This is a genomic window from Hydrogenophaga sp. FW305-3-2-15-A-LB1, assembly GCF_058787875.1.
In genome coordinates, this window is sequence record NZ_JBYTAE010000005.1 from 1 (window position 1) to 44,363 (window position 44,363).

General features: G+C 68.9%; 47 protein-coding genes. 21 read left to right on the top strand and 26 right to left on the bottom strand.

Going from position 1 to position 44,363, the window contains the following annotated elements; translation table 11 throughout:
* Together AC3WPZ_RS02245 and AC3WPZ_RS02250 are read left to right on the top strand one after the other, a co-directional pair.
* The coding region (locus AC3WPZ_RS02245; RefSeq protein ID WP_492437896.1) for a general secretion pathway protein GspB at positions 1 to 478 on the top strand (478 nt) is incomplete at its 5' end.
* A gap of 4 nt (positions 479 to 482) precedes the next feature.
* A complete protein-coding gene (locus AC3WPZ_RS02250) occupies positions 483 to 1,112 on the top strand; it encodes an ABC transporter ATP-binding protein (protein WP_382324489.1) in 630 nt (209 codons plus the stop codon).
* Here AC3WPZ_RS02250 and AC3WPZ_RS02255 read toward each other — a convergent pair.
* Positions 1,109 to 2,272 (bottom strand): acyl-CoA dehydrogenase family protein, encoded by a 1,164-nt coding sequence (locus tag AC3WPZ_RS02255; RefSeq protein ID WP_492437898.1) that lies wholly within the window; start codon positions 2,270 to 2,272, stop codon positions 1,109 to 1,111. The two genes, AC3WPZ_RS02250 and AC3WPZ_RS02255, sit on opposite strands and share 4 nt — an antisense overlap.
* Positions 2,273 to 2,370: 98 nt before the next feature.
* Here AC3WPZ_RS02255 and AC3WPZ_RS02260 point away from each other — a divergent pair, with 98 nt between their 5' ends.
* The 10 genes from AC3WPZ_RS02260 (at position 2,371) to AC3WPZ_RS02305 (ending at position 12,401) form a co-directional block, all read left to right on the top strand.
* Complete coding sequence (locus tag AC3WPZ_RS02260) at positions 2,371 to 3,576, top strand: acetyl-CoA C-acetyltransferase (RefSeq protein WP_444686440.1); 1,206 nt, start codon at positions 2,371 to 2,373, stop codon at positions 3,574 to 3,576.
* Between the two features lie 3 nt (positions 3,577 to 3,579).
* Positions 3,580 to 5,733, top strand: coding sequence for a 3-hydroxyacyl-CoA dehydrogenase NAD-binding domain-containing protein (locus AC3WPZ_RS02265; RefSeq protein WP_492437900.1), 2,154 nt, complete (start codon positions 3,580 to 3,582; stop codon positions 5,731 to 5,733).
* Between the two features lie 70 nt (positions 5,734 to 5,803).
* On the top strand, positions 5,804 to 6,547 hold the full coding sequence (gene fabG / locus AC3WPZ_RS02270) for a 3-oxoacyl-ACP reductase FabG (protein WP_382324481.1): 744 nt from the start codon (positions 5,804 to 5,806) through the stop codon (positions 6,545 to 6,547).
* Positions 6,548 to 6,753: 206 nt separating this feature from the next.
* Positions 6,754 to 8,388 carry a GAF domain-containing sensor histidine kinase gene (locus AC3WPZ_RS02275; RefSeq protein ID WP_492432064.1) on the top strand — a complete coding sequence of 545 codons (1,635 nt, stop codon included), beginning with the start codon at positions 6,754 to 6,756 and terminating at the stop codon, positions 8,386 to 8,388.
* Positions 8,385 to 8,771: a response regulator gene (locus AC3WPZ_RS02280; RefSeq protein WP_492437902.1), complete on the top strand. Its 387-nt coding sequence runs from the start codon at positions 8,385 to 8,387 to the stop codon at positions 8,769 to 8,771. Before AC3WPZ_RS02275 ends, AC3WPZ_RS02280 begins: the two co-directional genes overlap by 4 nt.
* A gap of 59 nt (positions 8,772 to 8,830) precedes the next feature.
* Positions 8,831 to 9,760, top strand: coding sequence for a bifunctional helix-turn-helix transcriptional regulator/GNAT family N-acetyltransferase (locus tag AC3WPZ_RS02285; protein ID WP_492437904.1), 930 nt, complete (start codon positions 8,831 to 8,833; stop codon positions 9,758 to 9,760).
* Positions 9,761 to 9,846: 86 nt separating this feature from the next.
* Positions 9,847 to 10,308, top strand: a complete 462-nt coding sequence (locus tag AC3WPZ_RS02290) for a GyrI-like domain-containing protein (RefSeq protein WP_492437906.1) — start codon at positions 9,847 to 9,849, stop codon at positions 10,306 to 10,308.
* Positions 10,305 to 11,177, top strand: a complete 873-nt coding sequence (locus AC3WPZ_RS02295; protein WP_492432070.1) for an AraC family transcriptional regulator — start codon at positions 10,305 to 10,307, stop codon at positions 11,175 to 11,177. Before AC3WPZ_RS02290 ends, AC3WPZ_RS02295 begins: the two co-directional genes overlap by 4 nt.
* Positions 11,178 to 11,184: 7 nt before the next feature.
* Complete coding sequence (locus AC3WPZ_RS02300) at positions 11,185 to 11,805, top strand: chromate transporter (protein ID WP_382324469.1); 621 nt, start codon at positions 11,185 to 11,187, stop codon at positions 11,803 to 11,805.
* Positions 11,806 to 11,807: 2 nt separating this feature from the next.
* Positions 11,808 to 12,401, top strand: a complete 594-nt coding sequence (locus AC3WPZ_RS02305) for a chromate transporter (RefSeq protein WP_382158369.1) — start codon at positions 11,808 to 11,810, stop codon at positions 12,399 to 12,401.
* Here the strand turns inward: AC3WPZ_RS02305 and AC3WPZ_RS02310 are convergent.
* Together AC3WPZ_RS02310 and AC3WPZ_RS02315 are read right to left on the bottom strand one after the other, a co-directional pair.
* Positions 12,387 to 13,235 carry an alpha/beta fold hydrolase gene (locus AC3WPZ_RS02310; protein ID WP_492437908.1) on the bottom strand — a complete coding sequence of 283 codons (849 nt, stop codon included), beginning with the start codon at positions 13,233 to 13,235 and terminating at the stop codon, positions 12,387 to 12,389. The genes AC3WPZ_RS02305 and AC3WPZ_RS02310 overlap by 15 nt on opposite strands.
* Complete coding sequence (locus AC3WPZ_RS02315; RefSeq protein ID WP_492437910.1) at positions 13,235 to 14,791, bottom strand: acyl-CoA synthetase; 1,557 nt, start codon at positions 14,789 to 14,791, stop codon at positions 13,235 to 13,237. Before AC3WPZ_RS02315 ends, AC3WPZ_RS02310 begins: the two co-directional genes overlap by 1 nt.
* A 204-nt stretch (positions 14,792 to 14,995) precedes the next feature.
* Between AC3WPZ_RS02315 and AC3WPZ_RS02320 the strand changes: the two genes are divergently transcribed.
* Positions 14,996 to 15,973 (top strand): Bug family tripartite tricarboxylate transporter substrate binding protein, encoded by a 978-nt coding sequence (locus tag AC3WPZ_RS02320; protein WP_382158373.1) that lies wholly within the window; start codon positions 14,996 to 14,998, stop codon positions 15,971 to 15,973.
* Positions 15,974 to 15,981: 8 nt separating this feature from the next.
* On the opposite strand, the gene AC3WPZ_RS02325 is transcribed toward AC3WPZ_RS02320, so the two are convergent.
* Entirely contained in the window at positions 15,982 to 16,875 is an 894-nt protein-coding gene (locus tag AC3WPZ_RS02325; protein ID WP_444686434.1) for a LysR family transcriptional regulator, read from the bottom strand.
* Positions 16,876 to 16,975: 100 nt separating this feature from the next.
* Between AC3WPZ_RS02325 and AC3WPZ_RS02330 the strand changes: the two genes are divergently transcribed.
* Positions 16,976 to 18,136: an acyl-CoA dehydrogenase family protein gene (locus tag AC3WPZ_RS02330; protein ID WP_492437913.1), complete on the top strand. Its 1,161-nt coding sequence runs from the start codon at positions 16,976 to 16,978 to the stop codon at positions 18,134 to 18,136.
* Positions 18,133 to 19,287 carry a CaiB/BaiF CoA transferase family protein gene (locus AC3WPZ_RS02335; RefSeq protein WP_492437915.1) on the top strand — a complete coding sequence of 385 codons (1,155 nt, stop codon included), beginning with the start codon at positions 18,133 to 18,135 and terminating at the stop codon, positions 19,285 to 19,287. Before AC3WPZ_RS02330 ends, AC3WPZ_RS02335 begins: the two co-directional genes overlap by 4 nt.
* 8 nt (positions 19,288 to 19,295) lie before the next feature.
* Here AC3WPZ_RS02335 and AC3WPZ_RS02340 read toward each other — a convergent pair whose 3' ends face one another.
* The 6 genes from AC3WPZ_RS02340 to AC3WPZ_RS02365 are packed head-to-tail and all read right to left on the bottom strand — an operon-like array spanning position 19,296 to position 23,743.
* On the bottom strand, positions 19,296 to 19,685 hold the full coding sequence (locus AC3WPZ_RS02340) for a nuclear transport factor 2 family protein (RefSeq protein ID WP_382324457.1): 390 nt from the start codon (positions 19,683 to 19,685) through the stop codon (positions 19,296 to 19,298).
* 54 nt (positions 19,686 to 19,739) lie between these two features.
* The gene (locus AC3WPZ_RS02345) at positions 19,740 to 20,468 is read right to left on the bottom strand and encodes an SIR2 family NAD-dependent protein deacylase (RefSeq protein WP_492437917.1); all 729 of its coding nucleotides are present in this window, start codon (positions 20,466 to 20,468) and stop codon (positions 19,740 to 19,742) included.
* Between the two features lie 5 nt (positions 20,469 to 20,473).
* Positions 20,474 to 21,217, bottom strand: coding sequence for a 23S rRNA (guanosine(2251)-2'-O)-methyltransferase RlmB (gene rlmB, locus AC3WPZ_RS02350; protein ID WP_291113339.1), 744 nt, complete (start codon positions 21,215 to 21,217; stop codon positions 20,474 to 20,476).
* 26 nt (positions 21,218 to 21,243) lie between these two features.
* A complete protein-coding gene (locus AC3WPZ_RS02355; protein WP_444686429.1) occupies positions 21,244 to 22,668 on the bottom strand; it encodes an aminotransferase-like domain-containing protein in 1,425 nt (474 codons plus the stop codon).
* Positions 22,669 to 22,724: 56 nt separating this feature from the next.
* Positions 22,725 to 23,405, bottom strand: coding sequence for an LrgB family protein (locus AC3WPZ_RS02360; protein WP_492437919.1), 681 nt, complete (start codon positions 23,403 to 23,405; stop codon positions 22,725 to 22,727).
* Positions 23,402 to 23,743 carry a CidA/LrgA family protein gene (locus tag AC3WPZ_RS02365; RefSeq protein ID WP_492437921.1) on the bottom strand — a complete coding sequence of 114 codons (342 nt, stop codon included), beginning with the start codon at positions 23,741 to 23,743 and terminating at the stop codon, positions 23,402 to 23,404. Before AC3WPZ_RS02365 ends, AC3WPZ_RS02360 begins: the two co-directional genes overlap by 4 nt.
* Before the next feature lie 210 nt (positions 23,744 to 23,953).
* Between AC3WPZ_RS02365 and AC3WPZ_RS02370 the strand changes: the two genes are divergently transcribed.
* From AC3WPZ_RS02370 to AC3WPZ_RS02385, 4 genes are read left to right on the top strand one after another with little or no spacing between them, the layout of a single operon-like run.
* Entirely contained in the window at positions 23,954 to 24,646 is a 693-nt protein-coding gene (locus tag AC3WPZ_RS02370; protein WP_492437923.1) for an acyl-CoA dehydrogenase family protein, read from the top strand.
* The gene (locus AC3WPZ_RS02375; protein ID WP_382324451.1) at positions 24,643 to 25,386 is read left to right on the top strand and encodes a c-type cytochrome; all 744 of its coding nucleotides are present in this window, start codon (positions 24,643 to 24,645) and stop codon (positions 25,384 to 25,386) included. The genes AC3WPZ_RS02370 and AC3WPZ_RS02375 overlap by 4 nt, the downstream gene beginning before the upstream one ends.
* Positions 25,383 to 26,681: a c-type cytochrome gene (locus AC3WPZ_RS02380; protein ID WP_291113330.1), complete on the top strand. Its 1,299-nt coding sequence runs from the start codon at positions 25,383 to 25,385 to the stop codon at positions 26,679 to 26,681. The genes AC3WPZ_RS02375 and AC3WPZ_RS02380 overlap by 4 nt, the downstream gene beginning before the upstream one ends.
* A complete protein-coding gene (locus AC3WPZ_RS02385) occupies positions 26,671 to 27,018 on the top strand; it encodes a thioredoxin family protein (protein WP_492437925.1) in 348 nt (115 codons plus the stop codon). The genes AC3WPZ_RS02380 and AC3WPZ_RS02385 overlap by 11 nt, the downstream gene beginning before the upstream one ends.
* Positions 27,019 to 27,025: 7 nt before the next feature.
* Here AC3WPZ_RS02385 and AC3WPZ_RS02390 read toward each other — a convergent pair whose 3' ends face one another.
* Positions 27,026 to 27,712: an ABC transporter ATP-binding protein gene (locus AC3WPZ_RS02390; RefSeq protein ID WP_291113326.1), complete on the bottom strand. Its 687-nt coding sequence runs from the start codon at positions 27,710 to 27,712 to the stop codon at positions 27,026 to 27,028.
* On the opposite strand from AC3WPZ_RS02390, the gene AC3WPZ_RS02395 reads away from it, so the two are divergent.
* Together AC3WPZ_RS02395 and mnmH are read left to right on the top strand one after the other, a co-directional pair.
* Positions 27,711 to 28,391 (top strand): arylesterase, encoded by a 681-nt coding sequence (locus AC3WPZ_RS02395; protein WP_492437927.1) that lies wholly within the window; start codon positions 27,711 to 27,713, stop codon positions 28,389 to 28,391. The genes AC3WPZ_RS02390 and AC3WPZ_RS02395 overlap by 2 nt on opposite strands.
* 6 nt (positions 28,392 to 28,397) lie before the next feature.
* Complete coding sequence (mnmH, locus tag AC3WPZ_RS02400) at positions 28,398 to 29,477, top strand: tRNA 2-selenouridine(34) synthase MnmH (RefSeq protein ID WP_382324444.1); 1,080 nt, start codon at positions 28,398 to 28,400, stop codon at positions 29,475 to 29,477.
* A 36-nt stretch (positions 29,478 to 29,513) separates the two neighbouring features.
* Here mnmH and AC3WPZ_RS02405 read toward each other — a convergent pair whose 3' ends face one another.
* From AC3WPZ_RS02405 to ispG, 15 genes are all read right to left on the bottom strand, one after another.
* Positions 29,514 to 29,705, bottom strand: a complete 192-nt coding sequence (locus AC3WPZ_RS02405) for a hypothetical protein (protein WP_382158405.1) — start codon at positions 29,703 to 29,705, stop codon at positions 29,514 to 29,516.
* Between the two features lie 34 nt (positions 29,706 to 29,739).
* Complete coding sequence (locus AC3WPZ_RS02410) at positions 29,740 to 30,936, bottom strand: PLP-dependent transferase (RefSeq protein ID WP_492437929.1); 1,197 nt, start codon at positions 30,934 to 30,936, stop codon at positions 29,740 to 29,742.
* Positions 30,937 to 31,026: 90 nt separating this feature from the next.
* A complete protein-coding gene (locus AC3WPZ_RS02415; RefSeq protein WP_291113316.1) occupies positions 31,027 to 31,551 on the bottom strand; it encodes a phosphoribosyltransferase in 525 nt (174 codons plus the stop codon).
* A gap of 66 nt (positions 31,552 to 31,617) precedes the next feature.
* Positions 31,618 to 33,006: an adenylosuccinate synthase gene (locus tag AC3WPZ_RS02420; protein ID WP_382158409.1), complete on the bottom strand. Its 1,389-nt coding sequence runs from the start codon at positions 33,004 to 33,006 to the stop codon at positions 31,618 to 31,620.
* Positions 33,003 to 34,196: an ATP phosphoribosyltransferase regulatory subunit gene (locus AC3WPZ_RS02425; RefSeq protein WP_382158411.1), complete on the bottom strand. Its 1,194-nt coding sequence runs from the start codon at positions 34,194 to 34,196 to the stop codon at positions 33,003 to 33,005. Before AC3WPZ_RS02425 ends, AC3WPZ_RS02420 begins: the two co-directional genes overlap by 4 nt.
* Positions 34,197 to 34,300: 104 nt before the next feature.
* On the bottom strand, positions 34,301 to 34,486 hold the full coding sequence (locus tag AC3WPZ_RS02430) for a DUF2065 domain-containing protein (protein WP_382158413.1): 186 nt from the start codon (positions 34,484 to 34,486) through the stop codon (positions 34,301 to 34,303).
* A gap of 30 nt (positions 34,487 to 34,516) precedes the next feature.
* Entirely contained in the window at positions 34,517 to 35,410 is an 894-nt protein-coding gene (hflC, locus tag AC3WPZ_RS02435; protein WP_291113308.1) for a protease modulator HflC, read from the bottom strand.
* Positions 35,411 to 35,436: 26 nt separating this feature from the next.
* Positions 35,437 to 36,750 (bottom strand): FtsH protease activity modulator HflK, encoded by a 1,314-nt coding sequence (hflK, locus tag AC3WPZ_RS02440; RefSeq protein ID WP_492437932.1) that lies wholly within the window; start codon positions 36,748 to 36,750, stop codon positions 35,437 to 35,439.
* A 134-nt stretch (positions 36,751 to 36,884) separates the two neighbouring features.
* Positions 36,885 to 38,069 carry a GTPase HflX gene (gene hflX, locus AC3WPZ_RS02445; protein ID WP_492437934.1) on the bottom strand — a complete coding sequence of 395 codons (1,185 nt, stop codon included), beginning with the start codon at positions 38,067 to 38,069 and terminating at the stop codon, positions 36,885 to 36,887.
* Positions 38,070 to 38,148: 79 nt separating this feature from the next.
* Complete coding sequence (gene hfq / locus AC3WPZ_RS02450; RefSeq protein WP_084360358.1) at positions 38,149 to 38,418, bottom strand: RNA chaperone Hfq; 270 nt, start codon at positions 38,416 to 38,418, stop codon at positions 38,149 to 38,151.
* A gap of 65 nt (positions 38,419 to 38,483) precedes the next feature.
* Complete coding sequence (der, locus tag AC3WPZ_RS02455) at positions 38,484 to 39,818, bottom strand: ribosome biogenesis GTPase Der (RefSeq protein ID WP_492437936.1); 1,335 nt, start codon at positions 39,816 to 39,818, stop codon at positions 38,484 to 38,486.
* Between the two features lie 50 nt (positions 39,819 to 39,868).
* Positions 39,869 to 41,023, bottom strand: a complete 1,155-nt coding sequence (bamB, locus tag AC3WPZ_RS02460) for an outer membrane protein assembly factor BamB (protein WP_492437938.1) — start codon at positions 41,021 to 41,023, stop codon at positions 39,869 to 39,871.
* A gap of 5 nt (positions 41,024 to 41,028) precedes the next feature.
* Complete coding sequence (locus AC3WPZ_RS02465) at positions 41,029 to 41,694, bottom strand: YfgM family protein (RefSeq protein ID WP_291113297.1); 666 nt, start codon at positions 41,692 to 41,694, stop codon at positions 41,029 to 41,031.
* 91 nt (positions 41,695 to 41,785) lie between these two features.
* Positions 41,786 to 43,090, bottom strand: a complete 1,305-nt coding sequence (hisS, locus tag AC3WPZ_RS02470) for a histidine--tRNA ligase (protein WP_492437940.1) — start codon at positions 43,088 to 43,090, stop codon at positions 41,786 to 41,788.
* A 49-nt stretch (positions 43,091 to 43,139) separates the two neighbouring features.
* Positions 43,140 to 44,336 (bottom strand): flavodoxin-dependent (E)-4-hydroxy-3-methylbut-2-enyl-diphosphate synthase, encoded by a 1,197-nt coding sequence (gene ispG, locus AC3WPZ_RS02475; protein WP_492437979.1) that lies wholly within the window; start codon positions 44,334 to 44,336, stop codon positions 43,140 to 43,142.
* Positions 44,337 to 44,363 lie beyond the last annotated feature (27 nt).

Sequence of the window (44,363 nt, forward strand, 5' to 3'; positions counted from 1 at the left end):
CAGCCCCGCCATGCCCGCGCCCGAACCGGTGCAGCCCATCCTGGCGCCGCCCCGCGTGGAACCCGCACCCAAGCGGCCCCAGGCCAGCAACCCGCCGGCGCCCGCGCCGGCCGCCACCCCTGCCGCGTCATCACCGGCCAACGCGCCGCCTGTGGCGGCCACGCCAGCCCCCGCCGCGACGGCCAAGGCGCCCGCCGTGGCACCGCCTGCGGCCCCGGCCGCCGCCAGCCCCCCGGAGGCCAACGCCGCACCCGTGCGCAGCTTTGCCGAGCTCTCGCCCGAAGCCCGCGCGCAGTTGCCGGCCGTCAACGTGAGCGGCTCGACCTACTCCAAGAACCCGGCCCTGCGCATGCTGATCGTCAACGGCAAGGTGCTGCAGGAGGGCCAGGAAATCTCGCCCGGCTTCAAGCTGGAGACCATCGGCCAGCGCAGCGCGGTGCTCAACCACAACGGCTTGCGTTACTCCATCGGCTACTGACGACATGAACGCCGACCCGGAAGAACCCGTCCTGCAGGTCAAGGGCCTGCGCTTCGGCTGGGCCGAGCCGCCCCTGTTCGATCGGCTGTCGTTCGACATCCCGCCCGGCGTCAGCCTGGTGCGTGGCGACGACGGCAGCGGCAAGAGCACCCTGCTGCGGCTGCTGGCAGGTGCCCAGAACGCCGATGCCGGCTCGCTGGTGATCCACGGCATCCACCTCGATGAGCACCACGATGCCTACCGCCACCAGGTGTTCTGGATCGACCCGCAGACCGAGGCGCACGACGCACTGGCGGCCAAGGGCTACCTGGACAGCCTGAGCCACCACTACCCGAACTTCGACGCCGATTCCATGGCCGAACTGGTGCAGGGCTTCGGGCTGGGGCCGCACCTGGCCAAGCCGATGTACATGCTCTCCACCGGCAGCCGGCGCAAGGTCTGGCTCACTGCGGCGTTCGCGTCGGGCACACCGCTCACGCTGATCGACCAGCCCTTCGCCGCGCTCGACGCGCCCTCGATCCGCTTCCTGCGCGAGTTGCTGCAGGACGCCGCCGACCACCCCAGCCGGGCCTGGCTGCTGGCGGACCACGAGGCGCCCGAAGGCATCGCTCTGAAGAAGACGGTCTCGCTCTAGCGCCCGCCCAGCCCCATCCCGCGCGAGATCACCTCTTTCATGATCTCGTTCGTGCCGCCGTAGATGCGCTGCACGCGCGCGTCGGCGTAGGCACGGGTGATGGGGTACTCCCACATGTAGCCGTAGCCGCCGTGCAGCTGCAGGCACTCGTCCATCACCTTGCACTGCAGGTCGGAGCACCAGTACTTGGCCATGCTCGCGGTGGCGGTGTCGAGCTTGCCGTCCACGATGAGCTCGCAGCACTTGTCGACGAACACGCGCGCCACCTGCACCTCGGTCTGCAGCTCGGCCAGGGTGTAGCGCGTGTTCTGGTACTGGGCCACGGCCTGGCCGAAGACCTTGCGGTCCTTGGTGTACTGCACCGTCCAGTCGATCGCGGCCTGCGCCGACGCCACCGCGCCGATGGCGATCTGCAGCCGCTCCCAGGGCAGTTGCTCCATGAGGCAGATGAAGCCCCGGCCTTCCATGGCCGGGCCACCCAGCAGGTTCTCGGCCGGCACCTTCACGTTGTCGAAGAACAGCTCGGAGGTGTCCTGCGCCTTCATGCCCAGCTTCTTCAGGCGCTTGCCTTTTTCGAAACCCGGCATGCCGCGCTCGACCAGCAGCAGGCTGGTGCCCTTGGCGCCCGCGCTCGGGTCGGTCTTGGCGACCACGATCACGAGGTCGGCGTGCCAGCCGTTGGTGATGAAGGTCTTGCTGCCGTTGAGCAGATAGCTGCCGTCAGGCTGCTTGATGGCGGTGCTCTTGACCCCCTGCAGGTCGCTGCCGGCGGCGGGCTCGCTCATCGCGATCGCGCCGACCATCTCGCCCGTGGCGAGCCGGGGCAGGTATCTCTTCTTCTGTTCCTCGGTGCCGTAGTGCAGGATGTACGGCGCCACGATCTCGCTGTGCAGGCCGAAGCCGATCCCGCTGAAGCCGCTGCTCGCGATCTCCTCCATCTGCACCACCGAATAGAGCTTGTCGGCTTCCGAGCCACCATAGGCCTCGGGCAAGGTCATGCAGAGAAAACCGTTCTCGCCGGCCTTGCTCCAGACCGCGCGGTCCACGTAGCCCTGCTCCTCCCAGGCCTCGTGGTGTGGCGCGACCTCTTTCTCCACGAACTTGCGGAAACTGTCGCGAAAGGCCTCGTGGTCGGCGTTGAACAGGGTGCGTTCGATCATGGTGTCACCTATCAGACTGCGGCGAAGAATTACAGAAAGCAAATGCTTGGCAAAAGTCTATACTGATTCGCGGCATCCGCCTTCCCCCAGGAGACACCATGAGCGAAGCATTCGTATTCGATGCCGTGCGCACGCCGCGCGGCAAGGGCAAGAAAGACGGCAGCCTGCACGAGGTCAAGCCGATCGACCTGCTGGCCGGCGTGCTCACCCAGTTGCAGCAACGCAATGGCTTCGACACCGGCGCGGTGGACGACGTGGTCATGGGCGTGGTCTCGCCCATCGGCGAGCAGGGTTCGGTGATCGCCAAGGTGGCCGCGCTCAAGGCCGGCTGGGACTGGCGCTGCTCGGGCGTGCAGCTCAACCGCTTCTGCGCTTCCGGCCTCGAGGCGGTGAACATGGCGGCGATGAAGGTGCGCAGCGGCTGGGAAGACCTGGTGGTGGCCGGCGGCGTGGAGAGCATGAGCCGCGTGCCCATCGGCTCCGACGGCGGCGCCTGGGCGCAAGACCCGCAGACCAACAGCGACACCCTGTTCGTGCCGCAGGGCGTCGGTGCCGACCTGATCGCCACGCTCGAAGGTTTCACGCGCGAGGACGTGGACGCCTTCGCCCTCGAATCGCAGAAGCGCGCGGCGGCGGCGCGCGCGGCCGGGTACTTCAAAGGCTCGGTGGTGCCCGTCACCGACTTCCTGGGCCAGACCATCCTGGACGAGGACGAGTTCATCAAGCCGCAGACCACGATGGACGGCCTGGCCTCGCTCAAGCCCGCGTTCGAACACCTCGGCGGCATGGGCTTCGACGCCGTGGCGCTGCAGCGCTACCCGCAGGTCGAGCGCATCCACCATGTGCACCACGCAGGCAACTCCTCGGGCATCGTCGACGGCGCGACCGCCGTGCTGATCGGCAGCGACAGCGCGGGCAAGGCGCACGGCCTCACGCCGCGCGCGCGCATCGTCTCGGTGGCGCTCTCGGGCGCCGACCCCACCATCATGCTCACCGGCCCCATGCCGGCGGCGCGCAAGGCCCTGGCGAAGGCTGGTCTGTCCATCGAGCAGATCGACCTGTTCGAGGTCAACGAGGCCTTCGCGGCCGTGCCCATGAAGTTCATGAAGGAGATGGGCGTGCCCCACGAGAAGGTGAACGTGAACGGTGGCGCCATCGCCATGGGCCACCCGCTGGGCGCCACCGGCGCCATGATCCTGGGCACGCTGATCGACGAGTTGCACCGCCGCCAGTTGCGCTACGGCCTGGCCACGCTGTGCGTGGGCGGCGGCATGGGCATCGCCACGATCGTCGAAAGGATCTGAGGCATGAAAACCATCCGCTACGAACTCGCCGACGGCATCGCCACCATCACCTTCGACGAGGAAGGATCCCCCGTCAACACCATGTGCGCCGACTGGCAGCAGGACCTCACCGAGGTCACGGCACAGGTCATGCGCGACTGCGCCGACATCAAGGGCATCATCCTGGCCTCGGCCAAGAGCACCTTCTTCGCGGGCGCCGACCTCAAGGGCACGATGCGCCTGCAGCCCAGCGACGCGCCGCGCGTGTTCGCCGAGATCGAGCAGACCAAGAAGAACTTCCGCACGCTGGAGACACTGGGCGTGCCGGTGGTGAGCTGCATCAACGGCACGGCGCTGGGCGGTGGCTGGGAAGTGGCGCTTGTGGGCCACCACCGCATCGCGGTGAACGACCCCAAGATCCAGCTCGGCCTGCCCGAGATCACGCTGGGCCTCATCCCCGGCGCCAGCGGCATCACAAAGATGGTGCGCCTGCTCGGCCTGATGGGCGCGCAGCCCTACATCCTGGAGAGCAAGCTGTTCAACCCGCGCGAAGCGCAGGAGCTCGGCCTGGTGCACGAACTCGTCTCGCCCGAGGGCGATGTGACCCATGCGCTGCGCAACGCCGCGCTGGACTGGATCGCGGCGCACCCGCAGTCGCGCCAGCCCTGGGACGACAAGAACCACAAGATTCCCGGCGGCACGCCGAGCAGCCCCAAGGTCGCCGGCATGCTCACCGTGGCGCCCGCCATGCTCAAGCAGAAGACGCGCGGGCTCTACCCGGCGCCCGAGGCGGCGCTCGCCGCCATGGCCGAAGGCGCGATGGTGGACTTCGACACCGCGCTGCGCATCGAGAGCCGCTACCTCGCGAAGCTCATCGTGAGCCCGGTGGCGAAGAACATGATCAACACGTTCTTCTTCAACCTCAACGCGATCAAGAGCGGCCAGTCGCGTCCCAAGGGGATCTCGCGCTACAAGCCGAAGAAGGTGGGCGTGCTCGGCGCCGGCATGATGGGCGCGGGCATCGCCTACGTGCAGGCCAGCCGGGGCATCCGCACCGTGCTGGAGGACGTGAGCATCGAAACCGCCGAGCGCGGCAAGTCCTACAGCTTCAAGCTCACCCAGACCCGCGTGGACCAGGGCCGCATGAGCCCCTACGACCAGCGCGAGCTGCTCGACCACATCCTGCCCACCGACCACCCTAGCGACCTCAAGGGCTGCGACCTGATCATCGAGGCGGTGTTCGAGAACCGCGAGGTCAAGGCCGCCGTCACCAAGGAAACCGAGCCCATGCTGGCCGCCGGCGGCTTCTTCGCGAGCAACACCTCCACCCTGCCCATCTCCGGCCTGGCACAGGCCAGCAGCCGGCCGCAGCGCTTCGTCGGCATCCACTTCTTCAGCCCGGTGGACAAGATGAAGCTGGTGGAGATCATCCGCGGCAAGGAGACCGACGACGAGACCATCGCGCGCGCCTTCGACTACGTGCAGGCCCTGGGCAAGCTGCCCATCGTGGTGAACGACTCACGCGGCTTCTACACCAGCCGCACCTTCGGCACCTTCGTGATGGAAGGCGCGGCCATGCTGGGCGAAGGCATTCCGGCGCCGGTGATCGAGAACGCCGCCATGCAGGCGGGCATGCCGGTGGGGCCGCTGGCCGTGCTGGATGAGACCGCGCTCTCGCTCTCGGTGCACGTGATGGACCAGACCCGCGCCGATTTCGAGAAGGAAGGCCGCCGCTACGCCGCCACGCCGGGCGAGCTGCTGGTCGAGCGCATGGTCAAGGAATTCAAGCGGCCGGGCCGCGCCGCCGGCGGCGGCTTCTACGACTACCCCGCGGGCCAGAAGAAGCAGCTCTGGCCCGAACTCAAGGCGCGCTTCGAGAAGCCCGGCGCCGCCTGGGACCTGCAGGACGTCAAGGACCGCCTGATCTACCGCCAGTCGGTGGAGACCGCGCGCTGCCTCGCCGAAGGCGTGCTCACCACCGTGCACGACGGCAACATCGGCTCGATCTTCGGCATCGGCTTCCCGGCCTGGACGGGCGGTGCGCTGCAGTTCATCTACGGCATGGGCATCGAGGCCTTCGAACGGCGCTGCGCCGAGCTGGCGGCGCGCCACGGCGCGGGCTTCGCGCTCGACGAGGCGGCGAAGAACGCGATCCGCCAGCACCAGCCGGTGTACTGAACACGTCCGCTCCCACGCGCCGGCGGCCACCCCGCCGGCGTTTTTTTGAACCACCCTCCCCCTCTTCCCCATGAAACGACTCGAAGGAAAAGTCAGCCTCATCACCGGTGCGGCGCAAGGCATCGGCCTGGCCACCGCGCTCAAGTTCGCGCAGGAAGGCGCCACCGTCATCGTGTGCGACGTGAAGCAGGCCGCGGTGGACAGCGCCGTGCGGCAGTGCGAGGCGCTGGGCGCCACCGCCCTGGGCTTGGTGATGGACGTGACCCAGCGCGAGATGGTCGACGCGGTGGTGGCCCAGGTGAAGGCGCGCTTCGGCCGCATCGACGTGTTGGTGAACAACGCCGGCATCACGCAGGACGCGCGCCTGCAGAAGATGACGCTCGAGCAGTTCGACCGCGTGATCGACGTCAACCTGCGCGGCGTGTTCCATTGCGCGCAGGCCGTGGCCGACACCATGACCGCGCAAGGCAGTGGCGTGATCCTCAACGCCTCGTCGGTGGTCGGCATCTATGGCAACTTCGGGCAGACCAACTACGCCGCGAGCAAGTTCGGCGTGATCGGCTTCACCAAGACCTGGAGCCGCGAACTCGGCCCCAAGGGCGTGCGCGTGAACGCGGTGGCGCCCGGCTTCATCGCCACGCCCATCCTGGACACCATCCCGGCCAAGGTCATCGCCGAGATGGAGCACCGCGTGCCGCTGCACCGCCTGGGCCGGCCGGAGGAGATCGCCAACGTCTACGCCTTCCTGGCCAGCGACGAGGCCAGCTACATCAACGGCGCCGTGATCGAGGTCTCGGGCGGCATGTCGGTGTAGAGGAGCCGCCCTGCGCCGCCACGTGCTCTGGAGGCTGGCGCCGCTCGCCTGGTTTTTTTGGTCTGGCGGCGAATTGCGTCAGGAACGTGACGAAATCACGTGCGGGACTGCCCCAGTGCCGCCGCAGGCCGCCTGCCGGCGGCTCACATCCCTGGCGGGTATGCAATCATCGGGGCCTCGCTCCGTCCCGTTCCGTTCCGGCCCGCATGCAGACTGCTCCCCTTCCCTCCAACGAGGAACAACGCCTGGCCCGGTTGCGCGGCCTGGGCGTGCTCGACACCCTGCCCCAGAAAGCGTTTGACGACATCTCCGCGCTGGCGCAGGTGATCTGCGGCACGCCGGTGGCGCTGATCACCCTCATCGACCGCGACCGCCAGTGGTTCAAGTCCCGCGTCGGCGTGGACGTGAGCGAAACCCCGCGCGAGGTGGCGTTCTGCTCGCATGCCATCCTCGATCCGGAGCACGTCATGGTGGTCGAGGACATGAGCCAGGACACGCGCTTCCAATGCAACCCGCTGGTCACCGGCCCGACCAACGTGCGCTTCTACGCCGGTGCGCCCATCGTCACCAGCGACGGCTTCGCGCTGGGCACGGTGTGCGTCATCGACCAGATGGCGCGCACGCTGCATTCGGTGCAGCTGAGCGCCCTGAGCCGCCTCTCGGCCCTGGTTGCCACGCTGCTCGAACACGAGCGGGCGCGCCAGCTCGAGACCCGGCGCTCCGCCAACGAGGCCCAGCAGGCGCACGAGGAACTCACCGCCATGGCCGCCGCCGGGCTGGACCTGCAGGCCTACATCGACGCTGACGGCGTCTACCGCCACGTCAACCAGACCTACCTGAACTACATCGGCAGCACGCGCAGCGAAGTCATCGGCGTGGCCGTCAAGGACCGCCTGGGTGAAGCGACCTACAACAACATGGTCGGCTCCAAGATGGCGCGCGCCATGGCCGGCGAGACCGTGATCTACCAGCGCGTCTCGCATTTCAAGGTCGCCGGCAACCGCCACATGGAGATCGCCCTGCTGCCCGTGCGCGGCGCGGACGGGAAGGTCAGCGGCGTGGTCATGCGCGGGCGCGACATCCAGGAACTCAAGAACAAGGAACGCCAGCTCGGAGAAACCATCGTCCAGCTCGAGAAGAAGACGCTGGAACAGGAGCGCTTCATCCACATCCTGTCGCACGACCTGCGCGAGCCCATCAACGCCATCAACAACTTCACCTCGCTGCTGGAGGCCGACCACCAGCACGAACTCTCGCCCGATGCGCGGCGCTACCTGGGCTTCGTGCGCACGGGCGGCCAGCACATGGCCTGCCTGCTGGACAGCCTGCTGAAGTACGTGCGCCTGGACCGCCACTCGCTCGACAGCGGGCCGGTGGACGTGACCGTGCTGGTCGGCCAGGTGGGCGACGACCTCGGCGACGCGCTGACGAAGACCCAGGGCCAACTGCAGTGCGATTCGTTGCCCACCGTGCAGGCCGATCCGTCCCTGCTTCGCATCGCGCTGCAGAACCTGGTGGCCAACGGCCTGGCCTTCGCGCGGCCCGGCGTGCCGCCGCACGTGCGCGTGAGCGCCACGCGCGAGCATGGCTTCGACCAGATCCACGTGCTCGACAACGGCCTGGGCATCGCCCCCGAGCATCAGGCCAGCATCTTCGACATGTTCAAGCGCCTGCACCCGCGCAAGACGCACGCCGGCTCGGGCCTGGGCCTGCCGATCTGCCGGCGCATCGCGGCGCTGCACGGCGGCCACCTCTCGGTGCAGTCGGTGCCGGGTGAAGGCAGCCGCTTCACGCTGCACCTGCCGGTGCCGCACGGCACGCCGTCCCGAGGCGCCCCATGACCATTCCACAACGTTTCATCCTGGTCGACGACAACGAGGCCGACAACGTCTACCACGAGATCATGATCCGCCGCGCCGGCTTCACCGGCGAGGTGCGGGTGTTCGAAAGCGGCGCCGAGGCGCTGGACTTCCTGCGCAGCGACCTGCTGGCCATGCCCACCTGCCTGTTTCTCGACATCAACATGCCGCAGATGGACGGCTTCGAGTTCGCGCGCCAGGCCCAGCCGCTGCTGCAGGACAAACCCACCATGCTGGTGATGATGCTGACCTCGTCCGACGCACCGCAGGACCGCCTGCGCGCCAGCGGCATGCCGGTGATCCAGGGCTTCGTCACCAAGCCGCTCACCCGGGAGCGCGTGCGGGAGATGCTGCAGCGGGGTTGATATTGCCTTTGTCAGATAGTTACTTGCCAAAGTCAAATAACTGAACCAGAATCGGGGGCATGACATCCCCCGTTGACCCCGCCCAAGTGCGCGCGCTGCGCGCCTTCAACCGCTTCTACACCCAGCGCACCGGCCTGCTCGACCCCTACCTGGGCAGCGCGTTCTCGCTCACCGAGGTGCGCGTGCTGTACGAGCTGGCGCACCACGCGCCCTGCACCGCCAGCGAGCTCGGGCGCCGACTGGTGCTCGACGCCGGTTACCTCAGCCGCATCGTGCGCCGCTTCACCAGCGCCGGCTGGATCACGCGCACCCCGCTGCCCAACGACGCCCGGCAACACGCGCTGAGCCTGACCGCCGAGGGCCGCACCGCCTTCGAGCCCCTGCAGCAACGTTCGCGCGACGAGGCCGCCCACCTGCTGGCCCCGCTGGCGCCCGATCAGCGCCAGGCGCTCATGGCCGCGCTCGCGCGCGCACAAGGCCTGCTCGACCCCGGCAGCGCCTCCGCCTCCCGCACCGCCGTGCTGCGCGACGTGCGCCCCGGCGACATGGGCTGGGTGGTGCAGCAGCACGGCGAGATCTACGCCCGCGAGTACGGCTGGAACAGCGAGTTCGAGGCCCTGGTCGCCGAGATCGCGGCGGGCATGATCCGCCGGCACGATCCGGCCTGGGAACGCGGCTGGATCGCCGAGCTCGACGGCGAGCGCGTGGGTTCGGTCTTCGTGGTGCGCAAGAGCGAGACCGAGGCCCAGCTGCGCCTGCTCATCCTGAGCCCCGCCGCGCGCGGCCTGGGCCTGGGCGGGCGCCTCACCGACGAATGCCTGGCCTTCGCGCGCGCCAAGAGCTACCGCAAAATGGTGCTGTGGACCAACAGCATCCTGAGCGCCGCGCGCGCCATCTACGCCAGGCGCGGCTTCACGCTGGTGCACAGCGAGGCGCACCACGGCTATGGCAAGGACCTCGTGGGCGAGACCTGGGAATTGACGCTGTGAGGGCCTGCGGCGCAACTCCGCAAGAAATGTCAGCCCGGCGCGGCTAGATTGAAGGCCTCGACCCCGATCCCTTTCAGGAGCCTTCCATGCACCTCGAACAGCAAGACCGCGCCGTGCGCATCATCGGCATCGAACTCAGGACCGACAACCACGAGGCCATGCGGACCATCCCGCCGCACTGGCAGCGCTTCACCGAGGAAGGCGTGCTCGCGCGCATCCCGGGCAAGCTCTCCGACGAGGTGTACGCGGTCTACACGCACTTCGAGAACGCGGGCGTGAACAACGAGGGCGTCTATTCGCTCATCATCGGCGCGCCGGTGAGCAGCACGCAGGCCGTGCCACCCGGCATGAGCCACGCCGTGCTGCCGGCCTCGCCGCGCGCGGTCTTCCCCGTGCCCCAGGGGCGCTTCGACCAGGTGGGCCCCGCGTGGCAGGCGGTCTGGCAGCGCGACGACCTGCCCAAGGCCTACCTGGCCGACTGCGAACGCTACCGCGCCGACGGCCAGATCGACATCCTCATCGGCCTGCGGCCCGGCGCCAGCGCATGAACCCGGGCCACGGCTGGACCGACTACCAGCAGCGCCTGGGCCGCGTGATCGCCTACCTGCACGACCACCTGGACGAGCCGCTCGACCTGCACCGGCTGGCCGAGGTGGCGCACCTCTCGCCCTACCACTGGCACCGCGTCTACCACGCGCTGCACGGCGAGACCATCGCGGTCACCGTTCGGCGGCTGCGCCTGCACTGGGCCACGGGCTACCTGGCCAACACCAGCCTGCCGGTGGAACAGCTCGCGCGCCGCTGCGGCTACCCGAATGCCCAGTCCTTCGCGCGCGCCTTCCGAACGGCCTACGGCATGAGCCCGCTGCAGTACCGCCAGCAGGGCAACCACGTGGCCTTTCGCACGGCGCAGGCGGCGAGCGCCGCGCCCGCGGGCTACGAAGTGAGCGTGCGGGAGATCCCGCGCGTGCGCCTGGCCGGCCTGGACCACAAGGGCTCGTACATGGCCATCGGCAAGGCGTTCGAGCGCAGCTACGTGCAACTGGCCGCGCGCGGCCAGGTGGGGCCAGCCTCGCGCTGGATCGCCGAGTATTTCGACGACCCGTCCTCGGTGCCCGAGCGCCAGCTGTGCTCGCGCGCCGGCCTGTCCGTGCCCGACAGCGCCGAGGTGGTGCCACCCCTCGTGGCCTTCGAGGTGGGTGGCGGACCCTGCGCCGTGCTGCGCCACCGCGGGCCCTACGCCACCATGCGCGCGGCCTACCAGTGGCTGTACGGCCACTGGCTCGTGAACAGCGGCCACGAGGTGGGCGACGCGCCGGTGTTCGAGGAGTACCTCAACAACCCGCGCGACACCGCGCCGGCCGACCTGCTCACCGACATCTGCCTGCCCCTGGCCCGGGCCACCGCGGCCCGATAATCCGGGCATGCCGCCCGCCCAGACCGCCCCCGACACCCTCCCTCTCCAGCACCCGCAGTCGAAAACCGACCTGTTCGTCTCCTTCACCTGGTTGGCCCTGCAGGGTTTTGGCGGTGTGCTGGCGGTGGTGCAGCGCGAGCTGGTGGAGAAGAAGCGCTGGATGAGCCGCGAGCAGTTCGTGGAGGACTGGGCCGTCGCGCAGATCATGCCGGGCCCCAACGTGGTCAACCTCTCCATGATGATCGGCGGGCGCTATTTCGGCCTGCCGGGCGCCCTGGCGGCGCTGGCCGGCATGTTGACCGCGCCCATGGTGCTGGTGCTGCTGCTGGCCGCGCTCTACGGCAGCGTGGCCGACAGCGCCGTGGCGCAGAACGCGCTGCGCGGCATGGGCGCGGTGGCGGCCGGCCTGGTCGCCGCCACCGGCATCAAACTCATCGGGGCGCTGAACAAGAACGCCCTGGGCATGGGCATGTGCGTCTTCCTGGCGGTGCTCACCTTCATCGCCATCGGGCTGCTGCGCTGGCCCCTGCTGTGGGTGCTGCTCAGCATCGGCGGGGGGGCCTGCCTGTGGGCGTACCGGGTGTTGAGCGACGTCGACGCCGACCGCGCCAGGAAGGGAGACGCCTGAGCATGATGCTGCCCACCCCGGCCAACTGGCTCGACCTCTTCACCCACTTTGCCTCGCTCTCGCTGCTGGCCGTGGGCGGCGCGATCACCACCGCGCCCGACATGCACCGCTACCTCGTCCTGCAGAACGGCTGGCTGAGCGAGGCGCAGTTCACCTCGTCCATCGCCATCTCGCAGGCCGCGCCCGGCCCGAACGTGCTGTTCGTCGCCGTGCTGGGCTGGAACGTGGGCCTCAACGCGGGCGGTGGCCCCTCGGCCGGCTGGCTGGCCTGGGCCCTCGGCCTGTTCGGCGTGCTGGTCACCATGGTGGCCATCCTGCTGCCTTCGTCGGTGCTGACCTACACCGCCACGCGCTGGGCGCACCAGAACCGCGAGCTGCGCGCGGTGCGCGCCTTCAAGACCGGCATGGCCCCGATCGTGATCGCGCTGCTGATCGCCACCGGCTGGCTGCTCACCGGCTCGCACGAGCACCCCGCGCGCGACTGGCCGCTGTGGCTGCTCACCGCCGTCACCACCGTGCTGGTGTGGCGCACGAAGATGCACCTGCTGTGGATGATCGGCGCGGGCGGCTTGCTGGGCGCGCTAGGCCTGGTCTGAAGGCGCAAACCAGTTCAGCAGCAGGTCGTTGACCTTGTCGGGCCGCTGGTATTGCACCCAGTGGCCCGCCCCTTCCACCACGGCCCAGGGCCGTTCGGCCGTGCCCAGGCCCAGGGTCGATGCCACGCGCTCGGCCAGGCCGGTCGCGTCCTCCCGTCCCCAGACGCCGAGCACCGGCGCATCGAAGGCCGCCAGAGCGGTGGGCAGGTGCGCCGACTGCGAGAAGTGCCGGCTCTGAAAGCGCGCGGCCCTGCAGGCGCGCTCGTGGATGTCCAGGGCCAGCGCGTCGATGTCGCTGGCCGGGGCGATCATGAGTTCGGCCAGATTGCGCCGAAGCAGGTCGCGGGTGTGCACCGCGCCGTCCGCCTGGCGCCAGTCCACGAGCCTGATCTCGCGCTGGCGCCCGGACCCATGGCCCGCCGGCCCCACCAGCGCCAGGCGCCGGACCCGACGGGTGCGCTCGGCCACGCCCATGGCCACCAGCGACCCGAAGGAAAATCCGGCGAGACCGAACCGGGCCTCCGGCCCGAGCAAGGCGTCCAGGGCGGCCGTCAGGTGCACCACCAGCGCCTCCAGCCGTGCGGCCCTCGGCACCTCGGGCGGCAAGGCGCCGGATTCGCCGAAGCCCGGCATGTCGGGCACCCACAGCTCGTGCGCCGCCGACAGCGCCTCCACATTGCGGATCCAGTGCATCCAGTTCCCATACCCGCCATGCAGCAGGACCAGTGGCGGGCCGCCGCGACCGAAGCGGCGCCAGCACACGCGCACGCCCAGGGCGTCCACCGTGTGGCGCTCGGCCAGCGCGGCCACGCGCTCGATCTGCGCGGCCGGCATCACGCGACGCGCCGGGCCTGCCCATCCCAGTAGCGCTCCTTCAGCTCCTTGCGCGAGAGCTTGCCGTTCGCGTTCTTGGGCAGCTCCGACACGAAGTCGACCGAACGGGGCTTCTTGAAGTCCGCCAGGAACTGGCGGCAATGATCCACCAGCTCGTCGGCGGCCACCTCGTGCCCCTCGCGCTTGACGACCACCGCCTTGATGGCTTCGCCCCAGGTGGCGTCGGGCACCCCCACCACGCAGACTTCGTAGACCGCGGGGTGCCGGTACAAGGCCAGCTCCACTTCACTGGGGTACACGTTGAAGCCGCCGGAGATGATCATCTCCTTCTTGCGATCGACGATCGAGAGGTAGCCGAGTTCGTCCATGCGGGCCAGGTCGCCGGTGTGCAGCCACCCGTTCTTCAGGGTGTCGGCGGTGATCTCGGGCTCGCGCCAGTAGCCGGCGAACACATCGGGGCCCTGGATCACGATCTCGCCAACCTCGCCCAGCGGCACCTCCTGGCCGGCGTCGTCCACCAGGCGCACACGGGATTCACCGAACGCGCGGCCACAGGAGAGCAGCAGTTCTTCGCGGCCTTCTTCGATCGCGATGCGGTGGTCCTCCGCCGTCAGGATCACCAGCCCGCCCGTGGTCTCGCCCGCGCCATAACCTTGCGACAGGACCGGCCCGAAGGCCTTCCATGCCTCCTTGATGCGCGAGGGCGCGATCGGGGCCGAGCCGTAGGTGACATCGCGCAGCGAGCTGAGGTCGAACGCCTTCAGGCGCGGATGCGCGAGGATCATGTTGATCATGGTCGGCACCAGGAAGCAGGCGGTCACGCGGTGCTTTTGCACGGAGGCCATGAACACCTCGGCATCGAAGCGGTCGTGCAGCAGGATGGTGCCGCCCTGGAACAGGAAGGGCTGGATGAACATGCCGCTGGCGTGCGTGACGGGCCCGGCCAGCGCCAGCACGTCGCCGGGCTTGGCCCGCAGCCGGCCCATGACGACCTTGCGCAGCGACGCCAGGCGGTTGCCCACCGTCTGCATCGAGGCCTTGACCTTGCCGGTCGAGCCCGAGGTGAAATGCAGCACCGCGAGATCGGAGGCCTCCATCTCCACGTCGGGCGACACCGGCGAGGCTGCCGCCAGCAGCGCCTCGTAGTCCAGAAAGCCTTGCGGCCCGTTCTCCAGCGCCACCAGGGTGCGGATGTCCGTCAACCGGCCGGCCTGTTGCACCACCGAAGCCACGTGCTCGGGCCCGACGAGCATGATCGTCGCCTGCGAGCTGTTGGCGGACTCCACCATCTCTTCGGGCGAGAGGCGCGCATTGAGGGCAACCTTCACCAGACCGGCCTTGTACATGGCGCACTCGAACTCGATCAGCTCCGGGCGGTTGAACGACTGGACGAGCACCCGATCGCCCTTCTGCGCGCCCAGGGCGATCAGCGCGTTGGCGAGCCGGCTGGAGCGCTCGTCGAGCTCGCGGTAGGTGATCACCCGGTCGTGAAAAAGAATGGCGGGGCGCTGCGGCCAGTAGCGGGCGCTGCGGGTCAAAAATCGGCCTTGGTTCACGGGGATTCCTCGCAAAGAATGAAAGTGAACGGATCGTAGGATCGGCGACAGGCCCGACCGATAAGGCCCCGAGCGATCCCGATGCCCGCCGGGAATGGCCGCGCTCATGCCGCTGGGGCATCGATATCGCCCGCCGCGGAATCGCGCCATGGCCCCTGGCGCCAGAGAATCGAGCCAGATCAAAATTCTCTGGAGACACCACGCATGCTGACCAAACGCACTCTTCTTCTGGGCGGCCTCGCCGGCGGACTGCTGGCCCTGGGACTGCCCGCGCACGCCCAGGGGCGCTACCCGGACCGCCCCATCAAACTCATCATCCCGTTCAGCGCGGGCGGCCAGTTCGACATCGTCGCGCGCATGCTGGCGCAGTTCGCCAGCACGGAACTGCAGCAGCCGGTGGTGGTTGAAAACGTGGCGGGCAGCGGCGGCAACATCGGCGCGGCGCGGGTCGCCAACGCGGCGCCCGACGGCTACACCTTGCTCGTGCTGGGCGGCAACCACGCGATCGCGAAGTCCCTCTACGCCAAGCCGGGCTACGACGTGACCAAGGACTTTTCACCCATCTCCATGGTCAGCATCACGCCCCACGTGGTGCTGGTGAACGCCGCCATGCCGATCCACAGCATGGCCGAGCTGGTGGCCTATGCCAAGAAAAACCCCGGCAAGCTGAACTACGCGACGCCGGGCATGGGCACCTCGATGCACCTCACCTTCGAGATGATCAAGGCGCACTACGGCGTGGACATCACCCACATCCCCTACCGGGGTGGCGCCAACGCGCTGACCGACCTCTCCGGTGGGCAGGTCAACCTGGGCATCATCGGCATCGCCCCCGCCCAGGAATTCCTGAACGCGGGCCGCATCCGCGCCCTGGCGGTCACGAGCAAGGGCCGCTCACGCGCCCTGCCCAACGTGCCCGCGCTGTCCGAGGTGGGCTACCCCGAACTCAACGCCGGCAGCTGGCTGGGGATTGCGGGTCAGCGCCAGATGCCGGCCGAGATCGTGGCGCGCTGGCACGGCGTGGTGCGGGCCTTCCAGGACAGCCCGGCCAACCGGCAGCGGATGGAGGAAATGGGGTTCCGGATCGAACCCACCACCGCCGAACAGTTCCAGAAGTTCATCGCGTCCGAAGTCGAGGCCTACGGCAAGATCGTGCGCGACAACAAGATCACCGCCGACTGAGGCGCCACTCAGACGGGGCCGTGCGCCTTCAACAGCTCGACCAGGCGCTCGGCCAGCGGAGAGAGGTAGGCGGCCTTGCGCATCGAGATGCCGATCGTGCGGGGCCACACCGCCTGCGCCAAGGCCAGGGGCTTGAGGCCCGTCCCCTGGGGCCGTGACAGGACCGACGCCGGGATCACGCTCAACAGGTCGGTGGTGCGCACCACGCTGGCCAGCGCGGTGACCGACGAGTTGGACTCCACCACCACGTTGGGCTCCGGCAGGCCGTGCTCGGCGAAGCGCGCTTCCAGGGACCGCCGGGCCGCGACGTTGCGGCCGGGCAGGACCCACGAGGCGTCCGCCAGGTCCTTGAACCGGAGGGAGGTCGACTCCAGCATCGGGTGATCGGCGCGCGCGACCACGTGGATGTCGTCGCGGAACAGCGGCAGTTGCGTGAACTCCGGTGTCTCGTGCGCGGGCAGCGCGCTGATGGCCATGTCCAGGTCACCGAACTGCAGGGCCGCGAGCAGCTGATCGTTCAGGCCGATCATGACCTGCACCCGCGCCGCCGGCCGCTGCCGCAGCAGCTCGGCGCAGGCCTGGCCGAAGAACATCTCCGAGTAGGTCGGTGCCACGCCCACGCGCACCAGGCCTTTCTTGCCCAGGTGGAGGTCGTTGGCCTCCTTGATGGCGTCGTCCAGGCTCACCCGCACATGGCGCGCGCGCTGGAAAAACGCCGTGCCCGCCGTGGTGAGCTCCATGCCGCGCGCGGTGCGCTCGAACAGCTGCAGCTTGAGTTCGCGCTCCAGCCGCTGGATGCCCTTGGTCAGCGCCGGCTGGCTCTGGCCCAGCCGCTGCGAAGCGCGCCCCACATGGCCGGTTTCCGCGACCGCAATGAAGTAGTTGAGATCTTCGATTCGCACGTTATTCCCGAAGGTTATCGAACCCAGGCACTTGCGGATCGCCGTGCCCGATCCGCGCGACATGATCCACCCGACACCCACTTTTCACGGGCACACCACCATGACGACAGCGACCCATCCCGACCTCGCCAGCCTTCGCGAACGGCTCAACGCCTACCTGAACGAAGAGCTGATCCCCTTCGAAAAATCGGCCGGCATCGCCTACGAGGACAAGCTCTCGAGAGACTTCGCCAAGACCATCTGGAAGCGCTCGCGCGAACTCGGATTTTATGGGCTGCAGTTGCCGCCGGAGCTGGGCGGCCTGGGTCTGAGCGTGCGCGATCTGGCCATCCTCAAGGCCGACGTGGCGGCCTCGGGCGCCGTGCTCTTCCCTCACGTCCTGGGTGACTGGGGCGGCCCCTCGCGCATCGGCAACCTCTTGAAGTACGCCTCGCCCTACCAGCTGGAGCACTACATGCTGCCGGTGGCGCGCGGCGAAAAAGGCGCCTGTTTCGCGATGACGGAAACCCAGTCCGGCTCCGACGCCGCCAGCATCCAGACCCGCGCCGTGCGCGACGGCGACGACTACATCATCACGGGGCACAAGCACTACATCACCGCGTCCGCGTTCGCCGACTTCGCCGTGGTGATGTGCGTGACCGACCCGGACGCCGGCGCCCAGGGCATCTCGGCCATCCTGGTCGACCTCGACGCACCCGGTGTCTCGCTCACCTACGACTACCTGCCGATGACGGGCCAGCATGTCGATGCCGACATCCATTTCGACAACGTGCGGGTGCCGCGCGCCAACCTGATCGGTGAAGAAGGTGGCGGCTTCAAGATCGCGATGGCGCGCGTCAACGTCAACCGTCTGCTGCACTGCCCCAACATGATCGGCCTGGCGCGCCTGTGCCTGCGCCTCTCGCTCGAATACGCCCAGCAGCGCCGCCAGTTCGGCGGCCCCATCAGCCGCTTCCAGGCCATCCAGCACATGCTCGCCGACATGGCGACCGGGCTGTACGCCTGCGAAGGCATGGTGCTGGCCGCGGCGCAGAAAGCCGACGAAGGCGGCGACGTGCGCATGGAGGGCGCGATGTGCAAGCTCTTCGTGTCGGAGAAGTGTTTCGAGATCGCCGACAAGGCGGTGCAGATCCACGGCAACGTGGGCGTCACCAAGAACCACCCGGTGGAGTTCGCGTTTCGCCGGTTGCGGCTGTACCGCATCCTCACCGGCACCAGCGAGATCCAGCGCAACACCATCGCGAAAGCGATCCTGGCATGAACACCGCTGTCCCTCCCACCTGCCTGACGGGCCAGGTCGTGCTCGACCTCGGCCAGCTCCACCCGGGCCCTCACACCGCCATGTTGCTGCAGCAACTGGGCGCCACCGTCATCAAGGTCGAGCGCCCGCAGGGCGGCGATTCGGGCCGCGCGCTGGGTGCCGACACCTTCGCCAAGTACAACCGGGGCAAGCTCTCCATCGCGCTGGACCTGAAAAATGCGGATGACCAGGCCGTGCTCAAGGGCCTGGCGCGGCGCAGCCAGGCCTTGATCGAAGGGTTTCGCCCCGGCGTGATGGACCGCCTGGGCGTGGGCTATGAGGCCTTGCGCGAGGTGAACCCGGCCCTGGTGCTGTGCTCGATCTCGGGCTTCGGCCAGACCGGCCCCTATGCGCAGCGCGCGGGGCACGACCTGAACTACCTGGCGCTGGCCGGCTACTGGGCCGTGCCCTCGCAGGTGGACGACCACACCGGGCGGCCCAACGTGCGCCTGTCGGACTACTGCGGTTCGATGTACGCGGCCTTGTCGCTGGTGGTGGCCATGATGACGGCGCGCCTGAGCGGCCAGGGCCAGCACCTGGACGTGTCGCTGCACGACGCCATGACCGCCTGGACCATCCCAGGCATCGACAGCATGGTGCGCAAAACCGGCAAGGACATCGAGAAGATGGGCCATGTGATGCCCGACAACGACCTCTTCGCCACCGCGGACGGCCGCTTCATCGCGCTCGGCATCCTGGAGGAGAAGTTCTGGGACAACCTGCGCGACGCCCTAGCGCCGGACTGCCCTGCCCTGGGCGCCGCGGACTTTGCCTCGAGGCCCGACAGGCTTCGCCACAAACGCCGACTCAACGGCCTGTTGAAAGCGCTCTTCGCCACGAAGACCCTGGGGCAGTGGGCGGAACAGTTCGGCACCCGCGACATCCCCTGGTCACCGGTGCTGGCATACGACGAGCTGCTGGACGATCCGCACGTCGTGGCGCGCGGCGTGTCGCGCCCCTGCGACGATGGCGGCAGCCGCGTCGTGGACTTCCCTGTGAAATTCTCCGGCGGCATTGCGCCGCACAGCGGCCCGGCACCGGTGCTCGACGGCCACAGAGATCAGGTGCTGCGCTGGCTGGCAACGGGAGACCTCGCCGAGCTCGCCCCTTGAGGCCCGGCCTACTGGTTCGCCTGCAGCATCGCCGCCATCTTCTGGTGGATCAGGTTGATGGCCTTGAGCGGGCGGATCATCACCTTGAAATCGGTGATGCGGCCCTCGTCGTTCCAGCGGATCATGTCCACGCCGTTGACGGTGATGCCGTCGATCTCGACCTGGAACTCCAGCACCGCGTCGCGCGGCCCGACGACCTCGCGCACGTAGCGGAACGAGGCATTGAAGAAAACCTGGAACGCCGCCGCGAGGTACTGCGTCGTCACCGCCTTGCCGGCCTGCGGCGTGTGCACGACCGGCGAATGGAACACCACCTCATCGGCCAGCAGCTCGCGCAGGCCTCTGGCGTTGCGGGTCTGCACCAGGTTGTGCCATGTGTCGAGGACGGGGTGGGTCATGGGTCGTCTCCTGTGCGGGTGAGGTGGGAGGGGTGAACGACAGCGTAACCCGGTTCAGGCCAGCAAGGCCGGCAGGCACGCCGCCGCCGTCTCCCGCAGACAGGTCTCGGCCACCACGTCCAGCGGGGTCGGCTCGGGGTTGACGGTGACCACCCGCGCGCCGCTCTGGTGGGCCGTGAAGGCCAGGCCCGCCGCCGGGTAGACCTCGCCGGAGGTGCCCACGACCAGCATCAGGTCGCAGTGGCGGGCGGCGTGTTCGGCGGCTTCGAGCGCATCGGCCGGCAGGTTTTCACCGAACCAGACCACGGCCGGGCGCCGCAGGTTGCCGCACACCGGGCAGCGCGGCGGATGGCCGGCCTCGATGGCGTCGGGCTGGCAGCAGGCGCGCGGCGCATCGAGCCAGCGGTCTTCGGCGATGCCGCCGTGCAGGGCCAGGGCGTCGGTGTTCCCGGCGCGCTGGTGCAGTCCGTCCACGTTCTGGGTGATCAGGGTCAGGCGCCCCGGGTGCTGCCGCGCGAAAGCCGCCAGCGCCGCGTGGCCCGCGTTGGGCAACACGGCGCGGATCATCTCGCGGCGGTGCGCGTACCAGTCCCACACGCGCTGCGGGTGGGTCCGGAAGGCCGACTCGGTGGCGAGTTCCTGCGGATCGAAATGCGCCCACAGGCCGGTCTGCGCGTCGCGGAAGGTGGGCACACCAGATTCGGCGCTCATGCCCGCGCCCGTAAGCACGGCGATGTGGCGCGCGTCCCGAACCCAGCCGCGCACCGCGTCCGTGTCACCCATGGTGTTCAGCTGCGCTGGCGCAGGGCTTCGTAGAGGCACACGCCGCTGGCCACCGAGACGTTCAGGCTCTCGACGGCGCCGGCCATGGGGATGCTCACCAGCTCGTCGCAGGTCTTGCGCGTGAGCTGGCGCATGCCCGCGCCTTCGGCGCCGAGCACGAGCGCCACCGGGCCCTTGAGGTCCACCTGGTAGAGCGTCTTGGGTGCGTCGTCGCTGGTGCCGATGACCCAGATGTTGCGTTCCTTGAGCTCACCCAGCGTGCGCGCGAGGTTGGTGACCATGAAGTACGGCATGGTCTCGGCAGCGCCGCTGGCCACCTTGGCCACGGTGGCGTTGATGCCGGCCGCGTGGTCCTTGGGCGCGATCACGGCGTGCGCGCCGGCCCCGTCGGCCACGCGAAGGCAGGCACCCAGGTTGTGCGGGTCGGTGATGCCGTCGAGCACCAGCAGCAGCGGCGGGATGCCGGTGGGCTCGAGCTGTTCGAGCAGGTCGTCGAGCGAACGCACCTGCGCCACGGCTTCCACACGCGCGGCCACGCCCTGGTGCCCATGGCTGCCGGCCAGCTTGGCGATGCGCAGGCCGTCGGCCTCGATCAGCCGGGCGTTGGCTTCGCGCGCCTTGTCCAGGAACTGGCGCATGCGCGCGTCGCGCCGGGTCGGCTCGTAGTAGATCTCGATGATGGATTGCGGCGCGGTTTTCAGGCGCACACCCACGGCGTGAAAGCCGAACAGCACTTTGGGGGAAGACATCCGGGGATTATCGACGCTGGCCGTCCTCAGGCGGTTTGCGCCAGCTCGCCCAGCAGGCGCAGCGCCGCATCGAAACGGGGATCGCCGGGGTGGCCGACGTTGAGCCGCAGGTGGTGCGTGAAGCGCCGGTCGGCCGAAAACAGCACGCCCGGCGCGGTGCTGATGTTGCGTTCTCGCGCGCGGTGGTGCAGCGCGAGCGCGTCCACCGTGGGCGGCAGCTCCAGCCAGAGGAAGTAGCCGCCCAGCGGGCGCGTGACGCGCGTGCCGGCCGGGAAGTGGCGCTCCACCAGGCGCAGCGCATGCTGCTGCTGGCCCGCGAGCGCCTCGCGCAAGCGGCGCAGGTGGCGGTCGTAGCCGCCCTGCGCGAGGTAGTCCACCAGCGCGAGCTGGGGCGGGATGGCGGTGGCCAGCGAGCTCGACATCTTCAGTCGCTCCACCGCCCCGGCGTAGCGCCCGGCCGCGGCCCAGCCCACGCGGTAGCCCGGCGCGAGGCACTTGGAAAACGACGAGCAATGCAGCACACCGCCTTCGCGGTCGAAGGCCTTGGCCGGCGGCGGGCGGCGCGCCCCGGCGTGCAGCTCGCCGTACACGTCGTCCTCGATCAGCGGCACGCGGTGGCGCGCCAGCAGGGCCACCAGCGCCTGCTTGCGCTCGGGGGGCATCAGCGCGCCCAGCGGATTCTGGAAGCTGGGCATGAACCAGCATGCCGCCACCGACTGGCGCTCCAGCAGCGCGGCCAGGGCGTCCAGGTCCACGCCTTCGCGCGGATCGGTGGCGACCTCCACCGCCTTGAGGTGCAGGCGCTCGAGCGCCTGCAGCGCGGCGTAGAAGGTGGGTGACTCCACCACCACCACGTCGCCGGGCTGGGTCACCGCCTGCAGGCACAGGTTGAGCGCTTCCATGGCGCCATTGGTGATGACCAGTTCGTCCTCGGCCAGCGGCACGCCGTGCAGCGCGTAGCGCCGCCGCACCGCCTGGCGCAGGCCCACGTCGCCCGCGGTCAGCGCGCCGGTGATGCGGGCCGCCGGCAGCCGGCGCATGGCGCGCGCGCCGCTGCGCGCCAGCGCGTCGAAGGGGAACAGGTGCGGCGCCGGAAAGGCCGAGCCCAGCGGCACCACGTCGGCGTCGCGCGTGGAGCCCAGCAGCTCGAACACCAGTTCGCTGATGGCCACCGGCGTGGCCTCGCCACTGGGCCGTGCGGCCTGCGGTGCGGAGCGCGCGGGGCGGCGCGTCGCGCGCACGAAGAAGCCCGACCGGGCCCGCGCCTCCACCAGCCCCTGCGACTCCAGCTGCCCATAGGCCTGGAACACGGTGGACGGGCTCACGCCGCGCTGCTCGCAGGTCTGGCGCACCGAGGGCAGGCGCTCGCCGGGGCGCAGCAGGCCGGCGCGGATGCCATCGGCGATTTCTTCGGCCAGTTGCTGGTAGCGGGTGAGGCGGGCGCCACTCATCGGATCGGCATCGTGAAGGGGGTCGGCCGATCTTAGCGGCCGCATCGTCGGGTCTGTCACAGCCAGCGCGCCAGCAGCGCGATCACCAGCGCGGTGCACACGCCGTTCAGGCCCATCGCCAGCGCGGCGAAGGCCACGCTGCCGGGGTGCGTCTGCAGGGCGCGCGCGGTGCCGATGGCATGCGCCACCAGGCCCAGCGCGAAGCTGCGCGTGGTCGCATCGTCCAGCCGCAGCAACCGCAGCACCGGGCCCGCGAACAGGGTGCCCAACACGCCGGTGGCCACCACGGCCAGGGCCGCGACCGCGGGCAGACCGCCGGCCCGCTCCGCCGCCTGCATGGCGATCGGCATGGTCGCGGCCTTGGGGGCGATCGACAGCGCAAAAGGCATCGGCGAGCCCAGGCCCAGGGCCAGCAGCAGCGTGCCCAGCACCGAGGCCAGGCACCCGACCAGCAGGGCGCCCAGCAGCGGCAGCGCCATGCGCCGCAACAGCGCAGCCTGACGGTACAGCGGCACGGCCAGCGCGATGATGGCCGGCCCGGTGAGCCAGCGCAGCAGGCGGGTGCCCTCGGCGTAAACGGGGTAGCCCGTGCCCGCCAGCGCCAGCGCGCCCAGCACCAGGGCCGTGCCAGTGAGCACCGGCAGACACAGCAGGTGGTGGCCGCTGCGCCGGTACAGCCACAGCGCCGCCGCGTAGGCCGCGAGCGTCACCAGCGTCCAGAGCACGGCCGCGCTCACGGTTGCCGCCGGCGCATCAGCCGGTGCAGGGTCCAGCCGGTGACAGCAAGGGTGAACGCCGTCACCAGCGTGGCCGCCAGCGCGAACAGCGCCGCGTGCTGCCACAGCAGGTGGCCGTACAGCCCGACGGCCGCGACCGAGGGGATCAGGAACAGCATCAGGTGGCGCAGCAGCGGCGCGGTGACCTCGTCCAGGCCGCGCGGCACGCCACCGCGCAACGCCAGCAGGCCCAGCAGCATCAGCAAGCCCAGCAACGAACCGGGCAAGGGCCAACCCAGCAAGGCCACCAGGGCGTCGCCCAGCCACTGCAAGCCGGCCAGCAGCGCAGCGGCGGCCACCCACCCAGCCACGCGCCTGGCGCGCGGCCCAAGATCATCAGGGAATGGGAACATCATCGGGCCAGTATCGCCCGGTGCGCCGCATCTGCCACGGCTCAGATGCGGCGCAATGCAAGCGGATCAGAACAGATCAGCAGGCGCTTCTGATCTGGTATTTTTTCAATAAAACTGCATCTTGCGAATCAGATGAGCCTGAGCCACGATGGCGGCATGTCCCTGGAACCCACGAAACCACCACCGGCCCCACCCGGCCTCGACGCGCTGCGCGAGGTGGTGGACAGCGGCCTGCTGCGCTGCGGCGTGCCCGCCCACCTGGGCGGTGCGGGCGACGGGCTGGCCGCGCTGGCGGCCGGCGCGGCCGAACTGGCGCGGCACGACCCGGCCGCGGCCTGGCTGCTGTGGGCCCAGCGCCTGGCCATCGAGGCGCTGCTCCAGTCACCCAACGTCGCCCTGCGCGAGCACTGGCTGGCCGACTTCCTGAGCGGCGAGCGGGCGGCCACCGTGGCCCCTTCGTTCGACGCGCTGTACGCGCACGACACCGGCCGGGGCTGGCTGCTGCGCGGTGAACTCCAACCGGTGCCCAACCTGCAGTGGGCCGGCTTCTCCCTGATCGCGCCGGTGCGCCTGAACGGCCCGGTGGACCACTGGGTGCTGCTGCGCAGCGAGGAAGACGGCCTGTCGGTCGTGCCCGATACTGGCGCAAACTGGCCCGGGAAAGCCCTCGCCGGCACGCTGCGCCTCGAACACGTGTTCTTCCGCGAAGACGAATGGCTGTTCGGCCCCGACCTGCCCCAGCGCCTGGCCCCCGTGGCGGCGGCGCTGGCCCCGGGCCTGCCCTGCCCGACCGACTGGAACCGAACCGCCCTGTCCACGCTCTCACCCTCAACGTTCCCCACGACATGACCCTGTTCTCCCGCTTGACCTTGCCACCGCACTGGCGCCCCTCCCTGCTGCTCGCCCTGGCCTGCGTGGGGCTCCCGGCCGCCGCGCAGCCACCCACCTTCGAAGACACCATGGCCCAGCGCATGGTGGCCTGCACCGCCTGCCACGGCAACCAGGGCCGCGCCGCGCCCGATGGCTACTACCCGCGCCTGGCGGGCAAGCCGGCGGGCTACCTCTACAACCAGTTGCTGCATTTCCGCGATGGCCGGCGCACCTACCGCCTCATGACACAGATGGTGGACCCGCTGAGCGACGCCTACCTGCTGGAGATCGCCGAGCACTTCGCCGCCATGGACGTGCCCTACCCCGCGCCGGCCAAGGCGGAAGCCACGCCGCAGGAACTGCAGCGCGGTGAACAGCTGGCCCTGCATGGCGATGCCGCGCGCCGCCTGCCCGCCTGCGTCGCCTGCCACGGTGCGGCCCTCACCGGCGTGCAGCCCGCCACGCCCGGCCTGCTGGGGCTACCGCGCGACTACCTCAACGCGCAGCTCGGCGCCTGGCGCACCGGCCAGCGCAAGGCCCACGCGCCCGACTGCATGGCCGACATCGCCCAGCGCCTGGACATCCGCGACATCGCGGCCGTGAGCGCCTGGCTCTCCACCCAGCGCCTGCCGGCGAACACCCACGCCGTGGCGCCCGGTGCTGCGCCCCTGCCCCTGCAATGCGGCAGTGCCATGCCGCCCAAGGGAGGCCGCCCATGAGCCGCATCGCCTTGCGCGCGTTCGCCGTGCTGCTGCTGATCGGCGTGGCCGTGGTGGCCTGGCTCGCCTGGCCTGCGCAGCCCATCGCCGTGCCGCCCGCCACCGTGGCCGCCGACCTGCGCGATCCGAACACCATCGAGCGGGGTCGCTACCTCTCGGTGCTGGGCAACTGCCAGGCCTGCCACACCCCCCGCGGCGGCGAGCCGTTCGCCGGCGGTTATGCCCTGCCCACGCCGTTCGGCACCGTGTACGGCAGCAACCTCACCCCCAGCGAGAGTGGCCTGGGCCCCTGGAGCGCCGACGACTTCTGGCGCGCCATGCACCACGGCCAGGGCCCGGACGGCCGCTGGCTCAACCCGGCCTTCCCGTACAACAACACCACCCAGGTCACGCGCGAAGACAGCGACGCGCTCTACGCCTACTTCCGCAGCCTGCCCCCGGTGGACGCGCCGGTGCCGCCGCACGACATCCGCTGGCCCTACAACACGCAGCTCGCGCTCAAGGCCTGGCGCACGCTGTACTTCAAGGCCGGCCCCGAGGAGCCGCCGACCTCGGCCGCGCGCGCACCCGAGATGCTGCGCGGCGCCTACCTCGTCAACGGCCTGGGCCATTGCAGCGCCTGCCATGTGCCGCGCGATGCGCTGGGCGGCCAGGGCGACATGCTCGGTCTCTCCGGCGGGCTGATCCCCATGCAACGCTGGTACGCCCCCTCGCTGCTCGATCCGGCGGAGGCCGGGTTGCAGGACTGGTCCGTCGACGAGATCGTCGCCCTGTTCAAGGACGGCCGCGCCCGCGACGCGCTGGTCTCCGGCCCCATGGCCGAGGTGGTGCAGCACAGCACACAGCATTGGGCACCGGCCGATCTGCGGGCCATGGCCAGCTACCTCCAGCAGTTGCCCAAGCCGCCCGCGTCGCGCAGCGAGAAGCCGCCCGCCGCCGACAGCCGCGCGCTCAGCGTGGGTGGCAAGCGCTACGAGCAGCATTGCGCCCAATGCCACGGCAACCAGGGCGAAGGCATCACCAGCCAGGGCACCACGGCCTACCCGGCCCTGGCCGGCAACCGCGCGGTGACCATGGCCTCCCCCGCCAACCTGGTGCAGATCGTCCTCAACGGCGGCTTCGGCCCGGCCACCGAGGGTCATCCGCGCCCCTTCGGCATGCCCCCGTTCGTGCTGCAGCTCAACGACCAGGAACTGGCCGACGTACTGACCTATGTGCGCACCCAATGGGGCAACCAGGCACCGCCGGTCAGCGCGCTGGACGTGCAGCAGCTCAGGGGACCGCTTGGCCGCTGAACCCCTCCATGTCGTCAGCCTGTGCGCCCAGTGGTGCGGCACCTGCCGCGACTGGAAACCGGTGATCGACGAGACGGCCAGCAGCCTCCCGCACCTGCGCTGGCGCTGGCTGGACATCGAAGACGAGGCCACGCTGCTCGGCGACCTCGACGTGGAAACCCTGCCCACGGTCCTGGTGGGCCGGGCCGATCGGGTGCTGTTCTTCGGGCCGGTGCTGCCCCGGGTGGAGCTGCTGACGCGCCTGCTGGAAACCCTGAGTGAGCCGGAACACCCGGCCGCACAGGTCGACGACGAAGTCGCCGAACTCTGGCAGCGGCTGCGCCCGGCCTCCCCCTGAAGGCGCCTCAGGCCGCTTCGGCCTCGGCGGCCACCTGGCCGGCTTCGATGGTGATGCGACGCTCGCAGCGCTGGGCGATGGCGCGGTCGTGCGTCACGAGCACCAGCGTGGTGCCCTGCTCGCGGTTGAGCTCGAACATGAGTTCCATGATCCGGGCGCCGGTGGCGAAATCCAGGCTGCCGGTGGGCTCGTCGGCCAGCAGCACCGAGGGCTGCACCACGAAGGCGCGCGCCAGGGCCACGCGCTGCTGTTCACCGCCCGAGAGCACCTTGGGGTAGCTCGACAGGCGCTCGCCCAGGCCCACCCGCTGCAGCATCTGGGTGGCGGTGGCACGCGCATCGCGCTGGCCGGCCAGTTCCAGCGGCAGCATCACGTTCTCCAGCGCGGTGAGGTTGCCCAGCAGCTGGAAGCTCTGGAACACGAAACCGACCTTCTGCGCGCGCAGCGCGGCACGCTGGTCTTCGTCCAGGGCGAACAAATCGACGCCGTCGATGTGAACTGTGCCGCTGCTGGGCGTGTCCAAACCCGCAACGATCGACAGCAGCGTGCTCTTGCCCGACCCGGACGCGCCCACGATGGCGGCGGTTTCCCCCTTGTTCAGGGTGAAATCGATATCGCGCAGAATCGTCAGGGAGCCGGTGGAGTCGGTCACGGACTTGAACACATGCTGGACCGCAATCATCACATCGGACATGGAAGGACTTCTCAAGTTGAAACGCCGTCACTTTAACGTGCTGGCCAGCGCGCTGTGCGCCCTGGCCGCCGCGGGGTCTTCTGGCTTCACCCATGCTCAGGCCACCGCTTCCGCCGATCCGCTCATCCTCGTGGTGGGAGATTCGCTCAGCGCCGAATACGGCCTCAAGCGCGGTACCGGCTGGGTGGCCCTGCTGGATGAGCGTCTGAAACAGGAAAAAGTTCGCGCCCGTGTGGTCAACGCCAGCATCAGCGGCGACACCACCTCGGGCGGGCGCTCGCGCATCGCCCCCCTGCTCAAGCAGCACCAGCCCGCCCTGGTGGTGATCGAACTGGGCGGCAACGACGCCTTGCGCGGCCTGCCGCTGAACATGACGCGCGAAAACATCGCGACCATGGCCCGCCTCTCGCGCGAGGCCGGTGCCAAGGTGCTGCTGCTGGGCATGGAGATGCCGCCCAATTACGGCGCGAAGTACGGGCAGGAATTCCGGGAGGTGTTCACCACCGTCGCCAAGGCCGAAAAGACCGCGCTCGTGCCCTTCTTCCTCAAGGGCGTGGCCGACACCAAAGACCCCACCGCGCTGTTCCAGGCCGACCGCATCCACCCCAACGAATCCGCCCAGGCCACGATGCGCGACAACGTCTGGCCCGAACTGCGCAAGCTGCTCGCCGCCCGATAATCGGGCATGCCCGTCCACATCCTGAGCGCCGCCGAGGCGATGGCCCGCCTCGCCGATTTCGACACCCTCATCGACGCGCGCACCGAAGACGAGTACGCGCTCGACCACGTGCCCGGCGCGGTGAACTGGCCCACGCTGAACAACCAGCAGCGCATCGACATCGGCACGATGTACAAGCAGGTCAACCCCTTCGAGGCCAAGAAGCGCGGCGCGGCGCTGTCGGCGCGCAACATCGCGGCCCACATCGAACGCGAGGTGATCGACAAGCCCAAGGGCTGGAAGCCGCTGGCCTACTGCTGGCGCGGCGGCAACCGCAGCGGCGCGCTCGCAACCATCCTGGGCGCGATCGGCTTTCGCGTGACGTTGATCGAAGGCGGCTACAAGGCCTGGCGCGCCGCGCTGGTGGAAGCGCTGCCTGTCCTAGCCCAGGGCCTGTCGTACCGCGTGGTCTGCGGCCCCACCGGCAGCGGCAAGACGCGCCTGCTGCATGCCCTGGCCGCCCAGGGCGCTCAGGTGCTCGACCTCGAGGCCCTGGCCAGCCACCGCAGCTCGGTGCTGGGCCACATCCCCGGCCAGCCGCAACCCAGCCAGAAGCGCTTCGACTCCCTGGTCTGGGCGGCCCTGCGGGGCTTCGACCCGGGCCGGGTGGTGTACGTCGAGAGCGAGAGCAAAAAGGTGGGCAATGTGCGCGTGAACGAAGCGCTGATCGACGCCATGCGCGCCAGCCCCTGCATCGACCTGCGCCTGGGCGACGAGGAGCGGGTGGCCCTGCTGCTGGAGGACTACGACTTCTTCGTGAAGGACCCGGCGGCGTTCTGCGAACGCCTGGAGGCGCTCACGGAACTGCGGGGCAAGCAAGTGGTGTCGGGCTGGACGGGGAAGGTGCGTGCGGGCCACACACCGGAGGTGGTGCTGGAACTGCTCACCGGCCACTACGACCCGATGTACGCCCAGTCGATCGCGCGCAATTTCACGCGGTTTGCGCAGGCCCGGCCGCTGGTGCTGCGGGACCGGTCGCCCGACGCCCTGGCGCAGGCGGCGCGGACGCTGATGGCCGACGAGGCCACAGCCACCCACCCGGCCTGAGCGCCCAAGCGCCGGCCGACGTGGGAACCAGCGGGCTCAGTCGGCCGCGCTGTCGCCGCCCGCCGGTGCGTCACCGGGCGCGTCAGGCGATCCGGCACCCGGCTCTTCGGGCGCATCGGTGTCCTGGTGCTGGCGACCAGCGGCCTTGGCTTTGAGCTTTTCCTCTTTCTTTTTCTTCTTGGCGAGCTCGCGCTGGCGCTTTTCGTATCCGTAATTGGGAGTGGCCAAGTCAGTCTTTCAGGTCGGTGGAAAAGGGGGAGGGTCAGGGGTTCAATGCGGTCAAGGCCTGCGCCAGGTCGGCGCGGAGGTCGTGCACGGATTCCAGGCCCACGGCAAAGCGTACCAGACCGCCCGCGTGGGGCCAGCCCTGGCTGCGGCTGGAGCCGATGTCATAAGGCGCGCACAGGCTGATCGGGCCGGCCCAGCTCCAGCCCAGCTTGAACAGGCGCAGGCTGTCGCAGAACGCGTCGATGCGCGCCTGGGAAATGGAGGCGTCGAACACCGCGCTGAACAGACAGGCCGCGGCGGTCGCATCGCGTTGCCAGGTGGCGTGGCCGGGCGAGCCCGGCAGCGCCGGGTGCAGCACCTGCACCACGCCTGCCTGACCCTGCATCCAGGTGGCGAGTTCGCGGGTGCAGGCGTCCTGGGCGTGATAGCGCAGCGCCATGCTGGACAGGCCGCGCAAGACCAATTCGGCGTCGTTCACGCCAATGTTCAACCCCAGGCGCATGTGCGTGAGCAAGACCTGGCGGTGCAGCGCCAGATCGCGCGTGACGACCGAGCCCATGAGCACGTCGGCACCGCCGCTGGGGTACTTGGTGAGGGCCTGCACCGAGATGTCCACGCCCAGATCAAACGGCGCGAAGGCGATGCCGGCGCCCCAGGTGTTGTCGAGCGCGGTGACGACGGGGCGCTGGTCGGCGCCGCGCTGGGCGTTGACCTCGCGCACCCGGGCCACCAGGGCCGGCAGATCGGGAAACTCCAGCGTGACCGAACCGGGCGCCTCCAGCCAGACCAGGCGCGTGGCCGGGCCGATCTTGCGCGCGAGATCGGCCGGGTCCATGGCATCGAAATAGCGGTGCGTGATGCCCCAGGCCGCGAGCTCGACCGAGGCAAAGGACTTGCCCGGTCCGTAGGCGTTGTCGGGAATCAGCACCTCATCGCCCTGGCGCAGCAGGGCCATGTCCACCAGCGACACCGCCGCCAGGCCGCTGGGCGCGAGCACGCAATGCAGACCACCTTCGATGGTGGCGATGCGCTCTTCCAGCGTGAAGGTGGTCGGCGTGCCGTGCAGGCCGTAGGTGTAGCCGCTCTTGTCTTTCCAGTCGGTCGTGCGCAGGGCCTCGACGTTGGGAAAGAACACGGTGGACGCCTTGTACACCCCCGGGGCCACCCCCTCGAAGCCCTCGGGGGGTTTGTAGGGGTGGTGGATCAGGCGGGTGGACAGGTCGTCACTCATGAATGTGTGGCCGCCGGGCCGCCCCAAGGCAACACGCACCCCCTCGGGGGGCAGCGACCCGCGCAGCGGCGGAGCGTGGGGGCCATGGGATTAAAGCTTCCACTTTTCGAGGAGTTGCGCGGGACGCAGGCTGTCGTAGCCTTCGAAAGGCTGGTGGATCCACGGATTCGTGGGCAGGAACTCCACCGAGTAGTCGGCCGTGAAGGTCGAGAGCTGCTTGGTCCAGATCACGGCGCTGCGCATCTCGGTGATCGGCTTGTAGTTGTTCTTGAGCAGGTCGATGACCGCCTTGAGCGTGTGGCCCGAGTCGGCGAGGTCGTCCACCAGCAGCACCTTGCCCGCGATCTCGCCCTTGGGCGTGGTGATGTAGCGCGCGATGTCCAGGTTACCCTGCTCGGTGCCGGCGGCGGCGCGGTAGGAGCTGGTGGACATGATTGCCAGCGGCTTGTCGAAGATGCGCGAGAGGATGTCGCCCGGTCGCATGCCGCCCCGTGCCAGGCACAGGATGGTGTCGAACTCCCAGCCCGACTGGTAGACCTTGAGCGCGAGCTTCTCGATCAGGTTGTGGTACTCGTCGTAGGAGACGTAGAGGTGTTTGCCGTCTTCGGTCAGCATGCGGGCTCCGGATGGGGATGTCGATGGGAATTTTGCACGAAGGGCCGCACCCGGCCCCCGGTGGTTTCACCCATGGTAGGGGTTGTGCACCAGGATGGTGTGGTCGCGGTCCGGGCTGGTGGAGACGATGTGGATCGGCACCCCGGTGGTCTGCGCGATGCGCGTGAGGTAGCGCTGGGCGTTGACCGGCAGGTCTTCATACCGCGTGGCTCCCACCGACGATTCGCTCCATCCGGGCAGCGTTTCGTAGATGGGCTTGCAGCGCGCGATGTCTTCCGCGCTCATCGGCAGGATGTCGATGACCTGGCCATCCAGCTCGTAGCCGGTGCACAGCTGAAGCTCCTTGAGCCCGTCCAGCACGTCGAGCTTGGTGATGCACAGGCCCGAGAGGCCATTGACCTGGGCCGAGCGCTTGAGCAGCGCGGCATCGAACCAGCCACAGCGGCGGCTGCGGCCCGTGGTCACGCCCTTCTCGGCCCCCACGGTGGCCATGTGCCAGCCGGGCGTGCCTTCCTTTTCCCATTCCAGTTCGGTGGGGAACGGGCCACCGCCCACACGGGTGCAGTACGCCTTGGTGATGCCCAGCACGTAGTGCAACAGGCCCGGACCCACGCCCGAACCGGCGGCGGCGTTGCCGGCCACGCAGTTGCTGGAGGTGACGAAGGGATAGGTGCCGTGGTCGATGTCGAGCAGCGTGCCTTGCGCGCCTTCGAACAGCAGGTTGGCACCGGCCTGATGCGCCTCGTTGAGTTCACGCGAGACGTCGGCGATCATGGGCTTGAGCAGTTCGGCCTGCTGCATGGCCTCGGTGTACACCGCGTCGAACTGGATCGCGCCGTCCTTCATGTACGAGGCGATCTTGTCGTCCCAGGCCATGTCGGCGGAATGCAGGTAGGTGGTGAGCACGTGGTTGTGCAGGTCCAGCAACTCGCGCAGCTTGGCCGCGAAACGATCGGGGTACTTCAGGTCCTGCACGCGCAACGCACGGCGCGCGATCTTGTCTTCGTAGGCCGGCCCGATGCCACGGCCGGTGGTGCCGATCTTCTCGGTGCCGGCCTTCACCTTGGCGGCCTCGCGCGCGATGTCGATGGCGGCGTGGAACGGCAGGATCAGCGGACAGCCTTCGCTCACGCGCAGGCGCGAGCGCACCTCGACACCGGCTTTCTCCAGGCCGGCGATTTCCTCGAACAGCTTGCCCACCGAGAGCACCACGCCGTTGCCGATGTAGCACTTCACACCGGCGCGCATGATGCCGCTGGGGATCAGGTGCAGCGCCGTCTTCACGCCGTTGATGACCAGCGTATGGCCCGCGTTGTGCCCGCCCTGGAAGCGCACCACGCCTGTGGCGGTCTCGGTCAGCCAGTCAACCAGCTTGCCCTTGCCTTCGTCACCCCACTGGGTGCCCACCACCACGACGTTGCGCCCGGGGGTCACGGCGCTGCTGCTGTTCTTCATTTGCTGGTTTCCGTTTGAAGGGTTTGTACTGTCCAGGCGCCGCGGCGGGCCGCATCGGGCACCAGTTCGCGGTCGCAGTGAAATTCATCGACCTGGTGGTCGTGGCCTGGCAAGGCACACACCACGGTGTGGCCCTGCGCGCGCAGTTCGGCAATGGCCTGGCGCAGGCCGGCGTCCATGCCCCAGGGTGCGCGGATGGCCGCCACCAGAGGACGCGGCGCCACCGCCGCCACCAGTTCCTTGAGGTCCAGGCTGAAGCCCACCGCGGGGCGGTTGCGGCCGAACACGGCGCCCACCTCGTCGTAGCGGCCGCCCCGTGCCAGTTCGAGCGTCTGCCCTGCCCGGCCTTCCGGCGTGTGGGCAAAGAGCGCGAAACGCATGCCGGTGTAGTAGGCGTAACCGCGGAGGTCGGCCAGGTCGATCGACACGTCCATGCCCTGCGCGTGCGAGGCCAGCCAGCGCAGGCTGTCCAGCGCGGCGTGCAGGGCCGCAGATGGTTGCAGGATGCGCTGCGCCTCGTCGAGCACCGCCACACCACCGAACAGGCGCGGCAGCGCAACCAGATCGCGGCGCACGGCGGCCGGCAGGTCGCGCGCGAGCACCTCGAGTTCGGCCACGTCCTTGGCGTTGAGCGCGGCGTGGATGCGGGCTTCCTGCGCGGCGGTGAGCGACACCGGTGCGAGCACGGCATCGATCACGCGCACGTCGGCCATGTCCAGTTGCAGGCCTTTCACGCCAGCATTTCGCAGGCAGGCCTGCGCGAGTTCGATGATCTCCAGGTCGGCCTCCTGGCCGGCGTGGCCGTAGATCTCGGCCCCGAACTGCAGCGGCTCACGGCTGGCCAGCGGGCGGTCGATGCGGGTGTGCACCACCGGGCCGCAGTAGCTCAGGCGGGCCACGCCCTGGCGGTTGAGCAGGTGGGCGTCGATGCGGGCGACCTGCGGCGTGCTGTCCGCGCGCAAACCCAGGGTGCGGCCGGAGAGCTGATCGACCAGCTTGAAGGTCTGCAGACCGAGGGCTTCACCGGTGCCGGTGAGCAAGGACTCCAGGTGCTCCAGCAGCGGCGGCATGACCAGCTCGTAGCCGTAGCCCCGGGCCGTGTCCAACAAGCCCCTGCGAAGTTCTTCGATGTGACGGGCCTCGGAAGGCAGGACATCGGCAATGTGATCCGGGAGGACCCAGGCAGACATGGATATTTTCAGGCGCTGTTAAAAACGTGATTCTACCGGCCCCCCGGGAGCTACTCCGGCGGGTATCGCTCAGCGCGGGGAGGCGCTGAAAAAGAAGCGCGGGGTCAGGTCAGCGACCACCAGAGCAGCACGCCGCTGCCCAGGCAGATCAGGCCGAAGAAGCGCAACTGCCCGTCGCGCAGGCTCAGCATGTCGGTGAAGACGCGGCGCCACAGCTTGGGCGCCAGCAGGGGCAGCAGCCCCTCGAAGATCAGCACCAGGGCCAGCGCCGGCCAGATCGCGTCGGACATGTCGTGCCCCGGCCTGTCAGCGCTCTAGGCTCATCGAGCCGGCGCCACGTTGCTGCTGCGCATGCCCTTGAAGAAGTCGGACGAAGGGTCGACCACCAGCACATCGGACTTGCTGGCGAAGCTCGACTTGTACGCTTCCAGGCTGCGGTAGAACTGGGCGAATGCCGGATCGCGGCCGAAGGCATCGGAGAACGAGGCCGCGGCCTTGGCGTCGCCCGCGCCCTTGATCGCCTGCGCGTCGCGGTAGGCCTCGGAGACGATCACTTCGCGCTGGCGGTCGGCATCGGCGCGGATCTTCTCACCCTCGGCAAAGCCGGTGGAGCGCAGCTCGTTCGCAACACGCTTGCGTTCGGCTTCCATGCGCTGGTAGACCGAGGCGGTGATGCTCTCGGCGTAATCGACGCGCGTGATGCGCACGTCGACCACGTCCATGCCCCAGGGTTTGTCGGCGCCGCGCACGGCCGCCAGCACTTCACGCTTGACGTCGGCCATGAGCTGCTCGCGCCGGGTCGACAGCAGTTCGTTCACCGTGCGCTTGTTGACTTCCTGCTGGAAGGAGTTGCGCACCACGCGGTTGAGCTGCAGCGCGCCGGCGCGCTCGTTCACGCCGACGTTGCGGATGTACTCCTGCGGCTCGCTGATGCGCCAACGCACATACCAGTCGATCACCACACGCTGCTTCTCGGCGGTGAGCGTCGGCTCGGTGTCGGTGCTCTCCAGGGTGAGCAGGCGCTTGTCGATGTAGGACACGTTCTGGAACGGCGGCGGCAGCTTGAAGTTCAGGCCAGGTTCGGTGACGACCTGCTTGATCTGACCCAGCTGGAAGACCACGCCGAACTGGCGCTGGTCCACCACGAACAGCATGGAACTGGCGATCGCCAGAACCACGATGAAGGATGTGATGATGAAACCGAGTTTGTTCATGTTGTTTCTCTGGTCGCTGGCGCTGTTCAGCGGCTCTCGCGCTCGCGCGAACGCGCGGCGTTGTCCGTGCTGCGGCTGGTGGGCACCGGGATCGTGCTCTGCGTGGGCGCGCTGGGCTGGGTGCTGCTGCTGGGCGTGGACGCGGGCTGTCCCGTCATCTGCATGATCTTGTCCAGCGGCAGGTACAGCAGGTTGGAGCCCGACTTGGAATCCACCAGCACCTTGGTCACGTTGCTGTAGATCTCCTGCATGGCGTCGGTGTACATGCGTTCGCGGGTCACCTGCGGCGCCTTCTGGTACTCGGTCAACACCGCGCGGAAGCGCTGCGAATCACCCTCGGCCTGCGCCACGATGCGGGCGCGGTAGCCTTCGGCCTCTTCGGTCAGGCGCGAGGCCGCACCACGGGCACGCGGCACCACGTCGTTCGCGTAGGCCTGGGCCTCGTTCTTGGCGCGTTCGCGCTCCTGGCCGGCCTTGAGCACGTCGTCGAACGATGCCTGCACCTGCTCGGGCGGGCGCACCCCGCCCTGCTGCAGGTTGATGCCCACGACCTCGATGCCGACCTTGTAGCGGTCGAGAATGCTCTGCATCAGCGTGCGCACGCGCGGGGCGATCTGATCGCGCTCTTCGGCGAGCGCGGCATCCATCTTCATCTTGCCGACCACCTCACGCACCGCGGTTTCCGCGACCTTCACGACGGCGGCGTCAGGGTCCCGGCTCTCGAACAGGAAGGCGCGGGCGTCGTTCAGGCGGTACTGCACCGCGAACTTGATCTCCACGATGTTCTCGTCTTCGGTGAGCATGGCCGATTCGCGCAGGCCGGTGGCGGGCACGACGTTGTCGCGACCCACGTCCACCGAGCGGATCTGCGTGACGAACACGGTTTCGTGGCGCTGGATCGGGTACGGCAGGCGCCAGTTGAAGCCGGCGCCCACGGAGCTGTGGTACTTGCCGAACTGGGTGATCACGGCCTGCTGACCTTCTTGCACGATGAAGAAGCCCGTGCCCATCCAGATGAGCAAGGCCACGCCGGCGATGAGGCCGAAGCCGATGCCGGTGGCCTTGGGGTTCGGGTTGAAGCCCTGCATGCCGCCGTTGCCGCCGGAACCATTGCCACCCCCCTGATTACCGCCCCGGCCCTTGTTGCCGAGCAAGCCACCGAGCTTGCGGTTGAAATCGCGCCAGAGTTCGTCCAGGTCCGGCGGGCCCTGGTTCGGGCCTTGGCCGCGCGGGGGTTGGCGCTGCGGGTTGCGATCCTCGTCGCGGCCCGGGTCCTGCCCACCGTCGTTGCGGGGCTCGTCGTCACCCCGGCCCCAACGGGGGTCGTTCAGATTGAACATGCCCCACAGCCCTTGCCAACCACGGCGGCGGACAGGGCGGGTCGCTCGATCAGCGCCGCGGGCAGGGGTTTGCAGATTCACATCCATGGGTTGCCAACTCTTTTGTCGATTCAAAACCATCACATTGTGCCCAATCAGGACACGGGTTCGCCGATTTCCGGGAGCGCCCCGGGAAGCAAGGGGTCAGACCCCGGCTTTTGCGCGATCACGTGTGCCGCCAACAAGGCCCGCAACTCGGGCAGGCCCACGCCGGTGCGCGCACTGACGAAGATTCGAGGGACCGACTGGCCTTCCAGTTCCATCGCATCGCTCAAAACATTCGGCACCGTGGCTGGGTCCATCGCATCGAGCTTGTTGAACAGCAGGATCTGAGGCACCTGATCGGCACCGATGTCCTTGAGCACGCCGAGCACCGAGGCGATCTGCTCAGGGTGGGACGGGTTGGAGGCATCGACGACGTGCAGCAGCAGGTCGGCGTCGGCGGCCTCCTGCAGCGTGGCGGCAAAGGCGTCGACCAGGCCGTGCGGCAGGTCGCGGATGAAACCCACGGTGTCCGAGAGCGAGACCGAGCGCCCTGCTTCGCCGAGGTAGAGCTGGCGCGTGGTGGTGTCCAGCGTGGCGAAGAGCTGGTCGGCCGCGTAGGCGCGCGCCTTGACCAGACCGTTGAACAGCGAGGACTTGCCGGCGTTGGTGTAACCCACGAGCGAGATCGAGAAGGTGTCGCGGCGCTCGCGCTGACGGCGCTGCGTGGAGCGCTGCTTCTTCACCTTTTCGAGCCGCTCCTTGGTGCGCTTGATGGCCTCGCCGATCATGCGGCGGTCCAGTTCGATCTGCGTTTCACCCGGGCCACCGCGCATACCGATGCCCCCGCTTTGCCGCTCCAGGTGCGACCAGCGCCGCACCAGGCGCGTCGACAGGTGCTGCAGTCGAGCCAGTTCGACCTGCAGCTTGCCTTCGTGGCTGCGCGCCCGCTGGGCAAAGATTTCCAGAATCAACAGGGTGCGGTCATTGACCGGCAGACCCAGGTGGCGCTCCAGGTTGCGCTGCTGCGCCGGGCTGAGCGACTGGTCGAACAGCACCTCGGAAGCACCGGTGGACTGCGCCAGCATCTTGATCTCGTCGGCCTTGCCCGAGCCCACGAACAAGGCAGGATCGGGTGCGCGGCGCTTGCAGCTGACGCGCTCGGCCACGGTGTACCCCGCGGTCTGGGCCAGCAGGCCCAGCTCCTCGAGGCCAGCGTCGAAATGAGGCACACCAAAGTCCACCCCAACCAGGATGACGGAGGGCGTGGAGGATGGGGTGGAAGCGGGTGAATTCAAGTCGGTAGAGCGACAACGCGCACGGCGTTGCGGGCCCGGCAGGTCGGCTGCACGGGCCGGATGCGATTCAGGCGCTGAATCAGGACGCTGCCGGCTCGTCCGTGCCGACGGCCGAGAACTGCACCGGACGACCCGGCACGATGGTGGAAATGGCGTGTTTGTAGACCATCTGCGTGACCGTGTTGCGCAGCAACACGACGTATTGGTCGAACGACTCGATCTGACCCTGCAATTTGATGCCGTTGACCAGATAGATCGACACGGGCACATGCTCCCGGCGAAGCTGGTTCAGGAAAGGGTCTTGCAAGAGCTGGCCTTTGTTATTGCTCACGATATGCTCCGTGTTCAATGAAAGTTAATGAGGAATGGACCATACCACAGCCGTGCGGCCGGGCCGAGGTTGAGTCGAAATTCCTACTCCTTGAAGGGATTGGCCGAGGTCTTGAACTCGATTCGCAGGGGGGTGCCGACCAGATCGAAGGCCTTGCGGAAGCGCCCTTCGAGGAAGCGCTTGTACGCGTCCGGCACGTTTTCCAGGGAGTTGCCGTGGATCACGATCACCGGGGGGTTCATGCCGCCTTGATGGGCGTAACGCATCTTGGGCCGGAACATGCCGCTGCGGGTCGGCGCCTGGAAGGCCACCGCCTCCATCAGCAGGCGGGTCAGCACCGGGGTTGACATTTTCCGCATGGCGGAAGCGTGGGCCTGGGTGATGGACTTCCAGACCGGGCCCAGGCCCTGGCGCTTCTGGGCGGAAATCAGGTGCAGCGAGGCGAACTTCAGGAAAGCAAGCCGGGTTTCAACCTGGCGCTCGATCTGGTCGCGCTGGTAGGCGTCCACCGCGTCCCACTTGTTGATCGCGAGCACCACGGCGCGGCCGCTCTCCAGGATGTAGCCGGCGATGTGGGCATCTTGGTCGGTCACGCCCTGCGTGGCGTCCAGCAGCAGCAGAACCACGTGGGCGTCTTCGATCGCCTGAAGGGTCTTGACCACCGAGAACTTCTCGATCGCCTCGAACACGCGGCCCTTGCGGCGGATCCCGGCGGTGTCGATCAGCTCGAACTTCTGGCCCGAGCGCTCGAACGGCACGGAAATGGCATCGCGCGTGGTGCCCGGCAGATCGAAGGCCACCAGGCGTTCCTCGCCCAGCCAGGCGTTGATGAGGGTGGACTTGCCCACATTGGGACGGCCCGCCACGGCCAGGCGGATCACCCCGGTCTCGACCTCGGGCTCCTCCTCGTCCTCCGGCGGCAGGCCGGGGATGAGCTCCAGGGCGCCGTCGAGCATGGAGCGAACGCCCTGCCCGTGCGCACCAGACACCGCCATCACCTCACCCAACCCGAGTTCGTAGAACTCGACCAGTTGCAGGCCTTGCGTCATGCCTTCGGCCTTGTTGGCCACCAGCAGCGTGGGCTTGCCCAGGCGGCGCAGGTAGCCTGCGATCTCGTGGTCCTGGGCGCTGATGCCAGCGCGGGCATCGACCACGAAGATCACCACATCGGACTCGGCCACGGCCTGCCGCGTCTGCTTGGCCATCTCTTTGTAGATGCCTTCGCTGGCCTCGGGTTCGAAGCCGCCGGTATCGATGACGATGTACTCGCGCCGGCCCTGACGGCCGTTGCCGTAGTGGCGGTCCCGGGTGAGGCCGGCAAAGTCGGCCACGATGGCGTCGCGTGAACTCGTCAGGCGGTTGAACAGGGTGGACTTGCCCACATTGGGCCGGCCCACCAGGGCGATGACGGGTTTCACGGAAAGAGCTTTCGTTCAGGCGGTCACGAACACGGTGTTCGTGGCGGGCATTACTGGGGACGCCAGGCGAACACGCCGCCGTTGCGTGTCTGCACCACCAGCGCATCGCCAGCGAGCACCGGCGGGGCCAGGATGGGCGAGCCGTCGGTGGTCAGGCGGGTCATTTCGCTGCCGTCTTCGCGGGAGATCAGGTGCACGAGGCCACGGCTGTCGGCCACCGCCACCACACGGCCCAGGGCCAGCGGTGCGGTCAGGCCACGGTATTTCAGGCGGTCGATGCTCCAGGCGGGTTCGCCGGTGGCGCGCTGCCAGGCCTGGAAGCGGCCATCGCTCTCGCTGCCGAAAACCAGGCGGTCATCGCCGTGCACACCCGTTGTGCCTTGCGCGGCGCGCGTCCACACCACGGTGCCTCGGCTCGCGTCCACGCAGCCCACGGCGGCCGAATAGGCCCGCGCGCAGACGCTGTTGCGGATGCGGCTGACCGGCCCCACGATGTCGACCAGGCGCTCGACTTCGTTGGTGCCTCGGGACGTGGCCACCGGTGCCTCCCAGCGCACGGATCCGTTGTCGGGGTTGAGACCCGTGAGGCGTCCCGCCAGGCCCACCACCAGGGTATCGCCCACCGCCAGCAGCGCGCCTGTCTGGCTCAGCACCAGCGGTTCTGCGGGACGGCTCTGGCTCCACAGCCGGGCGCCAGTCTTGCCATCGAAAGCCGTGACCACGCGATCGGCCGTGAGAACGAACACCCGCTCGCCCGCCACGAGGGGGGCGGTGAACGAGCGCGCGGGCAGGCGCGCGCGCCAGCGCTCGGCCCCATCGGCGATGGCCACCAACTGGTTGTTGCGGGTCACGACGGCAGCGGTCTGGCCATCGGCACCCACCCCGGCGGCGATCGGCGTGCCCAGGTTCAGGCGCCAGACATCCTTGCCGGTGGCGGCATCCAGTGCGGCCACGTTGCCCGCACCGCCGGCAACGAAAACGCGTCCGCCCGCCACGAGCGGCGCCAGCGAGGCATGGCCTTCGCCGACCTGGGCCGACCACACGAGCTGGGTGCCCATCAGGGCGGCCACAGCGGGCAACTCGGCCGGCTGCGGCTTCTTCGAACTCGAGCCACAGGCCGACAGCAAGGCGACGGCGACCAGCCCGATGACGGGCAAGGCCCGGCGCCAGGGCGCCGTGGATGAACGGGGTGTGCAGGTGACCATGGATTTCAACGTGCGGTGGAAGACAGGCTGGCGGTGTCCACGCCCAGGGCGGCGAGCTTCACCTCGACCAGCCGGCGGTACTCGGTGCGCGCGCCCAGGGCCTGCCAGGCGCTCTGATATTGCGCCTTGGCTTCATCGGCCTTGCCCTGGGCCATGAAGACATCGCCACGGCGGTCGGCCACCAGGGGTTCGAAAGACTTGGGCACGGATGCTTCCAGCGTCTTGAGGGCCTGATCGAAGGCCTTGCCTTCCACGTCCAGCGCGGCCAGGCGCAAGCGCGCCACGGCCTGGTAGGAAGCGTCGCCGGATTTCTCGACCACCCAGGTCAGTGCGGCACGGGCCTTGTCGACCTGACCGGCTTCGAACAGGGTTTTGCCTGCCAGCAGCGCCGCCTGGCTGGCGAAGGTGGTGCCGCCGAACTGGGCCTGCATGTCGGCCAGGGCGCGCTCCACGCGCTCGTTGTCGCGCGCCAGCACCGCGCGGTCGACTTCGTCGTACAGCGCGGCGGCTTTCACGCCCTGCGTGCGCTGCCAGTAGTTCCAGCCGTTCCAGGCCGCGAACGAACCGAAGACGACGATCAACACCCAGCTGATGAGGTTGCCGTACTGGGCCCAGAAGTGCTTGATCTGATCGATCTGTTCCTGTTCTTCAAGGTCGAGGTGTTTGGCCATGGTGGATGCGGGTCTGGAATTCGTGCGCCGGTTGCGCAACGGGGGATTGTAGGCGGGTGGCCCCAGGCCACCCCGTGCGGATGCGCGAACGTCAGTCGCCGCGCAGGCGGCCTCCCCAATCGGCGACGGCGTCGAGGGCCAGCAGGCTTTGCGCGGCTTCCGCGGGCGCGTCGGTGCGGGGGCCGCGCAGGGACTTGAGCGCCACCGTGCCTTGGTGCATCTCTTGTTCGCCAAAGATGAGCGCAAAGCGCGCGCCGCTGGCATCGGCCTTCTTGAACTGCGACTTCATGCTGCCCATGCCATCGGCACCGCCGGCATGCATCTGCACGTTCACGCCCTGCAGGCGCAGCGCCCGCAGCACCGGCATCACCTGGGGCACGCGGGCCGCGTCCGGCACGATCGCGTAGGCATCGGGCGCGGGCTGCTCGGGCAGGCGGCCCTGCTCTTTCAGCAATTCCAGGATGCGCTCCATGCCCATGGCCCAGCCGACCGCCGGGGCGGCCTTGCCACCGATCTGTTCGAACAGGCCGTCGTACCGGCCGCCCGCGCACACCGTGCCCTGCGAGCCCAGTTGGGTGGTGACGAACTCGAACACCGAAAGGTTGTAGTAGTCCATGCCGCGCACCAGGCGCGGGTTGATGCGGTAGGTGATGCCGTGCGCATCGAGCAGGCCGCGCAGGCGGTTGAAGTGGTCGAGCGACTCGGCACCCAGGTGGTCCATGAGGCGCGGCGCGGCGTTGACCAGGTCCTGCATGGCCGGGTTCTTGGTGTCCAGGATGCGCAAGGGGTTGCTGTGCAGGCGGCGCTTGGCTTCTTCGTCGAGCTGGTCGGCGTGCGCCTCCAGGTAGGCAATCAGGGCCTGGCGATGGGCCAGGCGCTCGGGCGGCTGGCCCAGGCTGTTGATCTCGAGTTCGATGCCGGTGAGGCCGAGTTCGGCCCAGAGGTCGCAGGCCAGCACGATGAGCTCGGCATCCACGTCCGGGCCCGCGAAGCCCAGGGCCTCGGCACCGAACTGATGGAACTGCCGGTAGCGCCCTCGCTGCGGCCGCTCGTGCCGGAACATCGGGCCCATGTAGTACAGGCGCTTGCCACCGTCGTACAGCAGCGAATGCTCCAGCGCGGCGCGCACCACACCGGCGGTGTTCTCGGGCCGAAGCGTGAGCTGCTCGCCGTTGAGCCGGTCTTCGAAGGAGTACATCTCCTTCTCGACGATGTCGGTCACTTCGCCCAGCCCCCGCACGAACAGCGCCGTGGGCTCGACGATGGGCGTGCGCAGGTTGCGATAGCCGTAGCGGCGCATCAGCGTGCGAAGGGTGTCTTCGAGCCACTCCCAGTGCGCGGACGCGGGAGGGGCGATGTCGTTCATGCCTTTGACGGCGCTCAGTTTGTCTGCCATGCAATCTCTCGTTCAGCCATGCGCCAGAGGCATCGGGTGGTCCCGATGCTCAGGACGTTGCGCCGAATTTCTTCTCGATGTAGTTTTCAACGACCTGCTGGAACTCGCGCGCGATGCCCTCGCCCCGCAGGGTCATGGCCTTCTGCCCGTCGATGAAGATCGGGGCAGCGGGCGCCTCGCCGGTGCCGGGCAGGCTGATGCCGATGTCGGCGTGCTTGCTTTCACCCGGGCCATTGACGATGCAGCCCATCACGGCCACCTTGAGGTTCTCCACCCCGGGATAGCGCGCGCGCCACAGTGGCATGGAGCTGCGCAGGTAGTCGTCGATCTGCTTGGCCAGTTCCTGGAAGGTGGTGCTGGTGGTGCGGCCACAGCCCGGGCAGGCGGTGACCGACGGCACGAAAGCGCGCATGCCCAGGGCCTGCAGGATCTCCAGCGCGATCACCACCTCCTGCGTGCGCGCTTCGCCGGGCTGCGGCGTGAGCGAGACGCGGATCGTGTCGCCAATGCCTTGCTGCAGCAGCACCGACAGCGCCGCCGCCGAGGCCACGGCGCCCTTGGTGCCCATGCCGGCCTCGGTCAGGCCCAGGTGCAGCGCGTAGTCGCAGCGCTGCGCCAAGGCCTGGTAGACCGCAATGAGGTCCTGCACGCCACTGACCTTGCAGGACAGCACGATGTTGTTGCCATTCAGGCCGATCTCTTCGGCCTTGCGGGCGGATTCGAGCGCCGAGGTGATCAGCGCCTCGTACATCACCTGCCGCGCTTCCCAGGGCACGCTGCGGTTCGCGTTTTCGTCCATCAGGCGCGCGAGCAGGTCCTGGTCCAGGCTGCCCCAGTTCACGCCGATGCGGATGGCCTTGTCGTGGCGCGCCGCGATTTCCACCATCTGCGCGAACTGGCGGTCGCCCTTGTCGCCTCGGCCCACGTTGCCGGGGTTGATGCGGTACTTGGACAGTGCCTCGGCACAGGCCGGGTGGTCGGTGAGCAGGCGGTGGCCGTTGTAGTGGAAGTCCCCGATCAGCGGCACGTTCACGCCCATGCGATCGAGCTGCTCGCGGATGTAGGGCACGGCCTTGGCGGCCTCGTCGTTGTTGACCGTGATGCGCACCAGCTCGGAGCCGGCCAGCGCCAGTTCCTTGACCTGGATCGCCGTGCCCACGGCATCGGCGGTGTCGGTGTTGGTCATGGACTGCACGCGCACCGGCGCATCGCCGCCCACCGTGACGCGGTGGTCGCCCCAGGCCACCCCCCCCTGGCGGGGGGGGGGGGGGGG

Bases quoted from the DNA above. Each gene is read 5' to 3' on its own strand.
- AC3WPZ_RS02250 (WP_382324489.1), top strand. From the start codon at position 483: ATGAACGCCGACCCGGAAGAACCCGTCCTGCAGGTCAAGGGCCTGCGC.
- AC3WPZ_RS02255 (WP_492437898.1), bottom strand. From the start codon at position 2,272: ATGATCGAACGCACCCTGTTCAACGCCGACCACGAGGCCTTTCGCGAC.
- AC3WPZ_RS02260 (WP_444686440.1), top strand. From the start codon at position 2,371: ATGAGCGAAGCATTCGTATTCGATGCCGTGCGCACGCCGCGCGGCAAG.
- AC3WPZ_RS02265 (WP_492437900.1), top strand. From the start codon at position 3,580: ATGAAAACCATCCGCTACGAACTCGCCGACGGCATCGCCACCATCACC.
- fabG (WP_382324481.1), top strand. From the start codon at position 5,804: ATGAAACGACTCGAAGGAAAAGTCAGCCTCATCACCGGTGCGGCGCAA.
- AC3WPZ_RS02275 (WP_492432064.1), top strand. From the start codon at position 6,754: ATGCAGACTGCTCCCCTTCCCTCCAACGAGGAACAACGCCTGGCCCGG.
- AC3WPZ_RS02280 (WP_492437902.1), top strand. From the start codon at position 8,385: ATGACCATTCCACAACGTTTCATCCTGGTCGACGACAACGAGGCCGAC.
- AC3WPZ_RS02285 (WP_492437904.1), top strand. From the start codon at position 8,831: ATGACATCCCCCGTTGACCCCGCCCAAGTGCGCGCGCTGCGCGCCTTC.
- AC3WPZ_RS02290 (WP_492437906.1), top strand. From the start codon at position 9,847: ATGCACCTCGAACAGCAAGACCGCGCCGTGCGCATCATCGGCATCGAA.
- AC3WPZ_RS02295 (WP_492432070.1), top strand. From the start codon at position 10,305: ATGAACCCGGGCCACGGCTGGACCGACTACCAGCAGCGCCTGGGCCGC.
- AC3WPZ_RS02300 (WP_382324469.1), top strand. From the start codon at position 11,185: ATGCCGCCCGCCCAGACCGCCCCCGACACCCTCCCTCTCCAGCACCCG.
- AC3WPZ_RS02305 (WP_382158369.1), top strand. From the start codon at position 11,808: ATGATGCTGCCCACCCCGGCCAACTGGCTCGACCTCTTCACCCACTTT.
- AC3WPZ_RS02310 (WP_492437908.1), bottom strand. From the start codon at position 13,235: ATGCCGGCCGCGCAGATCGAGCGCGTGGCCGCGCTGGCCGAGCGCCAC.
- AC3WPZ_RS02320 (WP_382158373.1), top strand. From the start codon at position 14,996: ATGCTGACCAAACGCACTCTTCTTCTGGGCGGCCTCGCCGGCGGACTG.
- AC3WPZ_RS02330 (WP_492437913.1), top strand. From the start codon at position 16,976: ATGACGACAGCGACCCATCCCGACCTCGCCAGCCTTCGCGAACGGCTC.
- AC3WPZ_RS02335 (WP_492437915.1), top strand. From the start codon at position 18,133: ATGAACACCGCTGTCCCTCCCACCTGCCTGACGGGCCAGGTCGTGCTC.
- AC3WPZ_RS02340 (WP_382324457.1), bottom strand. From the start codon at position 19,685: ATGACCCACCCCGTCCTCGACACATGGCACAACCTGGTGCAGACCCGC.
- AC3WPZ_RS02345 (WP_492437917.1), bottom strand. From the start codon at position 20,468: ATGGGTGACACGGACGCGGTGCGCGGCTGGGTTCGGGACGCGCGCCAC.
- rlmB (WP_291113339.1), bottom strand. From the start codon at position 21,217: ATGTCTTCCCCCAAAGTGCTGTTCGGCTTTCACGCCGTGGGTGTGCGC.
- AC3WPZ_RS02355 (WP_444686429.1), bottom strand. From the start codon at position 22,668: ATGAGTGGCGCCCGCCTCACCCGCTACCAGCAACTGGCCGAAGAAATC.
- AC3WPZ_RS02370 (WP_492437923.1), top strand. From the start codon at position 23,954: ATGTCCCTGGAACCCACGAAACCACCACCGGCCCCACCCGGCCTCGAC.
- AC3WPZ_RS02375 (WP_382324451.1), top strand. From the start codon at position 24,643: ATGACCCTGTTCTCCCGCTTGACCTTGCCACCGCACTGGCGCCCCTCC.
- AC3WPZ_RS02380 (WP_291113330.1), top strand. From the start codon at position 25,383: ATGAGCCGCATCGCCTTGCGCGCGTTCGCCGTGCTGCTGCTGATCGGC.
- AC3WPZ_RS02395 (WP_492437927.1), top strand. From the start codon at position 27,711: ATGGAAGGACTTCTCAAGTTGAAACGCCGTCACTTTAACGTGCTGGCC.
- AC3WPZ_RS02390 (WP_291113326.1), bottom strand. From the start codon at position 27,712: ATGTCCGATGTGATGATTGCGGTCCAGCATGTGTTCAAGTCCGTGACC.
- mnmH (WP_382324444.1), top strand. From the start codon at position 28,398: ATGCCCGTCCACATCCTGAGCGCCGCCGAGGCGATGGCCCGCCTCGCC.
- AC3WPZ_RS02410 (WP_492437929.1), bottom strand. From the start codon at position 30,936: ATGAGTGACGACCTGTCCACCCGCCTGATCCACCACCCCTACAAACCC.
- AC3WPZ_RS02415 (WP_291113316.1), bottom strand. From the start codon at position 31,551: ATGCTGACCGAAGACGGCAAACACCTCTACGTCTCCTACGACGAGTAC.
- AC3WPZ_RS02420 (WP_382158409.1), bottom strand. From the start codon at position 33,006: ATGAAGAACAGCAGCAGCGCCGTGACCCCCGGGCGCAACGTCGTGGTG.
- AC3WPZ_RS02425 (WP_382158411.1), bottom strand. From the start codon at position 34,196: ATGTCTGCCTGGGTCCTCCCGGATCACATTGCCGATGTCCTGCCTTCC.
- AC3WPZ_RS02430 (WP_382158413.1), bottom strand. From the start codon at position 34,486: ATGTCCGACGCGATCTGGCCGGCGCTGGCCCTGGTGCTGATCTTCGAG.
- hflC (WP_291113308.1), bottom strand. From the start codon at position 35,410: ATGAACAAACTCGGTTTCATCATCACATCCTTCATCGTGGTTCTGGCG.
- hflK (WP_492437932.1), bottom strand. From the start codon at position 36,750: ATGTTCAATCTGAACGACCCCCGTTGGGGCCGGGGTGACGACGAGCCC.
- bamB (WP_492437938.1), bottom strand. From the start codon at position 41,023: ATGGTCACCTGCACACCCCGTTCATCCACGGCGCCCTGGCGCCGGGCC.
- AC3WPZ_RS02465 (WP_291113297.1), bottom strand. From the start codon at position 41,694: ATGGCCAAACACCTCGACCTTGAAGAACAGGAACAGATCGATCAGATC.
- hisS (WP_492437940.1), bottom strand. From the start codon at position 43,090: ATGGCAGACAAACTGAGCGCCGTCAAAGGCATGAACGACATCGCCCCT.